The following is a 55,778-nucleotide window of genomic DNA, read 5'->3' on the forward strand; positions in this document are numbered from 1 at the left end:
GCTTCCCTCCGTTAAGTCGATGCTTCGACCAGGGAACGATCTTGGTGTCGTCTTGTCTTCGTCGACGCTCGACGTTTTCTGTTGAGACGTTGTGGCGTTTCCGAACGGCCCTTGAGGGCACTCGTAGATGGAATTCCGATCGTTGCGGTTCCGCGGGCGAGGATGACCGGGCGCTTCGCTAGAATCAAGTCCCACCTCTCAAGTCTCATGGGCGCCTCGCAGGTGCGAACGCCGGCGTGACGCAAGTCGTGCCTGTCAACGATCTGCTATTCACTCACGCAAAAACCGGGAGGGTTGCGAATGACAGGCAAAAAGGTCGTAGTTGCCGGAGCGAGCGGTCTCGTCGGCAATGCCGCGTTGCGACACTTCGGCAAGTCGGGCGGGTGCGATGTCATTGCCCTGTCCCGGCGGAAGCCGCGCGATCTCTACGGCGCCCGTCATGTCCCGATCGACCTGACCAGCGCAGCGGATTGCGGGCGCGCCGCCTCGGAACTGAGCGGCGCCACGCATCTGATCTACGCGGCGCTCTATGAGGCGCCGCAGCTCGTCGACGGCTGGCGCGACCCGCAGCAGATCAAGACCAACGACCTGATGCTGCGCAATCTGATGGGTGCCCTCGAGCCTGTGGCACCCTGCCTCAAGCACGTCGCTCTGCTGCAGGGCACCAAGGCCTACGGCGTCCACGTTCGCCCCTTGACCGTGCCGGCCCGCGAAGGCCGCTCCGAAATGTACGAGCAGCCCAACTTCTACTGGGCGCAGGAAAACTTCTTGCGCGACCTCCAAACCGGCAAGGCTTGGCATTGGAGCATCCTGCGGCCGGTGCTGATCGTGGGCCTCGCCATGGGCGGCGCCATGGATTTGATTCCGCCGCTCGGCGTCTACGCCGCGATGCTGCGCGAGCAGGGTAGGCCGCTCGACTACCCCGGCGGCGCTCCGCGGGTGGGGCAGGCCGTCGACGTCGATCTCCTCGCCCGCGCCATTGCCTGGTCGGGCGAGGCCGAGGCCGCGCGCAACGAAGCCTTCAACGTGACCAATGGCGACGTCTTCACCTGGGAGAACATCTGGCCTGCGGTCGCCGATGCGCTAGGGATGAAGCCGGGCAAGCCGGTCCCGCTGTCGCTCGCTAGGGAGCTTCCATCCTGGGTCGGCCCCTGGGATGCGCTGCGGCACAAGCACGACCTTGTATCGCCTGCGCTGGCCGAATTCGTCGGCCTCTCGTTCCAATATGCCGATTACAGCCTGCGCTACGGCCAGACCGAATCCGGACCGCCCTCGATCGTCTCGACCGTGAAGATCAACCGCGCCGGCTTCACCGAGATGATGGACACCGAGGACATGTTCCGGAAGTGGTTCAGGCAGGCGAAGCAAGAGCGGCTGCTGCCCTGAAAGCGGTCTATCAGGACGTCCAAGTCCACTGCAAGCGGTTGCGGAGGCGGACCGAACCGTAGAGAAAATGTGTTATAAGAAATGATGGCAAACACTGCACCGGGCAACTGGGCGCTCCGCGAAGCTTCTTTGTCGCGGGTATGCAATTGGCCCTTCGGCAAAGTGGCAGCATCGCTCCACAGGTCCGCTTATTCAGGCATGGCGGACAAGATCTGCTCGGCCTGAGTTCTTCGCATTTTGAACGGACATCGCGGATATCCAAATTCTTAATATCGATGGCGCTGCTGTAGGCCAGCAACTGAATGGGATGATGTCCTCGCAGTGATTACCAGCTTCTCCTGGCCTCTCAGAGCGTCCAGAAGTTCGTCGGCCGAGAAGGGCTTGATCAGGGCAGTGAGACCTTGCGCGGAAATCAAGTTCATTGTTTGCGACCTGATGTCGCCCGTCATCACGATGGCCGGTACGTTCAAGCCAAGGGCGACACGCAGGCTCTCAATGGTCTCGATGCCATCCGATGAGCCACGAAGGTTGTAGTCGCACAGCAGTACATCCGGGCGCAGACCCTGCTCTTTGACCAGGGTCAAGGCTTCTCTCGCCGTTGCAATAACGGTGGCGTCAATCCCTCTTGCCTTCAACGATCTCTGCAGCGCCGATCGCAGGGACCCCTCGTCCTCTATCGCGAGAACGCTGCCCAGGAAGGCACCATTACAAGGGTGCGCCAGCGACGCCGCTTCCGGCACATTGACGCCGGATCGACCGAGCGGAACCTCGATAAAAAACCCTGTGCCCTTCCCTGCGATAGAACGCACCTCGACCCTGTGATCCAGTATTTCTCCAAGCCGCCTAACGATCGCAAGGCCCAGCCCAAAACCGCCCCGTTCCGCGCCTTCAGTCCCCTGGTAGTACTCATTGAATATGTGCGGAAGTTGATCTTCGGTGATACCGATGCCGCTGTCCCAGACCTCGATGCGAACCCTGTCGCCGGCTCGTCGGCATCCAAGCAAGATTCGCCCCCGGTCAGTGTATCGGACTGCATTCGATAGGAGGTTGCGGATCATCTCCGCAAGCATTCGACTGTCGCTGCGGACGATGAGCCCGGAACGTGCAACGCGCAGTCGGAGTCCTCTTTCCTGCACAGACGCGGCGAAGTCTCTAGCGAGCGGCTCGAAGATTTCTACTAGAGAAAACTCACTCAGGGATGGACGCAGTTTTCCGGATTCCAGCTTGTTCACATCAAGCAGGCTGGAGAGGATGCTGGTCATGGTATCCAGGGATTTTCCAATGTCAGCGACAAGATTGCGCGCTTCGCCTTTTGAATGGAGCGATTCAAGCGCTGCCTGCAGAAGTTTCAGAGTCTGCAATGGCTGGCGCATGTCATGGCTTGCCGCAGCAAGAAAGCTCGATTTGGCGCGATCGGCCAATTCTGCCGATTCTAAAGCGTCCTGCAATCGGGACTCCCTCTCCAGAATGGCGTGATGGTGAAGCCTCCGCTCGCTAAACAGGGCAGCAAGAACAAGAGCACCTAATGTGATCGCCAGAATGGTGGCTTGAGCCGTCAGCACACGACCTTCGACCGACAGACGTGGGTCCCCGAAAATGCCGATGGTGAAGATTGTCGTCCAGACGACCGTAGTCGAGCAGAAGAACGTAGCGATCGCGGTGAACCCTGAACTAAGGCGAGCCGCGATCCAGAGCAGAAGCGGGCACAGTGCGCTGACCGCCAGCACCGCGGTCCAGGGCTCATTGGGCAAGAATACCAGCAACGCGCATACGAGAGACACCACGCCGAGCGCAAGAACGCCCTCCGCAACTTCCCCCCGCGACGGGGAAGCGCGCGCTAACGACGCCAGCCCGATTGCGAGCGGCGTCACGGCAATCATCCCAGTTGCGGCAGATGAAAACCAGTGAAGCCAGATCACCGCCGGAGACCCAGCCGATCCGTGAAACAGCGCAAATACTGTCGTACCACCAAGGCCAGAAAGGCTCGCTGCAATACCGGTCGCGGCAAATAGCGCAAGTACGCTGCGCAGCTCATTCAACTCGAATGGAGATCCACAAAAGCGGTGAATCAGGCCGGCGATGATGACGACTTCACCGGAGTTCGTGACAGCAAACAACAACGAACTCCAGATGTTGCGATCGCCTAGGAGATTAGCCGCGATCGTTGCAGCGACCACTCCGAGCACGACAGGCAGCTGTGCCGCAGGACCAAGCGCGACTAAAATCCCCGAAGCCACTCCACCCGCTGGCCAGAATAGGGCAACACCATCGGCCTGGTCCAGTAATGCAAGGCTCAGCCGCGCGGTGAGAAAATAGGCCAGTGCCACTGCGACTGTCAAAAGAACGTCTGCGCCGCTTGCGAGCGAGGGGCGAGCCACCATCTGTTTTGCGGTAATCCCCACTGTCTTCCACCACTCGTCTGGGCCAATATCCCTGACGTGCAAAGCCTTCCGGGGCCGCCGCGACGTCACCAACTCGGCGGCTCTAGCGACTATAGGCCAGATTTCCTCTCAAGCCATCATGTTGTCGTGCATTAGTCTTCCAGTGGCCCGTTACTGACCTCCGCTCAGGAGGCCGCGACGGCCGCTTCGGCGAGGTGAGCCGACCTGCGCCTGCAAGCTATGCGACGGCTGCCTTTGACCCAAACCGGACGCCCGACCAACATCCACTCTCACTCAAGCCACCACGGCTTCTACGATGCTCGCTGCTGATTTGGTCGGCACTACCCGCGTTAGCCGGAAGCCGGCCTTGCTCAGAAGTGACGCGTATTCGGCCTCTGTTCGCTCCCGGCCTCCTAATGCAACCAGCATCACCATATCGAGCATTTTTCCCGGATGAGCGATGTCGCCGGGCGGCAGCACCATCTCGACGATCAGCAGGCGACCGGCTGGGTCCATCGCCCTACGAACATGGCCAAGGATTGTCAGACACCGATCCTCGTCCCAGTCATGGATGATGTGCGAGAGGATATAAGCATCCGCCCCGCCAGGGACGTTTGTGAAAAAGTCCCCGGGTTCAATCGTTATCCGGTCGCTGACACTCTTGGCCTCAAGCAAGCGGGAGGCATCCTTCACAACGTGCGGCCTATCGAACAGTATGCCGCGCGGTTTGGAATGCTGGGATAGCACGGTCGAAAGCATGCTGCCGGTCGCTCCGCCGACGTCCGCAATGGTATTAAAGATTGAGAAGTCGTAAGCAGCGGCGACGGCTGGAGGCTCCTCGCTGTGAAAACCAACCATCGTCTCGCTGAATAATGACGCATCCTCCGGATGCTGCGCCAGGTATTCAAAGAATGACACCCCTTGGGCCTTTTCAAAACCAGGTTTGCCGGTCTGGACGGAGTAGACCAGATGATCCCAGCCACTCTGCTGCACGGGGCCGCCGATCCATAGCAGCGTGGATTTTGCCGAGCCCGGAGCGCCGGCCTTCAATGCCTGGCCGAGTTGGGTCAAGGCGAAGCGCTGCTCCGGTTGTTCAGTCAGGACGCCCAAGCTCGCAAGGGTGCGCATTAACCGGTGCAAGGAAGGCGCATGCACCTGCATCCCACCCGCAAGCTCCGCAGCGCTTTTAGGCCCCGCCGCGAGTTGGTCGGCCAGGCTCAGCTTGGCCGCCGTGTAGACGATTCTGGAGACAATGGCGGCCTGACCCATCTGGATCAATTGGATGTGGGGCGGAACAACGTTGGCTGTCGGCGGCTCATGGTCTGGCACAAACAATCCTCCAAACTACGAAAAAACAATTGCGTAGCATACAAGGCGGCTACTTCAGGTTCTGGCCCATAGCTGACCTGAGGCAATGTTCAGCTTGAGTCCGCAAAGCCGTCGGCCAGCGGAGATCGCTCAGGCCGCACCAATGAATCTCTATTTATGAATGCGCGGCCTACTCTGCGCTTATGAACGCCGCTTCCATGGCCTTCCGCGTCCTGACCGTCTCGTTGCCTGCGTCGAAATCGACGTCGCTCCAGCGCACGATCTCGCCATGGGCGACGTCGTGCTTCAGCTTCAGCCGATGCGCCAGGCCGATCGGCAGCGCGCCGGCCTTGAGGCTCGCGGCGGCCGGCACCAGCTTGCCCCACACCGTGTAGCCGCCTTCGCCGTCCAGCATCTCGCCGGCGCGCAGATTGCGTTTGGCCACGGAGGCGACGTCGCCGCGGAAGCCATGGGGCTGCCCGGTCGGCTCGCCGCGTAGCGCGGCCGACAGCACCGAGATGTTCAGCTCGAGGCCGATCAGATGATAGGGCTTGTACATTGCCGCGTACCGTCCGCTGCCGTCGGTCTTCAGGCCGTATTGCCTGAAGCAGTCGGCGGCGTAGTCGTTCGGCGCCTCCAGCACGACGTAAACACCCCAGCGCAGATCGCGAAACACTGGCCTTCCGTCGCGCTCGAGCGAGGAGACCACTTCCACGACGCCCGACCGCTCCAGCACACCGCCTCTGCTGCGCGGCCGCATGATATGCGGGAGGTCGTCGACGCCGCAGGGTGGAAACAGCAGGCCCTCCGCAGGCACCTCCAGTCCGCAGGCGTTCGCAATCGCCGCCATCTCGATCGCCGATTTGGTGCCGTCGAGGAAGGAGTTGAACATCTGCGGATTCATCCCGGCCGATTGCGCCTCGCCCGTGGTCAACCCGTAATGCTGCCAGACGCCATCCGGCGTCACGTCGTGATAGGCCGGCAGATATTTTGTCCCCTTGCCTGCGGCAACGACGTGAAAGCCGGTGGCGCGGGCCCAATCCACCATCTCCGCCGTCAGCGCCGGCTGGTCACCATAGGCAAGCGAATAGACCACGCCGGCCTTGCGGGCTTCCTCGGCGAGCAGCGGACCCGCCAGCACGTCGGCCTCGACATTGACCATCACGATATGCTTGCCGGCCGCGATCGCCGCGCGGGCGTGCCTGATGCCGACGGCCGGATTGCCGGTCGCCTCCACCACCACGTCCATCGCGCCGCCGGCAATGGCGCGCGCGCCGTCATCCGTGAAAACAGTGGCGGCGATCCGCGCCGCGTCCCATCCGACCGTTCGGCAGGCCTCGCGCGCGCGGTCGCGATCGATGTCGACAATGATGGGCACCTCCAGCCCCGGCGTGTGCGGCACCTGCGCCAGGAACATCGAACCGAATTTGCCCGCGCCGATCAGCGCGACGCGGACGGGCTTGCTGGCGGCAGCGCGGGCCTGGAGGAGGCGGAAGAGGTTCATGTTGTTACCCGATCAAGTATCGTGTCCCGGACGCGGTGCAGCCTAGGCGATGCGTAGCATCGTCCGGTAGCGCTGCTCCGCAGAGCCGGGACCCAGAAATAGTATCCGCTTAGCCTCGGCCCCGGCTCAGCATCGCACCGCTAAGAAGCACTGCGCTGCGTCCGGGGCACGAGAGACCTGTCTTACTCCGCCGCCTGCCGCGGCGCACGGGCGAGCCGCACCAGGGCGTCGTCCTCCACCATCTTGATCGGGGCGAAGTCGCGATGCGCGATGTACTCCGGCCGCGTCGGGGTGCGGATGTAGTTCGAGACCGCGTTCAGCGTCAGGTACACGATCTTGCGCGGATAGGGCGTGATGTTGCCGCTAGAGCCATGCACGAGATTACCGTGGAACATCAGCATGCCGCCCGGCTTGCCCGTCGGGGCCACGATGCCGCCCTGCTTGACCAGCCGCGTCACGGTCTCCTCGTCCAGCGTCCACAGCGGATAGGAAGTCGTCGCAAGGTCGTGCGAGGCCTCGAGGTCGCCGGCGTTCTGGCTCTGCGGCACCAGCATCAGCGGGCCGTTGATCGGCATCACCTCGTCGAGGAAGATCGCGATGTTCATCGCGCGCGGCTCCGGCATGCCGTCGTCGCGCTTCCAGGTGCCGTAATCCTGGTGCCATTGCCAGACGTCGCCGGTGAAGGCGGATTTTGCGTTGATCTTGAACTGGTGCATGTAGACCTGCTCGCCGAACAATTGCTCGACCGGGTCGATCATGCGCGGATGCGCACCCAGAATGCCGAACGCCTCGTTGTAGAGATGCGCGGCAAAGGCGGTGCGTGGCGCGCCGCTCTTCTCGCGCCAGACTTCCGGCCGGTTCGCGTCATAGATGGCAACCGCCTCGCGCGCGAGGAGATCGACCTCCTCCTGGCTGAACAATTCGGGCAGGAACAGCCAGCCCTCGCGGTGGAAGAACTCCAATTGTTCCTGGGACAGTTTCATGGGTCATCCTCCTGTTTTGATTTTTGTTGTCGCTCGTCATGGCCGGGCTTGACCCGGCCATCCACGTCTTGGCAGTGGCGGTCGCTACGCCGCCGCCTCTTCCGTCGCCCTCAATCTCTCTTCGGTCAGCCGTCCTGCCGTCTGCGCATGTGCAAGCGCCGCGCGTTCGGCCGCCTTCGCGTCGCCTGCGAAAATGTGTCCGGCAATGTCGGCATGCTCGGCCCAGGCGCTGCCGCGATAATCGAGCTCGGACAGCACAGTCGCCATCGAGCGACGCATATGCGGCCATTGCGGTGTAATCGTCTCCTCGATCACGGGATTGCCGGCGAGCCGATAGATCGCGCGATGAAACTCGACGTCGAGCGCGATCAGCTCGGCGAGCGTGGTCTTGCCATCGATCCCGCGCCCGGCGGCGAGCGCCGCCTCCAGCCGCGCGCGTCCCGCCGCATCGCTTGCAGCGCGCTCTGCCGCGAGCCGTGCCGCCAAGGCGTCGATGGCGCTGCGTACTTCGTAGAGCTGGCGGATGCGTGCGGGATCGAGCTGGGTGACTTCAAAGCCGCGCCGGCCGCTCTCGGCGACCAGCCCCTGCCGGTGCAACAGGTGCAGCGCATGCGACACCGGCTGGCGCGACACGCCGAGCCTGTCGGCGAGCTCGTTCTGGCGGATGCGCTGGCCGGGCTGCAGCGTGCGGTCGGAGATCGCCTCCAGGATCCGCGCATAGACCTGGTCGATCAAGTTCGGAAGCGGGTCGAGAGGGATCACGCCGGTAGCTCCGAGCGCCATGACAGGGAATACGGAATTCCGTATTCGATGGTACGGCAGGAGGAGGAGGGCGTCAAGCGCGGCCAACGCGGCGTCTGACCATGTTTTTGCGCCCAGCCAAGCCATTGATATTGCTATGGTCGGCTACTGTGCATGGGGTTGTTTTCGAGGGAAAAAGAAAGAGGTGTGAGGCGCGCCTACTCCGCCAGGAACGCAACCACCGCCTCGCCGAACTCCAGCGGCGCCTGCTCGAACATCCAGTGCCCGGCCTTGGGGATCACGGCCGTCTTGGCGCCCGCGATGTGCGCGGCCAGCACGCGCCACATCACCGACAGGCTCCCCGTCGTCGCGCCGCCGCCGATCAGCAGCGTCGGGGTCGTGATCGCGTGCGCATCCGCGAGCGTGTAGGGCCTGCGCTGCTCGTTGATCTGGCCGAGGAAGGTGATCGCGTTGTCGCGCAATTGCTGCTTCGCCGCCGCCGGCACGCGCCGCCACGAACCGTCGCCTTCGATGCCTTCGTAGAAGTTCTGCAGCGCGCCTTCGATGTCGCCGGCGCGGATCATCTCGACCGAGCGCGCCGTGCGCGCGGCCAGCGGCGGATGCGCGGGCGTGCCTGCGGGCACCGGCAGGCTCGCATCGAGATCGCCGCCGGGCTCGGCCAGCACCAGATTGCGCAACAGATCGGGCCGCGACTGCGCCACGCGAAACGCGATGTGGCCGCCGCGCGAATGGCCCATCAGATCGACCGGCGCGGGTTCGACCTGCTCGATGAAGGCGATCACGTCGGCGACGTGCTGGGCCATCTTGTAGTCGTCGCCGACGGCGTCCCAATGCTCGGGAAAGAAATGCCGCAGGCTGACCGAGATCACGCGATGCGATTTCGACAGGGGGCCGAGCACTGAATACTAAGTGCGGAAATCGCCGAGCGTGCCGTGCACGCAGACCAGCGGCGGGCCTCGTCCCACTTCGAGATAGGCCATGTCGTAACCGTTGACGCGAAATGTCTGCATGATCAGCCCGCCAGAAAATCCAGCACCACTTCAGAGTATTTCTGCGGCGCCTGCTCGAACATCGGGTGCGTTGCGTTCGGGATGACGGCCGTCCTGGAATACGGCACATGCGCCGCGAGCGCATGCAGTACTTTCGGCAGCAGGCCCTTGGTGCGTGCACCGAGGATGAACAGCGTCGGCATCTTGATGGACTCCGCGTCCGCCTTCGAGAACGGCGGGCGGTTGTCGCGGACCTGGCCGATCAGCGTGAAGGCGTTGTCACGCAGATTCTGCTTCACCAGCGCCGGCAGCCGAGGCCAGGTGCCGGCGCCTTCAAGCGTGTCGACGAAGACCGCAAGGCCGCCGTCGATATCGCCGGCCGCGATCTTCTCGGCCGAGGCCGTGAACCGCGCCAGCAGCGGCGAGGGGCCGCCGGCATAATCGGGGTCGAGGCTCGCATCGAGCTCGCCGCCGGGCTCGGCCAGCACCAGCCGCCGAAGCAGCTCCGGCCGCCGCTGCGCCACGCGGAAGCAGATGTGGCCGCCGCGGGAATGGCCCATCAAATCGACCGGGCCGAGGTCGAGATTGTCGATGAAGGCGATGACGTCGTCGACATGCTGGGCGATCGAATAGGTGTCGCCGACGCCATCCCATCGCTCCGGGAAGAAATGCCGCAGGCTGACGCAGATCAGCCGGTGCCGCTGGGACAGCGGCCCGAGCACGCAGCCCCAGACACGGAAGTCGTTGAGCGAACCATGCACGCAGACCAGCGGCGGCCGGCCTCGATCTTCGCCCACGTCGAGATAGGGCATATCGTATCCGTTGACGTGGAGGCTTTGCATTCTGGGCTCGCGAAAAGGGGAGGCGGAACTCCTGTGCAAGATTCCCGGAAACCGGGTGGATCGCAACTATTTCCAAGCCTAGATTTGAGCTCAGTTCACATTGGGGCCTGCGAGGGAACGCAAGCCAGGGACCAAACTATGACCGACCAGCATTTTGCCCTGTTCGATAGCAAGATCGGCCTGTGCGCCATTGCCTGGGGTCCGCGCGGCATCAACGGCACGCAACTGCCGATGGGCGGTGAGCAGAAGATCCGCACCCGCATCAGCCAGCGCCATGCCGCCGCCAGCGAAGCGGCCCCGACCGCCGAAGTGCAGCAGGCGATCGACCGCATCACAAAGCTGCTCGCGGGCGAGCCGGATGACCTCACCGACATCCCGCTCGATCTCGACGGCGTGCCCGATTTCAACCGCGGCGTCTACGAGATCGCCCGCACTATTCCGCCGGGCAAGACCGTCACCTATGGCGACATCGCCAAGCAACTCGGCGGTGTCGACCTGTCGCGCGACGTCGGCCAGGCGCTCGGCCGCAATCCGTGCCCGATCGTCGTGCCCTGCCATCGCGTGCTGGCGGCCGGCAACAAGCCCGGCGGCTTCTCCGCGAATGGCGGCGTGGTGACGAAGCTGAAGATGCTGGAGATCGAAGGCGCGCTGGTGAACCACACGCCGAGCTTATTCGATTGAGGCGATGCGGCGGCTAGATTTTCGCTGCCGCCTTCGGCCAATATTTGTCGCGCAGATGCCGCTTCACCAGCTTGCCGGTCGGCGTGCGCGGCAGCTCGGCCTCGAAATCGATCGAGCGCGGGCATTTGATGGTCGAGAGGCGGCTCTTGCAGTAGGCGATCAGGTCGGCCTCCAGCTCCCTGCCGGCGCGCTTGGGATCGTGCGGCTGCACCACCGCCTTGACCTCTTCGCCCATCTCCTCGTTGGGCACGCCGAACACGGCGACGTCGGCGACTTCAGGATGGGTGATGAGCACGTCCTCGGTCTCCTGCGGGTAGATGTTCACGCCGCCCGAGATGATCATGTAGGACTTGCGGTCGGTGAGAAAGAGAAAGCCGTCACTGTCGAGATATCCGACGTCGCCGAGCGTCGACCAGCCTTTTGCGTTGTAGGCCTTCTTCGTCTTCTCGGGATCGTTGTGATAGGTGAAAACCGGCGCATCGGCGAAATAGACGATGCCGATCTCGCCCGTCGGCTGCTCCTCGTCGTTCTCGTCCAGAATCTTGATCTTGCCGACCACGGCGCGTCCGACGCTGCCGCGGTGCTCCAGCCATTCTTTCGAGTTGCAGACGGTGACGCCGTTGCCTTCGGAGCCCGCGTAATACTCGATCAGGATCGGCCCCCACCATTCGATCATCTTTGCCTTGACCTCGACGGGGCAGGGCGCCGCGGCGTGGATCGCGCCCTTGAGCGTCGAGACGTCGTAGCGGCTGCTGACCTCATCCGGCAGCTTCAGCATGCGCACGAACATGGTCGGCACGAGCTGTGACTGCGTCACCTTGTACTTTTCGACCAGCCTCAGAAAATCTTCAGCGTCAAAGTGCTCCATGATGATGGAGGTGCCGCCGAGCACGACCGCCATCATGTTGAAGCGCAAGGGAGCCGCGTGATAGAGCGGCGCCGGTGAAAGATAGATAGTCTCGGCGTTCATGCCGCACATGCTGGCGCAGAGCACGCGCAGAAACGCGTTCGGCTCGTCGATCGGCTTGCCCTCGAACGCCTTCTTGATGCCCTTCGGCCGGCCGGTTGTGCCCGACGAATACAGCATGTCATAGCCGGCGACCTCGTCGGCGATCGGCGTTGTCGGCTGCGCGGCGGCTTCTTTGTCGTAGGAGCGGAAGCCGGCTTGCGGCTCGTCCATCATGTAGAAGACCGGCTCGCCGGGTGCGCCCTTGATCAGGGCCTTGATCTGGTCGGCGCATTTCGGTGTCGTGATCACGACCTTGGCGCCGCAGTCGGCGATGATGTAGTCGATCTCGTCCTGCTTCAAATAGCGGCTGATCGCGGTGTAATAGAGCCCGCTGCGTTGCGCAGCCCAGCAGATCTCCATGAAGGCGAGGCGGTTTTCCATCAGCAGCGCGATGTGATCGCCGGCCTTCAGTCCGAGCGAGCGGAACAGGTGCGCGCCCTGGTTCGAGAGCTCGTCGAGCTCGCGATAGGTGATCGCCTTGCCGGTCCCGGCCATCTGATAGGCGATCTTGTCGGGTGTGGCGCGGGCGTGGATGGAGGGGTGAGTCATCGCCGAGATCTCGCAACGTAAACGGTGTCATCCCGGCCTAGTGCGCAATTGCGCACGGGGGGCCGGGATCGATAGCCACCGATCCAAATTGTTGAACGCGATGTCGCCCCTGCGCAGCTTAACCACAGGCTCGTGTGGTTATGGGTCCCGGCCTTCGCCGGGACGACACCATTAGCGACACAGCAGCTTACAGCCGCTCCACGATCGTCACGTTGGCCATGCCACCACCTTCGCACATGGTCTGGAGGCCGTAGCGCTTGCCGCGCTGATGCAGGGCATGCACCAGCGTCGTCATCAGCTTGGTGCCGGAGCCGCCGAGCGGATGGCCGAGCGCGATGGCGCCGCCATTGACGTTGAGACGCTCCGGATCGGCGCCGGTGGTCTTCAGCCACCCCGTCGGCACCGAGGCAAAGGCCTCGTTGACTTCGAACAGGTCGATGTCGTCGATCGTCATGCCTGCCTTCTCCAGTGCGCGCTTGGTGGCGTGCAGCGGTGCATCGAGCATGATCACGGGGTCGCCCCCCATCATGGTCATGTGGTGGACGCGCGCCAGCGGCTTCACGCCAAGCTGCTTGAGGCCACGCTCGTTCACCACCATCACGCCGGAGGCGCCGTCGCAGATCTGGCTGGCGCTGGCCGCGGAGAGCTTGCCGTTCTCGGCGATCAGCTTGACGCCCTTGATGCCGTCGAGCGTGGCGTCGAAGCGGATACCCTCGTCGATGTGGTGGGTGTCCTTGGAGCCGTCGGCGCGGGTGATCTCGAGCGGCACGATCTCCTTTTTGAAGTGGCCGGCCTGCGTCGCCGCGATCGCGCGCTGATGGCTGTTGTAGGAGTACTCGTCGAGCTCGTCCTTGGAGAGGCCGTACTTCTCGGCCATCATCTCGGCGCCGGTGAACTGGCTGAACACGATGTTCGGATAACGCTGCTCGATACCCGGGCTCTTGTAATTGCCAAAGCCGTTCTTGGCGGGAAGCTGCGACGACAGGCCCATCGGCACGCGCGTCATCGATTCCACGCCGGCGGCGATCACCACGTCCATCGCGCCGGACATCACGGCCTGGGCTGCGAAGTGCAGCGCCTGCTGCGAGGAGCCGCATTGGCGGTCAATCGAGGTGCCCGGCACGCTCTCAGGCAGCTTCGAGGCCATGATGGCGTTGCGCGCGACGTTGTTGGACTGCTCGCCGACCTGCATGACGCAACCCATGATCACATCCTCGACCAGCGCGGGATCGACTTTGGTGCGATCGACCAGCTCGTTCAGGACCTTCGCGGCGAGATCTGCCGGATGCCATCCGGCGAGGCGACCCCCCTTGCGCCCACCGGCGGTACGCGCAGCGGCGACGATGTAAGCCTCGGCCATGTCGGTTTCTCCCTGGATTATTTTGAACGGTTGGTTGTCGGGGCGGATTTAAGGGGTGAGTGGTTGGTTAGTCAATTGATCAATTAACTCTTGTGGGGAGGCGCTGCTTGGGCTTATCTGCGGCCGCTCTCGCGCCAAAATCAGGGATCTCCGTGACTACCAGCGTACCGAACAGGCTCCCCAGCGGAAAGAATTCCACGGCAGAGAAATTGCTCGTGGCCGCGAGCGAGCTGATGATCGAACGCTCCTCGATCGAGATTTCGCTGAGCGACATCGCCCAGAAGTCTGGCGCCAACGCCGCGCTGGTCAAATATCACTTCGGCAACAAGGACGGCCTGCTGTTGGCGCTGCTCGAGCGCGACGCGGGAACGGAACTGTCCAATCTCGAATATCTGCTGGCGCAGCCGATCACGCCGACCGCCAAGTTGAAGCTGCATATCGGCGGGATCATCCGCGCTTATCACCGGTTTCCGTATATGAACCGGCTGATCCACTATCTGCTGCACGAGAGCGTCGCGGGCTCCGCAGACGAAGTCTCGAAATTCTTCGTCGCACCGCTGCTGGACTTTCACCGCCGCCTGCTCGCCGAAGGCGTCAGTCAGGGCGAATTCCGCGCCACCGATCCGGTGCTGTTCTACACCAGCCTGATCGGCGCCTGCGATCATCTGTTCTTCGGCCGGCACGCGATGTCACGCGCGACCGGCGTCGGCCCGGTCACCGACGACGTCTGCCGGCAATACATCAAGCACATGGAAACGCTGATCTGCGGCGGCATTCTCACGAATATCGAGGAAGCTGCCGCGGCCGGATGATCCGGCCAGAACGCAGAAGTCTAGAGAAGAAACGCCCAAGGAAAGGTACAAGCGATGCAGTTGAAAGACGTAGCCGTTCTCATCACCGGCGGCGGGTCGGGCCTTGGCGCCGCGACCGCCCGCGCCATGGCCGCCAAGGGCGCCAGGATCGGCGTGATCGACCAGAGCAAGGAAAACGCCGAGAAGGTTGCCGCCGAAGTGAAGGGCATCGCGCTTCACGCCGACGTCACCAACGAGGAGCAGATCAAGGCGGCGATCGCCAAGGCGGAGGCCGCGCACGGCGTCGCGCGCGTGCTAATGAACTGCGCCGGCATCGGCGGCTCGCAGCGCATCGTCGGCCGCGACGGCGTCTACCCGCTGGAAAAGTTCGCGCGCATCATCAACGTCAATTTGATCGGCACCTTCAACTGCCTGCGTCTGTTCGCCGAGCGCCTCGTCACGATCGAGCCGGTCGGTGAAGAGCGCGGCGTCATTGTCAACACCGCTTCGGTGGCGGCTTACGAAGGCCAGATCGGGCAGATCGCTTATGCGGCGTCGAAGGGTGGCGTCGTCGGTCTCACGCTGCCTGCCGCGCGCGACCTCGCGAGCCAGAAGATCCGCGTCAACACCATCGCCCCCGGCCTGTTCCTGACGCCGCTGCTGATGGGCTTGAACGAAGAGGCCCGCAAGAGCTTAGGGGCCCAGGTGCCGCATCCCGCGCGTCTCGGCGACGCCAACGAATACGGCTCGCTGGCCGTGCACATCGTCGAGAACCCGATGCTCAATGGCGAGACCATTCGCCTCGACGGCGCGATCCGCATGGCGCCGCGGTAGGACGCTTTTTCCTTCTCCCCTTGTGGGAGAAGGTGGCGCGCGTAGCGCGCGGGATGAGGGGTCTCTATCCGCGGAGACAGACCCCTCACCCAAGCGAATTCCGGGTTCGCAGCGTACATGCCCTCTCCCACAAGGGGAGAGGGCGCAGCAATCGGCACCGCGAACGGCGGCAAGCACGAGGCGCCTCATGTCCCAACCGCTGCTGATCGAGCACAACGACGGCGTCGATACCGTGACGCTCAATCGTCCCGAACACCTCAACGCGCTCGATCCAGCGCTGATCGACGCGCTCAACGTCTATTTCCAGGGCCTCCAGCGCAACCGCGACACGCGCGTCGTGGTGCTGAAGGGCGCCGGCAAGAATTTCTGTGCGGGCCTCGATCTCAAGGCTGCGATGGCGCGCCGTGCCGGGCAGCAGGAGCCGCCTGACGTCACCGAGTCGCTGGATTCGCAGCGGCGCATCGCCGACATCGTGATGCTGATGCGGCGCTGTCCGCAGCCGATCCTCGCGCTGGTACAGGGCGCGGCGGCCGGCGGCGGCTTTGCACTTGCGCTCGCCTCCGACATCCGCATCGCGACGAGATCGGCGCGGATGAACTGCGCCTTCATAAAGCTCGGCCTTGGGGGCTGCGACATCGGCACCAGCTATTTCCTGCCACGCCTGGTCGGTGTCTCCGTGGCCTCGGAGCTGATCCTCACAGGACGCTTTATCGGCGCCGAACGCGCACTCGCGGTCGGGCTGGTCTCCGAGGTCGTCGACGAGGACAAGCTCGATGAGGTCGCCGAACCCTATGTCGACGCGATGATCACGGCCTCGCCGGTGGGTCTGCGCCTGTCCAAGGAATGTCTCAACATGAGCGTCGATGCCGGATCGCTGGAAGCCGTGATCGCGATGGAGGATCGCAACCAGGTCCTGTGCAGCCGCTCCGAGGAATTTTCGGAAGGCATCAGGGCCTTCCTTGAGAAGCGAAAGCCTGTCTATATCAGGCGCTGACAATGAAGATCCGCAAAGGACGAGAAATTCCGGGAGACGCAAAATGAGTGGAAGCGCGGCCGCGGTGATGACGAAGCCCGCCTTTCGCAAGGTCGAGTGGCTTGCGCGCGACATCGACGTCGAGCGCCGCGACGACGGCACGGTGGTGCTGAAGTCGCGGATCCCGCTGCAGACCTACGAGAAGCATATCCCGGCTTCGCTGGCAAAATGGGCGAAGGAAGCGCCGGAGCGGATCTGGCTTGCCCAGCGCGGCGGCCCCAGCCGCGAATGGCGCAAATTGTCCTATGGCGAAGCCAAACGCTCCGTGGATGCGCTGACGCAAGGCCTGCTCAATCTCGCGCTTGACGGCCGACCGGTCACGATCCTCTCCGGCAATTCGATCGAGCACGCGCTGATGACGCAGGCCGCGATGCAGGCTCGCGTCCCGGCCGCGCCGGTCTCGCCGGCCTACTCCTTGATGAGCCATGATCACATCAAGCTGAAATACCTGTTCGACCTGATCAAGCCCGGCGTGGTGATGGTGCAGGACGGCCCGACCTTCGAGAAGGCGCTGAAAGCGCTCGATCTCACCGGCGTCACCGTCGTTCACGTCTTGCGGCCCTGCGAGGGTATCGAGAGCGTCGGCTTTGCCGAGCTCGCGGCGACGGCCGTGACTGCCGATGTCGAAGCGTCGATCGCGAAGATCAAGCCTGAGACGGTCGGCAAACTGCTGTTCACGTCAGGCTCGACCGGCATGCCCAAGGCCGTCATCAACACGCAAGCGATGATGTGCGCCAATGCGGCGATGATGATGCAGGTGCGGCCGCGCGATCCCAGCGGTCCGATCTCGACCATGCTGGATTGGATGCCCTGGAACCACACCATGGGCGGCAACGCGGCGTTCCACCCGATCCTGGTCGATGGCGGCACACTCTATATCGATGACGGCCGGCCGATGCCGGGCCAATTCGATGAGACGTTGCGCAATCTGCGCGAGATCTCGCCGACCTACTACGCCAACGTGCCCGCCGGCTATGCCGCGCTCGCCGCCGCCATGGAGAAGGACGACGCGCTGTGCCGTTCCTTCTTCAAGAACCTCTCGATCATGGCCTATGGCGGCGCGCGGCTGCCGGATGATCTCTACGACCGCATGCAGGCTCTCGCCGTGAAGACCACCGGCGAGCGCATCGTGTTCTACACCGGCTGGGGCTCGACCGAGACCGCGCCGACCTCGACCGGCACCTATTGGGACACCGAGCGCGTCGGCCTCATCGGCCTGCCGTTCCCCGGCGTCGAGTTGAAGATGGTGCCGTGCGGCGCGAAATACGAGCTGCGTCTGCGCGGCGTCAACGTCACGCCGGGCTATTTCGGCCAGCCTGATCTGACGAAGAAGATGTTCGACGAGGAAGGTTTTTATTGCATCGGTGACGCCGGAATCTTCGTCGACGACACCGATCCGGTGAAAGGCATCATCTTTGCCGGGCGCGTGGTGGAAGATTTCAAGCTGACCACCGGCACCTTCGTCCATGTCGGCTCGCTGCGCACCGATGCGATCGCGGCCGCGACGCCCGTCGTGCATGATGCGCTGGTCGCGGGGCAGGATCGCGCCTTCATCGGCCTGCTGGCCTGGCCGAACCTGCATGCCTGCCGCCAACTTGTCGGCAAGGCAGATCTCAGCTTCGAGGATGCAGTGAAGCATCCCGAGGTAATCGCCTGCTTCAGGCGCGGGCTGGAGGCTCACAACAAGGAGTGCGAAGGCGCCAGCAGCCGCATCATCGCGCGTGCCATGCTGATGGCCGAGCCGCCCTCGATCGACGGCAACGAGCTCACCGACAAGGGCTACATCAACCAGCGCGCCGGCCTGGAGCGCCGTGCCGCGCTGGTCGAGCGGCTCTATGCGGACAAGCCTGACCAGGACGTTATCATTCTCAAGTAATCGACATCATCAACACGGATACGCGCCATGAACTTCGATTTCTCCGACGACCAGAAGCAGCTCCGCGATCAGGCGCGCAAATTCCTCACCGAGAAGTGCCCACCCAAGGCGGTGCGCGCAGTCCTCGACGGCAAGGCGCCCTACGACAAGGAGCTCTGGAAGGGCCTTGCCGAGATGGGTTTTCTTGGTGTCGCTATTCCCGAGGATTTTGGTGGCGCCGGCGCCGGTCATCTCGAGCTTTGCGTGATCGCTGAAGAGATGGGCCGGGCGAACGCGCCGGTGCCGTTTTCCTCCACGGTCTATCTCGCTGCCGAAGCGCTGCTGATTGCAGGCAGTGACGCGCAGAAGAAGAAATGGTTGCCGGCGATTGCCTCGGGCGAGGCGATCGGCACGCTGGCGCTGTTCGAGGGCAAGGGCAACCCTTCGCCGAAGAACGTCAAGCTCACGGCTGCGAATGGCGTGCTCAACGGTGTCAAGAAGCCGGTCGCCGATGGCGCGATCGCCGACTTTGCGGTGGTCGCGGCACGTACGGGATCGAGTGGACGTGACGGCGACATCTCCTTGTTCATTGTCGATCTCAAGGCCGGCGGCGTCGAGGTGAAAAGCCTGACCAATCTCGATCCGACCCGCGGGCAGGCCGAGATCACTTTCAGGGATTGCAAGGCCGAGCCGCTGGGCGCGGCCGGCGAAGGCTGGAGCATCTTGACTCAAGTGCTCGACCGCGCCGCGGTGCTCTGCGCGTTCGAGCAGGTCGGCGGCTCCGACCGTGCGCTGGAGATGGGCCGCGACTACGCGCTCGACCGCATCGCCTTCGGCCGACAGATCGGTTCGTTCCAGGCCGTCAAGCACATGCTGGCGGACATGTATGTGTCGGCGACGCTGGCGCGCTCCAATAGCTATTACGGCGCCTGGGCGCTCTCGACCAACGCCGCGGAGCTGCCGGAAGCCGCTGCCGCGGCCCGCATCAGCGCGACGCAGGCGTTCCAGCACTGCGCCAAGAACAACATCCATGTCCACGGCGGCATGGGATTCACCTGGGAGTTCGACTGTCACATGTACTACCGCCGCGCCAACGCCATGGCGCTCGGGCTCGGCAGCCTGTCCTATTGGGAAGACCAGTTGATCGACCGCATACGCAAGAAGAACGCGGCGTAGGCAAAGGCAACGTCATGAACTTCGACGATACCCCGCACGAAGCTGAATTTCGCGCCACTGCTCGCGCCTGGATCGCGGCCAATGCACCGAAGCAGTATGAGGAAGAGCTTCGCAAGTCCTCCCTCGGCCGGACGCAATTGAAGAACGCCAATATTCTGGAAGTGGCAAAGGCCTGGCAGAAGAAGAAGGCAGATGCGGGGTGGGCCTGTCTGCACTGGCCGAAGGAGTATGGTGGCCGCGGTTCGTCGCCGATCGAGCGTGTGATCTGGCAGCAGGAAGAGGGGCCGTTTGGCCAGCTATCCCGCATGTTCATCATCGGCCACGGCATGTGCGGGCCGACCATGATGGCGTTCGCGCGCGAGGAGCATAAGCGCGCCTATCTGCCGCCACTCGCCTCCGGCGAAAAGGTCTGGTGCCAGCTGTTCTCCGAGCCCGCCGGCGGCTCCGACGTCGCGGGCCTGCGCACGCGCGCCGAGAAGGATGGCGATGACTGGGTGATCAACGGCCAGAAGATCTGGACGTCGGGCGCGCACTACTCGGATTACGGCATCCTCTTGACCCGCTCCGATCCGACCGTGCCCAAGCACAAGGGCCTCACCATGTTCTTCCTGGATATGAAGAGCCCGGGCGTCGAGGTGCGGCCGATCAAGCAGGCGAGCGGCGCTTCCGACTTCAACGAGGTCTATTTCACCAATGTCCGCATTCCCGATCATCAGCGCCTCGGCGAGGTCGGTGACGGCTGGAACGTCTCGCTGACCACGCTGATGAACGAGCGCAGCGCGATCGGGGCGGCCGTCTCGACCGGCTTCCCCGAGCTGTTCGACTATTGCTCGAGCCTGATGCTGGACGATGGCCCGGCAATCGAGGACCGCGCGGTGCGTGCGAAGCTGGCGAACTGGGCGGTGAAGGCGAGTGGGCTGAAATACACCAGCATGCGCGCGATTTCCGCGCTGTCGAAGGGCGAGCGACCGGGGCCGGAAAACTCCATCGGCAAGCTGGTGGCGGGCTCGATGATCCAGGACGTTGCCACCTACGCGCTTGACTTGCAGGGCGCCGCCGGCGTGGTCAGCGGCGAAGATGCCGAACTCGCCGGCCGTTTCCAGGCGATGCTGCTGCGCGCGCCGGGCACGCGTGTCGAAGGCGGCACCGACGAGATCATGCGGAACATCATCGCCGAGCGGGTGCTGGGCCTGCCCGGCGATATGAGGGTCGACAAGGACGTGCCGTTCAACAAGATCCCGACGAAGGGAAGAGGCTGATCGTGTCCCGGACGCGGTGCGGTACGAAGTACCGCGCCGCAGAGCCGGGACCCAGAAAGCTGCAATGGCCCCGGCTCTGCAGCGCACCGCTTCGCGCTGAGCAGCGTCCGGGGCACGAGAGAGGAGAGTTCGAAGATGAATTTCGACGACACCCCGCAGGAAGCCGCATTCCGCGAGACCGCGCGCAAATGGGTCGAGGCCAACGCGCCGAAGGAGTTCTTGGCTGAGCTGTCAAAATCCTCGCTTGGCCGCATCCGGCTCGCCAACCACGACATCGTCGATGTCGGCAAGGCCTGGCAGAAGAAGAAGGCCGAAGGCAATTGGGCCTGCCTGCATTGGCCCAAGGAATATGGCGGCCGCGGTGCGACGCCGATCGAGCGTGTGATCTGGCAGCAGGAGGAAGGCGTCTACGGCAAGCTGACGCAGCCGTTTCAGATCGGCGAGGGCATGTGCGGCCCAACCGTTATGGCTTTTGGCAGCGAGGACGCCAAGCGGCGCCATTTGCCAAAGCTGGCCGCGGGCGAGGAGATTTGGTGCCAGCTGTTCTCCGAACCGTCGGCCGGGTCTGACGTCGCCGGCTTGCGCACACGCGCGGAGAAGAAGGGCGACGATTGGGTCGTCAACGGCCAGAAGATCTGGACCTCCGGTGCGCACTATTCCGACTACGGACTTTTGATCGCGCGCACCGATCCCAATGTGCCCAAGCACAAGGGTCTCACCATGTTCTTCCTGGACATGAAGAGCCCCGGCGTCGAGGTGCGCCCGATCAAGCAGGCCAACGGCATGCAGGAGTTCAACGAGGTCTATTTCACCGACGTCGTCATACCCGACAGCCAGCGTCTGGGCGCCATCGGCGAGGGCTGGAGCGTGTCGCTGACCACGCTGATGAACGAGCGCATGTCGATCGGTTCGCGGCTTGCGACCGGCGTCCCCGAGATGTTCGAGTTCTGCTCGAATCTGATGCTGGAGGATGGTCTCGCCATCGACGATCCCGCCGTGCGCTCAAAACTTGCGAGCTGGGCGGTGAAGTCGAGCGGGTTGAAATACACGAGCTACCGCGCGATCTCGGCGCTGTCCAAGGGCGAGCGGCCGGGGCCGGAGAATTCGATCGGCAAGCTCGTCTCGGGCATGATGCTGCAGGACATCGCGACCTATGCCATGGACCTCCAGGGCGCGGCCGGCGTTCTCACCGGCGCGGACGAGGAGACCGTGCAGGGCCAGTTCCAGCAGATGCTGCTGTCCTCGCCTTCGATGCGCATCGCAGGCGGCACCGACGAGATCTTGCGCAACATCATCGCCGAGCGCGTGCTGGGATTGCCGGGCGACATCCGCGTCGACAAGGACGTGCCGTATAACAAGATCCCGACCAAGGGACGGTGATCTAGCCTCTCGCTGCATCTCGTCGGGTGGGCAAAGCGAAGCGTGCCTACCATATGCAGATGCGCCGAGGTAAGTCTGTCGGTGGGCACGGCGCTATGCGCCTTCGCCCACCCTACGAGAAAAGTGCGAGCTGATCCATGGACGCTGCAGTCAATCAGAACAACCGGATCGGCGTACTCGAAGAGCTGCTCAACGAGCGCTATTCGGTGCGTGCCTTCCTGGCCAAGGAAGTCGATCGCGCGACGATCGAACATTTGCTGACCACCGCACAGCGCACGGCGTCCTGGTGCAACAGCCAGCCCTGGCAGGTCGTCATCGCCAGCGGCGAGGCCAAGGAGCGTTTCCGCAAGCTGATCTACAAGGAGGCTTCGGGCGGTCTCGGGGACGACTATGATTTCACGCCGCCGCGCGAATATCTCGGCGCCTATCTCGAACGCCGCCGCGAGAGCGGTTTTCAGCTCTACAACACGCTCGGGATCGCGCGTGGAGACAAGATGGCCTATGCCAAGCAGGCGCTGGAGAACTACAATTTCTTCGGTGCGCCGCATGTGGCCATCATCCACACCGACGAGCCGCTCGGCATCTACGGTGCGATCGATTGCGGCGCCTATGTCTCGAATTTCATGCTGGCCGCGCAGGCGCTCGGGCTGGGCACGATTCCGCAGGCGGCGTTGGCGCGCCACTCCGGCCTGATCCGCCGCCATTTCAATCTGCCTGCTGACCGCCGCATCGTTTGCGGCATCTCGTTCGGCTATGCCGACAACGCCCACAAGGTCAACAGCTACCGCACGTCGCGTGCGAGCGTGGCCGAGACCGTGACCTTCGTGGACGAATAATCGATGCGGCGCAGGCGCCGCCGCATCACGTTTCAGACGTGATCACGTCAGACGTGCGAAGGTGGCCGCTGGAAGCGGCCGCCTTCATCGCGGTCTCAGTCCGATTGAGGCCGGCCGTCAGCCGCCGCTGCCGCCGATCACGGCGCGAATGGTCTCGTCGGGTCCGAAATCCTCGGCGCCGTCGACATAGAGCAGCGCCGCGAGCTTGGAGCGCGCACGGTTGACGCGGCTCTTGATCGTGCCCACTGCGCAGCCGCAGATCGAAGCCGCATCCTCATAGGAGAAGCCGGAGGCGCCGACGAGGATCAGCGCTTCACGCTGGTCCTGCGGAAGCTTGTCGAGCGCCGTGCGGAATTCCTCGAACTCGAGATGGGCGTTCTGCGAGGGCTGCGTCTTCAGCGTCTTGGCATAATTACCTTCGGCGTCCTCGACTTCTCGCCGCCGCTTGCGATAGTCGGAGCGGAACAGGTTGCGCAGGATCGTGAACAGCCACGCCGGCAGATTGGAGCCTGGCTGGAACGAGTCGATGTTGGCGAGCGCGCGCAACAGCGTCTCCTGGACCAGATCGTCGGCGCGATCGGCATTGCCGCTGAGCGAGATGGCGAACGCGCGCAGACTGGGCACGGCCGCCAGGATGTCGTTACGCAGGGAGTCCGTGAGAGGCATCAATCCCTCCCATTGTTGTTGTCGTTAGAACCGCCACCATTTTCCACTTGGGGTGTCGCTCCCGGCGCATCAAGTTTCTTGATCAGTTCCGCGAACCGGTCCGGAACCCCCTGCCGCACCACGTCGTCGTACATGGCGCGCAGCTGGTGCCCGATCCGGGACTGGATCTCCGGAGTGAGCCCTCCCTTACCGGGGGTCGTGCTTTTGCTGGCTTGAGACTTGAGATCTTTCATGACCTGTTCCACGTTTCCCCGAGTTAAGTAACTGTAAAATCGAGAAGTTCTCTCAACCGGGAGCCGTTCCCTGGATAGGCTCAATGCGAGCTGCGAGAAAAAGTTCCGCCCCTATGCGGAACTTTTCTCAGTCTGACGCGTAATCAGCCCAGCAGGGGAACCCGGGCCCCCCGCCTAACGCCTGCACGTCAAGGTCGGCCCGAAGATGATATGGAGTGGGGATGTCCCGTTCACAGCTCGTTGCTGAACACTTGCCGTTGTTGCGCCGGTACGCACGCGCCCTGACGGGCAGCCAGTCCTCCGGTGACGCCTATGTCGCAGCCATGTTGGAAGCCATGCTGGGAGATCCGTCGGTGCTCGACGAGAGCCACGGGCCGCGCGCCGGCCTGTTCCGGCTGTTCACCCAGATCTGGAATTCCGTTTCCGTCAACGACGATTCCGAGGTGACGAACCTGCCGATGCCGCCGGAGCGACGGCTGTCGAACATCACGCCGTTGCCGCGGCAAGCCTTCCTGCTGCTCTCGCTGGAGGGTTTTTCGGAAGAAGAGGTCGGCTACATTCTCGGCACCGACGTCGGCGAGACGCGCCGGCTCGCGGATGCCGCAGGCCGTGAAATGGCCGCCGAGATCGCCACCGACGTGCTGATCATCGAGGATGAGACCTTCATCGCCATGGATCTCGAAAGCCTGGTGAAGAATCTCGGCCACAATGTCGTCGGCGTCGCCCGCACCCACGCCGATGCGGTCGCGCTGGCAAAGAACAAGCGGCCCGGCCTGATCCTCGCCGACATCCAGCTCGCCGACGGCTCGTCGGGCCTCGACGCCGTCAACGAGCTGCTCCGCACCTTTGAGGTGCCGGTGGTGTTCATCACTGCCTATCCCGAACGCTTCCTCACCGGCGAGCGTCCCGAGCCGGCGTTCCTGATCTCGAAACCATTCCAGCCGGCGATGGTGTCGGCGGTGGCGAGTCAGGCGCTGTTCTTCCAGCGCAACTCCCGCAACCGCGCGCCGAAAGTGCCGGCGGCGTAAGGAAGCGCCTACGCCCGGCATGTGACGAAATCCCGATCCGGCGTGCTGCAAGGTGCGCCGGATTTTCGTTGATCAGGTTGCCACGCTTGACGGCCATCGAATTCACCGCTCATACCTCGCGCAGCGGCCGCGTTGCAGCCGCAGTGCCATCGGAGACGTGTTCATGGACCAGCAACTCCTCGACCGCCTCGCCATCCGCGACCTCGTCGAGAACTGGGCGGTGTGGCGCGACGCCGGCGATTGGGAGCGCTTTGCCACGGTCTGGCATGAAGAGGGCTGGATGTCCGCCACCTGGTTTCAGGGGCCGGCGCGGGATTTCATGAAGGTGAGCCAGGAGGGGTTCGCCAAGGGCGTGCGCATCCTGCATTTCCTCGGCGGCTGCAATATCGATCTCGAGGGGGCGCGCGCCATCGCGCAGACCAAGATGACCATCTCGCAGCGCGCGCCGGTGCACGACGTGCCCTGCGACGTCGTCTGCACCGGGCGCTTCTACGATTTCCTGGAGAAGCGGCAGGGAAAATGGGGCATCGTCCGCCGCCAGCCGATTTACGAGAAGGACCGGATCGACCCGGTCGACCCGGCCGCGACACTTCAGCTCGACCAGAAAGCCCTTGCCGCGCTGCCGGAAGGCTACCGCCACCTCGCCTACATGCAGGAGCTGATCGGCTACAAGGTCAAGCGCGACATGCCGGGCCTGACCGGGCCTGAGGTCGAGAAGCTCTATGGGGAGGGGCGGGAGTGGCTCGCGGGGAAGGCGAACTGAACTCCAGACAAAAGTAAGGCGCGACTGGCATCACCACAGTCGCGCCCTACGTCGCCGGCTTATGGGGCAGGGGGGAATAGCCGGCTGTTGAGACGACTCCCGTCCGCGAAAGTCGTTCCAGGCGGTTGCGAAATTTTCGCGCGGACCGTGCCCTTTTCGCACACGGTTAAGTGATCTCAACGACTGAGAACTCTGGGTCCTCTCCTCGCGTTGTTCCCGCGATCGCCATGGGGCGAGGGACCGACAGCCATGTCACAGATTCAAAAGGTATTTTTAGGCGCCGTCGCGATCGCCGCGACGCTTGGCGCCGTCCAAGTCGGCGCCGTGCAGCTCGCCTCGGGCCATGATCTGGCCGACCGCTGGCAGGCGGTCGCTGACAAGCCGGGCCATAACGTCAATCGCTCCAGCAAAGCCGACCGGCTCGCCGACATCAAGCAGGCGGAGGTTCCGACCCGCACCGTGTCGATGCGGCTGAACGATCTGGCCGACACGTCGGTGCTGCTGCGGGTCCCCGCGGTGATCGAGACCGGCAACGCCAAGCCGCCGCCGGTGCTGCTCCCGGACCAGAAGCAGAGCCGCAAAAAGCCGACGATCGCCTGCGAGCCGATGGTCAGCTCCCTGACCGAGGTCGCAAAACTGCTCCAGCCCGGCCGCTGTGTGACCTGATCGGCGTTTGCCACGGACAAGTCGCCCTCCGCCGGGAGGGCGATGGCTGACATCTACTTGATCCCCTGCCACGTCGCGTTATATCCCGGGTTTCTTCCCCTTTCGATTGACCGGGTAAACGCATGACGACGTCAGACACGGCTGTGCATACGCAGCCCTTCCAGGCCGAGGTTTCCGAGCTTCTGCACCTGATGGTGCACTCCGTCTATTCCGAGACCGATATCTTCCTGCGCGAACTCGTCTCCAACGCTTCGGACGCCTGCGACAAGCTGCGCTATGAGGCGATCGCGAATCCGGCGCTGCTGGGCGAGGGCGACGCGCTCAAGATCCGGATCATTCCGAACAAGACGGCCGGAACGCTTGCGATCGCCGACAACGGAATCGGCATGGAGCGGCAGGAACTGATCGACCACCTCGGCACCATCGCCCGCTCCGGCACCAAGGCTTTCGTGTCGAAGCTCAAGGAGGCCAAGGATGGTCTCGGCCTGATCGGCCAGTTCGGCGTCGGCTTCTATTCCGCCTTCATGGTCGCCGACAAGATCGTCGTGGTCAGCCGCCGCGCCGGCGAGAGCGACGTCTGGACCTGGACGTCCTCGGGCGGCTCGGGCTTCGAGATCGCGCGTGCCAGCGAGGAGGATGCGGCCCGCGTGCAGCGCGGCACCGAGATCGTTCTGCATCTCAAGGACGATGCGAAGAAATACCTCGAAGCTTACGAGATCGAGCGCATCGTCGGCGCTTATTCTGACAACATCCTCTTCCCCATCGAACTCGTGCCCGAAGAGGGCGAACCGCGTCAGATCAATTCTGCAAGCGCGCTGTGGCAGCGTTCGAAATCCGAGCTCACGCCGGAAGACTACAAGAAGGCCTATCAGCAGATCGCTTCCGCCTTCGACGATCCCGCGATGACGCTGCATTATCGCGCGGAGGGGCGTTACTCCTACGCCGTGCTGCTGTTCGCGCCCTCGACCAAACCGTTCGACCTGTTCGAGCCAAACCGCAAGGGCCGCGTCAAGCTGTATGTCCGCCGCGTCTTCATCACCGACGATGCCGATCTGCTGCCGGGCTACCTCCGCTTCATCCGCGGCGTCGTCGACAGCGAGGATCTCCCGCTCAACATCTCCCGCGAGATGCTTCAGAACAATCCGCAGCTCGCGCAGATCCGCAAGGCCGTGGCGACCCGCGTATTGTCCGAGCTCGAAAGCCTTGCCGAGAAGGATCCGGAGAACTTCGCGAAGATCTGGGAGGCCTTCGGTGCGGTGCTGAAGGAAGGCATCTACGAGGATTTCGAACGCCGCGAAAAGCTGCTCGCGCTGTCGCGTTTCACCACGACTGCGGGCGAGAAGCGCTCGCTCAAGGACGTCATCGCCGATTTCAAGCCGAACCAGACCGAGATCTATTATCTCGTCGGCGACAGCATCGAGCGGCTGAAGTCGAACCCCAGGCTCGAGGCGGCGACTGCGCGCGGCATCGAAGTGCTGCTGCTGTCCGATCCCGTCGATGCCTTCTGGACCTCGATGCCATCGGAGTTCGACGGCAAGCCGCTGAAGTCGCTGAGCCAGGGCGACCTCAACCTCGACCTGATCCCGCGCGTCGACGAGGCGGACGAGGCGAAGAAGGACGAGCCGGCCGCCGACGAGGCCGCCACCATCGCAGTGATCAAGGCCGCGCTCGGCGAGCGCGTCAGCGACGTCAAGGCATCGACGCGTCTCACCAGCTCCGCCTCCTGCCTTGTTGCCGACAGCCAGGGACCGAGCCGCGAGCTCGAGCGCATCCTGGCCCAGCAGAACCGGGGCATGCGCACCAAGCCGATCCTCGAGATCAACCTGCGCCATCCGCTGGTCACAGCGATCACCAAGGCTCAGGCCGGCTCGAAGGCGGTCGACGACCTCAGCCTGCTCCTGCTCGAACAGGCGCAGATCCTGGACGGCGAGCTGCCGGAAGACCCTGCCGCGTTTGCGGCCAGGCTGAATCGGCTGGTGTTGCAGGGGCTCGGCGGGTAGCGGTCGGACCACACTCACCTTGGCGTCATGTGCGCTGAGGAACGGTCGCCTCTGCCGTGGTGTTATGCCATACGAGATCGTCGGCATCCGGGCCGCCGACATGAACGATTCGAGGATTTCTCCATGCGTTTGCCGATCCTGACCCTCACTGCGATTGCCACGCTGTTCGTGGCGGCAGATGCCAGCGCCCAGACCTACGATCCACGTTACCCGGTGTGCATGCACGTCTACATGCCCGGCGGCTTCGGCGGTGGCGGCGGCGACTATTTCGACTGCTCCTTCACCTCGCTGCCGCAGTGCCGCGCCACGGCCTCGGGCCGCTCGGCAAGCTGCGACGTCAATCCCTACTATGCGTTCGACCAACCCCCGCCGCCGCCGCGCCGGCGCCACAAGAACGTGCACTAGCGATCCGCAATGCGGCCTTCGGGGGAAATTTTCATGCGTCGCTCATTCGGCCTGATCATGACCGTCGGTGTGCTGCTCACGGCCGCGCCGTCGCATGCGCAAACCTTTGATCCGCGCTATCCCATCTGCATGCACGTTTATTCCGGTGCGAACAGCGGGGGCGGGGAGTGGTACGATTGCTCCTTCACGTCGCTGCCGCAGTGCCGCGCCACCGCTTCGGGCCGCTCCGCCACCTGCGATCTCAATCCGTATTATCCGTTCAACGCACCGCCGCAGCGCTTGCGCCATCAGCGCGGCGGCTAGCGCTGCGCGGATCCAGCGCTCCCGCGTCGCGTGCAGGTGCGGTCGCTACTCCTTCCGGATGTCCGACAGCTCCACCACCTTGCGCCAGCGGTCGGTCTCCGCCGTCAGCATGCCGCCGAACTCGCCTGCATTGCCGTGCAGCGGGATTGCGCCGAGGCCGGCGTGTCGTGCGGAGCGCCGACACCGTAGAACGAACTCGTCTCGTAGCCGGTGAGCGTGCCCGCGCACGCCGATCCCACGGATTAGTAAAGGATCGCTAGAGTTAATCGCGCGCTAACCCGGTTTTACCTTGTCTCTTAACACCTGGGCAGGGCGTGCGAGCTAAGCTGCCGAGAACCAGCAGACACGTTCCGAAAGAATGAACGGCATGACAATCGGCGTCATCGAGCAACCGAAAGCCGCGCGCGCACCTTCGGCTTCGAAAATCTGGCTGAACGCGATCGAGCTCACCGCAACGATCGAGACGTTGCCGGGCCGGCTGTTCGCCGACGTCGTCGATGATTGGGCGCAGCGCCAGCCCGATCGCATTGCGCTGGCCACCGATGACGCGAGCCTCGACTATAAGGGGCTTTCGAAGCGCATCAATCGTTATGCGCGGTGGGCGCGCTCGGCCGGCGTGGCCAAGGGCGACACTGTCGCGCTGATCATGCCGAACGGCATCGATTATGTCGCGGCCTGGCTCGGCATCAGCCGGGTCGGCGGCGTGGTCGCGCTGATCAACACCAAGCTCGTAGGCCAATCGCTCGCGCATTGCATCGGAGTGGCAAAGCCCGCTCACATCATTGTCGCGCACGAGCTTGCGGAGGCGCTGGATGGCGCGTCGCCGCACCTGAAGACGGAAGCGAAGGTCTGGACCCATGGCGATGCCCGCGGCGAGCGTCCGATCGATGTCGCGCTTGCCGCCCTCGATGACGGGCCGCTTTCGCCGGACGAGCGTGGCGGCGTCACCATCGACGACCGGGCGCTGCTGATTTACACGTCCGGGACGACCGGCCTGCCGAAAGCCGCCAGCATCAGCCACCGCCGCATCCTCAACTGGGGCTTTTGGTTTGCCGGCCTCACCGGCGCGACGCCGCAGGATCGGCTCTACGATTGCCTGCCGCTGTTCCATTCGGTCGGCGGCATCGTCGCGCCATGCAGCATGCTCGCCGCCGGCGGTTCGGTGGTGATCGCGGATAAATTCTCGGCGTCGAATTTCTGGCCCGACATCGTGCGCCACGACTGCACGTTGTTTCAGTATATCGGCGAGCTCTGCCGCTATCTGCTCAAGGCCCCTCCGTCGGAATACGAGAACCGGCATCGCTTGCGGCTCGTATGCGGCAACGGACTTCGCGGTGACATCTGGGACGATTTTCAGGCGCGTTTCGCCGTTCCGCGCATCCTCGAATTCTACGCGGCGACGGAAGGTAATTTCTCGCTCTTCAACGTCGAAGGCCAGCCCGGCGCGATCGGCCGCGTTCCGCCGCTGCTCGCGCATCGTTTCCCCGCCGGTCTCGTCAAGCTCGATTCCGATAGCGGCGCGCCGCTGCGCAATGCCGATGGGTTTTGTATCGCCTGCGCGCGCGGCGAGGCTGGCGAAGCCATAGGCCGTATCGGCACGGCGGATGAGGGCGGCGGTCGCTTCGAGGGTTACACCGAGGCGAGCGAGACCGAGAAGAAGATCCTGCGCGATGTCTTTGCCAAGGGCGATTCCTGGTTCAGAACCGGCGATCTGATGCGGCTCGACGAGAAGGGCTTCTTCCACTTCGTCGACCGCATCGGCGATACCTTTCGCTGGAAAGGCGAGAACGTCGCGACCTCGGAGGTCAACGACGCCGTGCGCGATTTCACCGGCGTGATCGACGCCACCACCTATGGCGTCAGCATCCCCGGCACCGACGGCCGCGCCGGCATGAGCGCGATCGTGATCAACGAGGGCTTCGTCCTCGAGGGGCTGCCCGCCCATCTCGCACAGTGCCTGCCGGCCTATGCTCACCCTGTCTTTATACGCATCTCGCGCGAGCTCGATGCGACCGAGACGTTCAAGCAGAAGAAGGCCGAGCTCGCGCGCGAGGGATTTGATCCCCGCGCGGTCTCCGATCCTCTGTTCATGCTGGACCCGAAGGCCGGCACCTATGTCGCGCTGGACGCGGAGGCCTGTACGCAAATCAACGAGGGCACGATCCGGCTCTAGCCGCGCGAAAATTTGGAGATAGGTCCAATTTTATCCGAATTGTCCAAGAAGCCATTTACTTCTGTCGGGTAAACAAGCGGCCAAGGGAGGCGGTCATCAAGAACCGCCGCAACACGAACGACAACAGAAGCGAGCCAGCCATGTCGGTACGGTCTAAGGTCATTGAAGCGATCCAGCAGATCGCCAAGGAGCAGCACGTCGCGCTTCCCGCACTCTCGGACGACCTGTCCCTGCACGAGACGGGCTTCGACTCGCTCGCCTTCGCCATCCTGGTGGCGCGCCTCGAGGACGAGACCGGCGTCGACCCCTTCACTATTTCCGAGGACGCAGCGTTCCCCGCCACCGTGGGCGATTTCGTGCGGGCCTACGAAAATGTCCCCGCGTGAGATCTTTGCGCTGCGCGACCATCTCGGCGCGGAGCTGACGGGCCGCACGCTGTCGGACGCGCACGATGTCGTGTCGCTGACGGATATTCTGTCGCAGACGGTCCTGGGTGGCCGCCTGCGCGAGCTGTCCGGCCGCGCGGTGCTGCTGAAATTGTCTGACCAGCTCCGATCGGGCCTTGCCATGATCGAGCTCGACGGTATTGCCCGTCGCATGCTGCTGTGTCCGCCCGATCTCAACCCCGCGCATCTCGATGCGCTGATCGCGGATGCCGAGATCGATGCCGTCGTCACCGACGAGCCCGATCGCTGGGCCGAGACCGGCGTGCCGCTGGTCGTCACCGCACAGCTGCCGCTTCAAGCCACTGCGCCGGCCAGGACCGAACGCGCCACGGAATGGCTGATGCTCACTTCGGGCACGTCGGGCGTGCCGAAAATCGCTGGCCATACGCTGGAAGCACTCACCGGCGCCATCGTCGCCGAGGGTCCGGCGCGCGGACCCGCGCCGGTATGGGCGACGTTCTACGACATCCGCCGCTATGGCGGCCTGCAGATATTCCTCCGCGCCGTCCTCTCGGGCGGCTCGATGGTGCTGTCCGACCCGCATGAGGCGCTCGCCGATCACGTCACGCGACTGAACGCGCGCGGCGTCTCCCACATCTCCGGTACGCCCTCGCACTGGCGCAAGCTGTTGATGAGCGGCTCGGCCGCGCAATTCGCGCCGCGCTATGTCCGCCTCTCCGGCGAGATCGCCGACCAGGCAGTGCTTGACGGCCTGAAGACGGCGCTCCCGAATTCCTCTGTCGGCCATGCCTATGCATCGACCGAGGCCGGCGTCGGCTTTGCCGTCAATGACGGGTTGGAGGGCTTTCCGGCCGACTATCTCGGCAACCGCAACGGCGTCGAGATGAAGGTCGTCGACGGCTCGCTCCGCATCCGTTCGACACGCACGGCGCATGCCTATATCGGCCGCGACACGGCTGCGCTCACCGATGCAGACGGGTATGTCGACAGCGGCGATATCGTTGAACTTCGCGGCGACCGCTACTATTTCGTCGGCCGCCGCGGCGGCATCATCAATATCGGTGGGCTGAAGGTTCACCCCGAAGAGATCGAGGCGGTGATCAATCGTCATCCCGACGTGCGGATGTCGCGGGCGAAGTCACGCAAGAGTCCGATCACCGGCGGCATCGTCGTCGCTGACGTGATCCTTGCCGACGGTACCGATCCGGCGCGCACGAAAGAGATCCGCGACCAGATCCTGGATCAGTGCCGCGCGCAGCTCGCGTCCCACAAGGTGCCGGCGGTGATCCGCTTCGTCGAGGCGATCGACGTCACCCCGGCCGGCAAACTGGCGCGCACCGATGCATAATGTTCTCGTCACCGGCGGCAGCCGCGGTATCGGCCTTGCGATCGGGCAGCGGCTCGTCGATGCTGGCTACAACGTGATCGCGGCGGCGCGGCGCGAGAGCGACGAGCTCAAGGCGGCGATTGCCGGGTCGGGGGGGCGCCTGCATTTCCGCGCCTGCGACCTCGCCGTCATCGACGCGATCCCGGCTTATGCAAAGCTCGTGCGCGACGAATTCGGCCCGATCTACGGCCTCGTCAACAATGCCGGCCTCGGCACCGAAGGCCTGCTCGCGACCATGCACAATTCCGAGATCGAGGCGCTGGTGCAGCTCAACGTTCTGTCGCCGATCATTCTCACCAAATATGTCGTACGTCAGATGATGGCCGATGGGGCCGGCCGCATCATCAACATCTCCTCGATCATCGCGACGACAGGCTATAACGGCCTCTCCGTTTATGGTGCGACCAAGGCCGCTGCCACCGGCTTCACCCGCTCGCTCGCTCGCGAGGTCGGCAAGCTCGGCATCACCGTGAACGCGATCGCGCCCGGTTTCATCGACACCGAGCTGACGCACAATCTCTCCGACGATAGCCGCAAGCGCATCGCCGGCCGCAGCGCGCTGCGCCGCCTGCCGGAGACCGACGACGTCGCGCGCATGGTGGAATATCTGCTGGGAGAGGGCGGCCGCAATGTGACGGGTACCGTGTTCACGGTCGACGCGGGCAACACGGCGTAGGCGGAACTCCACCGCCACAATTGCATTGATCCGGCGCAATGACATCATCCGGATTTGGTCGTAAGATGCCGCGCAATCGATTGGCTTACGTCAATCGATCTGCCCTAATCGATAGGGAGCAGTCCATGACCGCTTCGAACCCGGGCAAGGCGTCGGCAAAGCGCGCACAGCAAAGCGACGTTCACGGCCAGCCCGTTCACTGCGAGCCGATGTCTCATCAGAATTCCGGTGATCACGGTTACGAAATGTATCCGCAGAAATTCGTGCGTCTGGTCGGCTGCCACGACGTACCCTCATCTGCGCTGCGCAAGCGTCAGGACGAGAAGCTGCACTAGACATTCAGGTCCGGTGCTTCGGCAGATCAATCCGTTCGTGTGAGAACTCCGGCGGGCCGTCGGTCAGGCGGCGGATCCGGCGCTCGCGTTCGTCTTCAGACAGGGCAGGATCGAGCAGTCCCTCGAGTTCATGCACCGCAAGCTCTTCGATCCTGGTGGCATCCGAAGCGAGCGGGTGCCCTGGCGGGAGTGCCGGGGGCGCGACCTTCAGGCCCAGCTCGACCAGCGTGCGGATGGCATCTGAGCGCGACAGGTGATGGGTTTCGGCCCAATTATCGACGGCCGCGGTCAGGCTTTCCGGCATCTTCACCGCGCTGATCGGATCACGCCCGGTGCGTCGGCTTACCGGAGCGATGGGGTCCTTCCTGTCGGAGTCGGACACGTCGATGTTCCCGCGCTACCATGTCAGATCATCGAGACTAGACGCCATTTGCGCGCAGCTGCTTGATGCCGATCAATGACCTTGTGTGGCATTGCAGCGCGCCCTCATCTTGTTGTCCGGGTCTATTTCGGCCAAGGGTTGCAAGGGCGCGCCCCGGCGAACCCGAATCGATTCTTCTACGTATGTCTCTTTGGACGTGCGTCCCAACGATCCGGTATCATCCGATGACATCAGCGTTCTATAGCGGCATTCCGGTCTTTCGCGGCTTCACCAGCCTGATGGACCCCGCTTTGTATTCGCCGCTGCCCGACGACTGGAGCGTCGGCGTTGCCGACATCGTAGATTCCACCAAGGCTATCGCGGCGCAGCGCTACAAGGCGGTGAACATGGCCGGTGCCGCCGTGATCGCGGCGGTGACGAACGCATTGGAGGGACGCGAATTTCCCTTCGTGTTCGGCGGCGACGGCGCGAGTTTCGCGGTCGCGCCGGGTGATCTCAACCGCGCGCACGAAGCGCTGGCCGCGACCGCGACCTGGGTGCGGGAGGATCTCGATCTGACGATGCGTGTCGCGCTGGTGCCGGTCAGGGCTATCCGCGCTCAGGGCCTCGACGTGCGCGTCGCGCGCTTCGGTCCATCGGCCAATTTGTCCTATGCGATGTTCTCCGGTGGCGGGCTCGCTTGGGCTGACGCGGCGATGAAGCGCGGTGAGTTCGCGGTCGCGGAAGCGCCCGCGGGCACGCAGCCCGATCTCTCCGGCCTGTCCTGCCGTTTCGAAGTGATGCCGGCCGCGCGCGGCCTCATCTTGTCGGTGCTGGTGATGCCGGCTCTGGGCGCCGACCCGCGGGTCTTCCGCAAGGTGATCGAGGACGTCATCCATCTCGTCGAGCGCAGCCCGGACGCCGGTCGGCCCGTGCCGCCGCAAGGGCCGCCGCTGACATGGCCGCCGCAGGGACTGGAATATGAGGCGCGCACCATGCGCGGGGGTCCGCTGCTCGCACGCCGCGCCCGGGTGCTGGCCTACACGCTTTTCGTCTATCTGATCATGCGCTTCGATCTCAAGGTCGGCGGCTTCGTGCCGAAGCTCTATACGCGGCAGGTCGTGGAGAACTCCGACTTCCGAAAATATGACGACGGCCTGCGCATGATCCTCGACTGTACGCCGGAGCTCGAGCGCGCCCTCAGCGATCGTCTCGCGACTGCCGCGCGCGACGGCATCGTGCGCTACGGTCTCCACCAGCAGGACGCCGCGATGATGACCTGCTTTACCCCATCGCCGCTGCGCAGCGACCACGTCCATTTCATCGACGGCGCGCGGGGTGGCTACGCCTCGGCTGCGACGGCGCTGAAGGCGATGATGGCGTGAAGCGCTAGCGCCCCGCGCGCGTCCAGGTCTCGCCGCCGCAGAGCGCGCCAACGCAGCCTTCGACCCGCAGCGAATCCGCTGATGTCACCGTCACGCTGCTCGCATAGGTGCTGCCGTCGTCGGCATTGTAGATCTGGCCCGACCATTTGTTCGGCCCTGAAGGCTGCATGCCGCTGAACAATGGCAAGCCGATCATCGGGCGCCTGGCGAGGGCGGGATTGGGATTCTTGCTGTCGGTGGCAGGCAGGCCGGTCGCGGTGTCGTGGGGTTCACGCAGCCAGACGACGTTGCCGCAGATGTCGCCGCCGCATTTGCTGATCTTGACGCGGGCATCGCCGGCCTGGGTCAGCCAGGTCCCGTCGACGCTCTGCGCATGGGCGGCAGTCGCGCCAAGGAGCGCAGCCAGAAGGACGATGAGAGCAGCGAATCTTGAAGTCATGGAGAGAGCCCCGAAATGGAGCGCCTCCATAGCAGCCCAGCAGGATAGTGCAACGCTGGATGGAATCACATTCCTGCGTTTATTTGCCTGCGTGTAACCTGCGCTCATTTGCCCCAGCGCACCAAGGCGACCGAGCCTGCGGTCGAAAGCCCGAACACCGCCATGGCGCCGCCGACCAGCGCGAACAGGGTCCAGGCTGGAGCCTGTGCCATCATGAGGGTGCCTCCGCCGATGGCGACGATCAGTAGCCGCGCGGTGGAGGCGAGCACGGGACCGCCGACGCGCGCCGCGCCTTGCGAGGAGAAATACAGCGACACGCCCATGCCGAAGAACACGAAGGTCGGGCCTGCCCAGTGGAAATAGCTGTGCGCGGCGGCAGCAACGCCGGGATCCCTGGTGAAGAGCGAGACCCACAGTGACGGATCGAGCGCGATGACGAGCCCGATCAGGCCGACTGTGATTCCCGAGGCCGCGGCCGCGGTCCAGGCCACGCGACGCGCGCGTTTCACCTGTCCGGCGCCCATCGCCATGCCGACCATCGGCACCGATGCGATACCGAAGGCGAAGGTGATCGGGATCAGCAAGAATTCCAGCCGCGAGCCGATGCCGTAGCCGGCCAGCATCTCGGTGCCGAAGGTCGCCAGGATCTTGGTGAAGATCAAAATGGTAAGCACGGTCTGGAGCGGCGACAGGCAGGCGACCGCGCCGACCTTGAGGATGTCGAAGAACAACGCGCGATCGAAATGGAAGGCGCGGAAATCCAGCGGCAGCCGGCTGCGGCCGGACCAGAGATACCAGAGGAAAAAGATCGCAGCACAGGTGAACGCGATCAACTGCCCGGCAGCGACACCTGGCATGCCGAATTGCGGCACACCGAACAGGCCGAGCCCCAGCGTGCCGCCGAGCGCGATCTGGAGCACGCTCGTCCCGATCAGCGCCATCGAGGGCAGACGCATGTCGCCCGTGCCGCGGATCACCGAGGCCAGCGTGTTGACGAGCCAGATCGCGACCGCGCCGGAGAACAGCATTTGCGAATAGCCGCTGGCTTCCTCGAGCACGCGCTCGCGCCCGCCCAGCAGCGTGAAGAACGAGCGGCCGAAGACGAGCATCGTCACCGTGAAGAAAAGCCCGCCGCAGAGGCCGATGATGGCGGCATGCAGCGCCAGCGTCGCCGCACGGTTCCGGTCGCCTGCGCCGAGCGCACGGCTGATCGCAGACGAGACGCCACCGCCCATCGCGCCAGCGCTCATCATCTGGGTCAGCATGGCGAACGGAAACACCAGCGCGATCGCTGCCAGCGGGATGGTGCCGAGCCGGCCGATATAGGAGGTCTCGGCGATCGCAACCAGCGTGCTGCCGACCATCGCGATCATGTTGGGGATCGCGAGCCGCAGCAGCGTCGGCAGGATCGGTGCCGTCAGCAAGCTGGCGATGGGGGAGGTGACCGGGGCAGGCGGCGGCACGGCGTCTATGGAGGCGTCGATCGTCATGTGTCACCGCGCGGAATATTGGATGATGCTCGACATACTATATAGCGTGGAGCGCCGGCACCAGCCTCGCTTCACGCAGGGCTCACCAGGGCAGGCCGCAGAGGTCGATGGTGCCCAGCGTCGGCGCGCTGACGATATTGCAGACATAGGGCGCCATGTAGGTGAAGCGGATCCGCCCCTCCGGCTGCTCGCAATAGACCTCGCCCTTGAAGGGGAGCCAGCTGCGGGCCTGGTAGAACGCCACATTGTGCGGCTCGCAGAACAGCAGCGCGAAGCGGACCGCCTCGTTGGCGCGCATGGTATGCACCGCGGCATCGATCGCCATCGTCGCATAGCCGCGGCCGCGCCGGTCCTCCCGCGTGCAGACGCCGCCGATGCCGCCGATGTGAACCTTCTGCCCGTTCCAGGTGACGGTGCGGAAGTAGATGCCGACATGGCAGACGAGACCATCCTCGGGCGTCTCGATCAGCACGCGCAAATCGGCATTGGCCCATTTGACGTGAGCCCAGGGCTGCTTCCCGACGATATCAGGTCCGAAGACCGCCTGATGCAGCGGCTCCGCCATCCGCCACGAGGCGTCGCCGTTCAAAATGTCGATCTCGATGCTCATCGCTTGCTCTTTCGCATCTCCGCGCCGTCGGTGCGTTTCGTTCTGCCATAAGCACCTCAAAGGCAATGATATTTTGCGGCCCGGTTGAAACGCCCCACATCCTTGCGACGATTTTATGCAATCGGGCCAAGCCGCCGTACCGCGCCTTTTGGGAAATTCGCGGTATTTAACAGCCACGGAACCTTCTATAAGGGGTGACCGTTAAGTCTCGTTCCCCCATCAGTCGCGGACAACACCCATGACCTTTACGCTGCCCCCACTCCCCTACGCCTATGACGCCCTCGGGCAATTCATGTCGAAGGAAACGCTCGAATTCCACCACGACAAGCATCATCAGGCCTATGTCACCAACGGCAATAACGCGCTCAAGGGCACCGAATGGGAAGGCAAGTCCCTTGAGGAGATCGTCAAGGGCTCGTTCGGCAAGAACCCCGCGGTGTTCAACAATGCCGGCCAGCACTACAATCACATCCATTTCTGGAGCTGGATGAAGCCCAATGGCGGCGGCACCAAGCTGCCGGGCAAGCTCGAGAAGAAGATCAACGAGGACCTCGGCGGCTTCGAGAAGTTCAAGACGGACTTCCAGGCGGCCGGCGTCGGCCAGTTCGGCTCCGGCTGGTGCTGGCTCCAGGTCAAGAACGGCAAGCTCGAGATTTCCAAGACCCCGAACGGCGAGAATCCGCTGGTGCACGGCGCCACCCCGATCCTCGGCTGCGACGTCTGGGAGCACTCCTACTACATCGACTATCGCAACCGCCGTCCCGACTATCTGAAGGCGTTTGTCGAGAACCTGGTGAACTGGGAATACGTCGAGTCCCTGTTCGACAAGGCCTGAGGCTTCACTCCGTCATTCCGGGACGATGCGCAGCATCGAACTATGGTGCGGGCTCCCGCACCAGAGAATCTCGAGATTCCGGCTTCGGCTTTGCCGCCCCGGAATGACATAAACGAAAAGGCGGTCGCAGGCGCGGCCGCCTTTTTTGCTGTGCGGAATTCGCACTTCGCACGCATGGCCCTGCGCGAGGCGCGCATCGCTCCCGTCACCGTACTGTTTGCATCGCATCTGCGGCGCCCTTAATCAGGACGGGCATTACCCTCGAGCCGAACGCGCCCGTTGTCAGAACCTTCCCCGAGAGACCCGGCGCCCGCCGAGGACGCGGAATCCGAACCGCGGCCGGGTCGCGTGCGCAAGCCGATCGGCTGGTCCACCATCATCATCGCAGCGCTGGTGGCGGTGAGCGCGGGTTTGGTCTGGCGGCGTGACGGCACCGACGGTGTTCTCGAAATACTGACCCACGATCTCTCGCTGTTCGGCGGCATCCTGCCGCGCGTGCTGGCCGGTTGCCTGCTCGGCGCGTTCATCTCCGAGATACTGCCGCACGAAAAAGTCTCGCGCGCGCTCGGGCCGAAATCGGGCCTGAAAGGCCTTCTGATCGGCACCGCCTTCGGCGCGATCCTGCCCGGCGGTCCCTTCACCGCCTATCCCGTGGCGAGTGCGCTGCTCGCGGTCGGCGCCGATTTCGGTGCCACCATCGCCATGGTCGTGAGCTGGACCTTGATCGGCTATGGCCGGGCGGTGGCTTGGGAAATCCCGATCATGGGCACCGATTTCACGCTGTGGCGCATCGTCATCTCGCTGCCGTTGCCGGTGCTCGCAGGCGCGCTCGGCCGCTTCGTCTATGTCCGGCTTTATCCGAAGCCGGCCATCAAGGACGATGAGACTTGAGCGCCGCGCTTCTGATCGACATCCTGTTGTGGGGCTCTGTGTTCGGCGTCGGCCTGATCGCCTTTCGCCGCGGCCCATCGGTGTTCAAGGCCTCGCTGCGCGAAGGCTCGATGGATTTCATCAACATCGTGCCGCGGATCGCGCTGGGGGTGATCGGCTCCGGCTACATCGCCGCCATCATCCCGCAGGAGGTGATCAGCGGCTGGCTGGGGCCGGACAGCGGCTGGCTCGGGGTCGCGACCGCCGTGGTCGCGGGTGCCGCGACGCCCGGCGGCCCGGTGATCGGGTTCTCCATCGGTACGGTGGCGCTGAAATCGGGCGGCGGGGTGCCTCAAGTGGTCGCCTATGTCGTCGCCTGGGCGCTGTTTGCCTTCCAACGGGTGATTTTATGGGAAATTCCGTTCATGCCGGCCCGTTTCGTCTGGTTCCGCTGTGCGGTTTCGGTGCCGTTCCCGTTCGTCGCCGCCGCTATCGCCATGGTGATCGGCAAGCCCTGAGCCCGGCGTGGACAGAGGTAATGTTATAATATAACGTTCCGGCATGGTTCCCGCCGCGTCCCAAGCCCATCATCACGACCACGCTCATGGCCATTTCAATGACCACGGGCATTCGCACGGACACGATCACACCCACGCACATGTCCACGGTGCGGCCTCTCCGCATCCGGCTCAGGCGGCGCACTGGTCGATCCTGCGCATGACGATGGCCGCCCGCCTCGCGGCCGCGCTCGCGGTCTGCGCCGTGCTCTGGGGCGTGGTTTTCCTGGCGATGAGGTGACCATGGCGGCGCTGCATTTCCACAACGTCACGCTTGGCTATGACCGTCATCCGGCCGTGCACCACCTCAATGGGGAGGTCGCCCCGGGCGCGCTGCTGGCCGTGATCGGCCCGAACGGCGCCGGCAAGTCGACGCTGCTGCGTGGCATCGTCGGCATCCTCAAGCCGCTCGACGGCAGCATCCATCTCGGCGGGCTCGACAGCCGCGATATCGCCTATCTGCCGCAGAGTGCCGAGATCGACCGCAGCTTCCCGATCTCGGTGCTGGACTTCGTCGCCACCGGGCTGTGGCGCGGGACCGGCCTGTTCGGCGGCATCGGCAAGGCGGCGCGCGAAAAGATCCTCCGCGCGATCGCTTCCGTTGGCCTCAACGGTTTCGAAAACCGCCCGATCGGCACGCTCTCGGGCGGCCAAATGCAGCGCGTGCTGTTCGCGCGCGTGCTGCTCCAGGACGCCGGACTGATCGTGCTGGACGAGCCCTTCAACGCCATCGACAGCAAGACCACTGCCGATCTGCTGGCGCTGGTGAAGCACTGGCATGGCGAAGGCCGCACCGTGCTGGCCGCACTACACGACATGGAGATGGTGCGCGCCCATTTCAGCGAGACGCTGGTGCTGGCGCGCGGCCCTGTGGCGTGGGGCCCGACGGCGGAAGTGCTGACGCCGGAAAACCTGATGGTCGCGATGCGGATGTGCGAAGCCTTCGACGACAGCGCCGCCGCCTGCTCGGCCGATGATGCCCGCTCACGGGCGGCTTGATATCCGATGCTCTATGACGCGCTGATCGGCCCGTTCACCGAATTCGAGTTCATGAGACGTGCGCTGGCGGCCGTGATCGCGCTCTCGCTCGCGGGCGCGCCGATCGGCGTGTTCTTGATGTTGCGGCGGATGAGCCTGGTCGGCGACGCCATGGCGCATGCAATCCTCCCTGGCGCCGCTGTCGGTTTCCTGCTTTCCGGTCTCAACCTGTTCGCGATGACGGCCGGCGGCCTGATCGCAGGTTTTGCCGTCGCAATCCTCGCAGGCCTCGTCGCGCGCTCGACCGGGCTGAAGGAGGACGCCTCGCTCGCGACCTTCTATCTGGCATCGCTGGCGCTGGGCGTGACCATCGTCTCGATCAAGGGCACCAATATCGACCTGCTGCACGTGCTGTTCGGCAATATTCTGGCGATGGACGACCAGACGCTGCTGGTCGTCGCCTTCAACGCCACGGTGACGCTGCTGGTGCTCGCAGTGATCTACCGTCCGCTGGTGATCGAGAGCGTCGATCCCTTGTTCTTGCGTACCGTGAGCCGGGCTGGCGGGCCTGCGCATCTCGCTTTCCTCGCGCTGGTCGTGATCAACCTCGTCAACGGCTTTCAGGCGCTCGGCACGCTGCTCGCGGTCGGCCTGATGATCCTGCCGGCCGGCATCGCGCGGTTCTGGTCGCGCGATCTCACCGTCATGATCTGCATCGCGGTCGTCGCTGCCGCCGTCTCCGGCTATGCAGGTCTCGTGCTGTCGTTCCAGACCCGTGTGCCGTCGGGCCCTGCGATCATTCTGGTGGCGAGCGCGCTTTACACCGTCTCTGTCCTGTTCGGCACGGTGGGCGGCGTCGTCAGGCAACTCTTTCCCGGCCGGCATCTGGAAGCGTGACGGCGATGCGGCGCATCCTGCTTTGTGTGCTTTTGCTGATTGCCTCGCCGCTGCACGCCGCGGAGCAGCTGAAGGTCGTCGCGAGCTTCTCGATCCTCGCCGATTTCGTCCGCAATGTCGGCGGCGACCGGATCAATCTGACGACGCTGGTCGGGGCCGACAGCGACGTCCATGTCTACGCGCCCGCGCCAAGCGATGCGAAGCGGATCGCAGACGCAAAGCTCGTCGTTGTGAACGGACTTGGTCTCGAGGGTTGGCTGCCGCGCCTCGTGCAGTCCTCGGGCAGCAAGGCGCATGTGGTCACCGCGAGCGCCGGCATCGCGCCGCTCAAGCTCGGCTCTGCCGCCGACCCGCATGGCTGGCAGTCCGTCCCCAACGCGAAGGTCTACGTCACCGACATCGCCAATGCGCTGGCCGCGGCCGACCCTGACGATGCGGAGTTCTTCCGCGCCCAGGCCAAGGCCTATCTGGAAAAGCTCGAAACGCTCGACCGCGAGGTCCGCGAAGCCGTGGCCAAGATCCCGCCGGAGCGGCGCAAGGTGATCTCGACCCATGACGCCTTCGGCTATTTCGCCGCTGAATACGGCGTCCAGTTCATCGCGCCCTTGGGCGTCTCCACGGAAACCGAGCCCAGCGCGCGGGACATCGCCACCATCATCGGCCAGATCAAGGCCCAAAAAATCCCGGCCGTGTTCCTGGAAAATATCAGCGACGACCGGCTGATCCGGCGGATCGCGGCGGAGACCGGCTCAAAAGTCGGCGGGACCCTGATTTCGGACGGTTTGACCGGCGAAAAGGGGCCTGCACCCACTTACATTGATATGGTCAGGCACAATATAAAGGCCCTGACCAGCGCGCTTGACCACTAGGGCAGGGGCCACCCCGCCTCGCGTCGCGCGACAAGCCCGAAGTCCGGAGTTGTTATGTCTGAAGTGACCGCCCCAAAAATTCCCGTGACCGTCCTGACCGGCTATCTCGGCGCCGGCAAGACCACGCTGTTGAACCGCATCCTGTCGGAAAACCATGGCAAGAAGTACGCCGTCATCGTCAACGAATTCGGCGAGATCGGCATCGACAACGACCTCATCATCGGCGCCGATGAGGAAGTGTTCGAGATGAACAACGGCTGCATCTGCTGCACCGTGCGCGGCGATCTCGTGCGCATCATGGAAGGTCTGATGAAGCGCAAGGGCAAGTTCGACGCCATCATCGTCGAGACCACCGGTCTTGCCGATCCGGCACCGGTCGCCCAGACCTTCTTCGTCGACGAGGACGTGCAGAAGAACGCGCGCCTCGATGCGGTCGTGACGGTTGCGGACGCCAAATGGCTGTCCGATCGTCTCAAGGACGCGCCCGAGGCCAAGAACCAGATCGCCTTTGCCGACGTTATCGTGCTGAACAAGACCGATCTCGTCACCAAGGGTGAGCTTGCCGAGGTCGAGGCCCGCATCCGCGCCATCAACCCCTATGCGAAGCTGCACCGCACCGAGCGCTGCTCGGTGGCTTTGGCCGACGTGCTCGACCGCGGCGCCTTCGACCTCGACCGCATCCTCGACATCGAGCCGGACTTCCTGAATGCCGACGATCATGACCACGACCACGATCATCACCATCATGGCCACGACCATCACCACGATCATGATCACGGCCACGGCCACGGCCTGAAGCACTATCACGACGAGGACATGCAGTCGCTGTCGCTCAAGACCGACAAGCCGCTCGATCCCAACGTGTTCATGCCCTGGCTCCAGAATCTGGTGCAGGTGGAGGGCGGCAAGATCCTGCGCTCCAAGGGCATCCTCGCCTTCCACGACGACGACGACCGTTACGTCTTCCAGGGCGTGCATATGATGCTGGAGGGCAACCACCAGCGGAAGTGGAAGGATGGCGAGCCGCGCGAGAGCCGCCTCGTCTTCATCGGCCGCGAATTGCCGCAAGATCTCATTCGCCAGGGTTTTGAGAGCTGCATCGTCTCGTGATGAAAGAGTTTACGCCGCCCGCCGATTCCGCCTCGATCGTCTCCGTCACCGAGCGCGTCAAACCGCTCGCGCTCGGCATGGTCGTGACCTCCGTGCATTTCCTTGGCAGCCGCGCCGCCTTCGTCGGCGGCGAGGAGAATGTCGCGTTCGTGGATGGCCAGGGCGAGATCAGCAAGGTCGCCGTGCACAGCGGCGGCATTCTGTCGGCGGCCTCGGACGGCAAGCGCGTCGTGATGGGCGGGGACGATGGAAAAGTCGTGTCGCTCGACGCCAAGGGCGATGTGACGCTGCTTGCGACCGATCCGAAACGGCGCTGGATCGATGCGGTGGCGTTGCATCCGGACGGTGCCTACGCCTGGTCGGCCGGCAAGACTGCTTTCTTCAAGAACGGCAAGAGCGAGGAGAAGTCGCTCGAGGTGCCCTCGACCGTCGGCGGCCTCGCGTTTGCGCCGAAGGGCCAGCGTCTCGCGATCGCCCATTACAACGGCGCGACGCTGTGGTTTCCCAACATGGCGGGATCGGCCGAATTCCTGCCTTGGGCCGGCTCGCATCTCGGCGTCACCTTCAGCCCGGACAACAAATTCCTGGTCACCACGATGCACGAATCGGCGCTGCACGGCTGGCGGCTTGCCGACAACAGACACATGCGCATGACCGGTTATCCCGGCCGCGTCCGCTCGATGTCGTGGAGCGCGGGCGGCAAGGCGCTGGCGACCTCGGGCGCCGACACGGTGATCCTGTGGCCGTTCGCCAGCAAGGACGGCCCGATGGGCAAGGAGCCCGCGATGCTCGCGCCGCTGCAGGCGCGCGTGTCGGTCGTTGCCTGCCATCCCAAGAACGACATCTTCGCCGCCGGCTATAGCGACGGCACCGTGCTGATGGTGCGTCTGGAGGACGGCGCCGAGATCCTTGTCCGCCGCAATGGCACCCCGCCGGTGGCCGCACTCGCCTGGAACGCCAAGGGGACGCTGCTGGCGTTCGCCGACGAAAATGGGGACGGCGGCCTGCTCGAGCTTTAATCTGTCATCGTTCCGACCGTAGATGGGGCCATGCGGTTTCTGACGACCTTCCAGATCGCTGATTTTGCGGACACGCTGGTCAGCCTGTTCACGGCCTTCGTGCTGGGCACGCTGATCGGCGCTGAGCGGCAATATCGTCAGCGCACCGCGGGCCTGCGTACCAACGTGCTGGTCGCGGTCGGCGCCGCCGCTTTCGTCGATCTCGCCATGCACCTGGCCGGCGCCGACGGCGCGGTGCGGGTGATCTCCTACGTCGTCTCGGGCATCGGCTTTCTCGGCGCCGGCGTCATCATGAAGCAGGGCATGGACGTGCGCGGGCTCAATACCGCGGCGACGCTGTGGGCTTCGGCCGCGGTCGGCTCCTGCGCCGGCGCGGACATGGTCGCGCAGGCCGCGGCGCTGACGGTGTTCGTGATTGCCGGCAACACCATGCTGCGGCCGTTGGTCAACGCCATCAACCGCATTCCGCTGAACGAGAAGACCTCCGAGGCGACCTATTACTTCAAGCTCGCGGTCGCACCGGACGCCTTGCCCGACATGCGTGACCGGCTCGTCGAGAAGCTTGAGAGCGCAAAATATCTGGTGGCCGATATCGAAATGGTCGAAACCGGGGACGATCTGATCGAGATCGTGGCAAAGCTGGTCGCGACCGCCGTCGATCCGAACGAGTTGAATGCAGTGGCGACCGATCTCCAGCATCTGCCCGGCGTCCGCCACGCCACCTGGGAAGTCAGCACCACGGATTGAGCGTGGCGATTGGGCGCGCAGCCGTCGAGTTCCGGCCGGCACGGGCAGGGAACCGCAGACCGGCGATTTCGTTGATCCCGTGGACAAAGGCGGTGATCGACATGCCCGGCCAATATGACAAGCGTAGACTGAAGCTCGATCTGATGGTTGCCTGCACGCTGTTCGCAGCCGGCGTCGTGGTGTCAGGGCTGTCGCTGGCGCAAATCCGCGCCGAGACCCGGATGCAGACGGCCCAGGCGACGCAACCGCTTCAGGGCACGCCGTCCGACGATCAGAACAAGCCCGCGGAAGCCAAGCCCGGCGGCGACCGGCCGACCACGCCGGCCCCAGAGCCTGCGCGGCCCGACCCGCAGACGCAGGGCGCTGCCGGCGCGGCGAAACCAGCATTGCCGCCGGCGCCAGCCGAGAAGATCGCGCCGCCGATCGAGAGGAAGTAGGTTCCCTGTCATTTCGGGGCGCGCGTAGCGCGAGCCCGGAATCCATTTGTCAGCGGATTCTGTCGCCTGATGGATTCCGGACTCGCGCCAAGTGGCGCGCCCCGGAATGACGAGCGGAGAGTTGGGTGACGGCTCTCACCGCACCAGAACGTTCCGGAACTGCCAGGGATCGCTCGTATCGATATCTTCCGGGAACAGCCCGGGACGGTCGGTGAGCGGCGTCCAGTCGGTGTAAAAACCCTTCACCGGGCCGAGATACGGCAGCTGGATTTCCAGCAGACGATCGAAATCCATCTCGTCGGCTTCGACGATGCCTTCGTTCGGGTTTTCCAGCGCCCACACCATGCCGCCGAGCACGGCGGAGGTCACCTGCAGGCCGGTGGCGTTCTGATAGGGCGCGAGCTTGCGGGTCTCTTCGATGGAGAGCTGCGAGCCGTACCAGTAGGCATTGTTGTCATGGCCGAACAGCAGCACGCCGAGTTCGTCGATGCCGTCGACGATCTCGTTCTCGTCGAGGATGTGATGCTTCTCCTGCATCTTCGCGGCGCGGCCGAACATTTCATGCAGCGACAGCACGGCGTCATCAGCCGGATGATAGGCGTAGTGGCAAGTCGGCCGATAGACTGCCGTGCCTGATGCGTCGCGCACGGTGAAATAATCGGCGATCGAGATCGACTCGTTGTGGGTGACGAGGAAGCCATACTGCGCGCCGCGGGTCGGGCACCAGGTGCGCACGCGCGTGTTGGCGCCGGGCTGCATCAGATAGATGGCAGCGCCGCAGCCGACTTCGTGAGTCCGCGCATTCTCGGGCATCCATTTTTCGTGGGTGCCCCAGCCGAGTTCTGATGGCTGCACGCCTTCCGACAGGAAACCTTCCACCGACCAGGTGTTGACGAAGACATCCGGCTCTTTCGGCTTCTTGGAGCGCTGGGTGTCGCGTTCAGCGATGTGGATGCCCTTGATGCCAGCCTGCCGCATCAAGTCCGCCCATTCGGCTTTGGTCTTCGGCTTGGGGGCATTGAGCTTCAGGTCGGCGGCGACGTTGAGCAGCGCCTGCTTGACGAAAAACGAGACCATGCCGGGATTGGCGCCACAGCAGGAAACGGCCGTCGTCGAGCCCGCGGGGCGCGCCTTCTTGGCGGCCAGCGTCGCTTCGCGCAGGGCGTAGTTGGAGCGCGCTTCCGGGCCTTTCGTGGAATCGAAATAGAAGCCGAGCCAGGGCTCGTTGACGGTGTCGATATAGAGAGCGCCGAGCTCGTTGCAGAGCTCCATGATGTCGGTGGAGCCGGTGTCGACCGAGAGATTGACGCAAAAGCCCTGGCCGCCGCCTTCGGTGAGCAGCGGGGTCAGCAACTCCCGATAATTGTCCCTGGTCACGGCCTTCTGGATGAAGCGCACATTGTGCTTCTCGCAATGCGCCTTGCGGCCTTCGTCCTTGGGATCGATCACGGTGATGCGCGACTTGTCGTAATCGAGATGCCATTCGATCAGCGGCAGCGTGCCTTTGCCGATGGAGCCGAAGCCGACCATGACGATGGGACCGGTAATCTTCGCGTAGATCTGCGAGGCGGGGCTCATGGGATGGTTTCTCCGGAACGTGCTGGCGGCAAAGGGTGGGTGGATCAGGCGCTGCGGCGCTTGGCGGTGACTTCGATCTCGACCTTCATCTCGGGCTTGGCGAGGGCGCTGACGACCAGCAAGGTCGCGGCCGGCCTGATGTCGCCGAGAACCTCGCCGCAGACGGCGAAATGGGCATCGATGGTGCTGGTGTCGGTGACGTAGTAGGTCGCACGGACGATGTCGGCCATCTCGAAACCGCCCTCCTTCAGGGCAGCTTCGATGGTCTTGAAGCAGTTGCGTGACTGGCTCGTGACATCGGCCGGCATCGTCATCGTGGTGTAGTCGTAGCCGGTGGTGCCCGCGACAAAGGCGAACTCGCCGTCGATCACGGCGCGGCTGTAGCCGGCGGTCTTCTCGAACGGGGAGCCGGTGGAAATCAGGCGGCGGGACATGGTCGTGGCCTCGACTGAAGAGGAATTTCGTGGGGTTTACGGGCAATTTGCCGGCCTGCGCAACCCCAAAGGAATGGAGCTTAACGCAGGCCCAGCCGGGCGTTGCCGCTTAACGCGGCTCGGTCGTCGCCATTATGGCGATCTCTTACGCCGCGTGCGCCTGGAGGGCGCGAACTACCCTCCGTTTGGGCAAGGCTGCGCCGGTCGGGACAATCATCCCGGCGGCGTCATCCAGTGCGCCGGCATGGAATTCGATCGCCAGCAGGCGGTCGCGCTCGAACGGGCCGGGCAGCGACAGCTCGCCGGTCTTCTCAGGCGAGAAGCCGAAGCGGGCGTAATAAGGGGCATCGCCGAGCAGGATCACGGCGGCATGCCCGCGCGCCCGGGCGGCAGCCAGCGCTTGTTGCATCAGCGCGGCGCCGATCCCGAGCTCGCGGCAGGCAGGGTCCACCGCCAGCGGTCCGAGGACCAGAGCGGGCCTGCCTCCGGCGCTGACGTGCCACAGCCGCACGGTTCCCACGAGCTTCCCCTCGCGCATCGCGACCAGCGCAAGGCCGGCGGCGGGTGCGCGTCCGTCGCGCAGGCGCTGACAGGTGCGGCCATGGCGGTTCTCGCCAAAGGACGCATCGAGCAGCGCTTCACGCATCGCAACGTCGCCAGCACGCTCCGCACGGATCGCGAACGGAGCGGCTTTCGAGGTGGGGTCAACCTGTGTCTTCCGAAGAGCAGCCATGGCGCGTCAGTCCCCGCTTGAAACCGACGTGCGCAAAGCACGCCGGTCCAAGGCGTCGTCAGAAATCGAAATGTCAGGGAGGGAGCCGGCAAGCCGGCTCCCGGGTTCGTCGGGCCTCGGAAAGAGAGGCGATCAGATGTGGTAGGTCTTCAGCGGCGGGATGCCGTTGAACGCCACCGCCGAGTAGGTCGACGTATAGGCTCCGGTGCCTTCGATCAACAGCTTGTCGCCGATCTCGAGCGTCACCGGAAGCGGATACGGGTTCTTCTCGTACAGCACGTCGGCGCTGTCGCAGGTTGGCCCAGCGAGCACGCACGGCGTCATGTCCGCGCCGTCATGCGGGGTGCGGATGGCGTAACGGATCGACTCGTCCATGGTCTCGGCGAGACCGCCGAACTTGCCGATGTCGAGATAGACCCAGCGCACCTCGTCCTCATCGCTTTTCTTCGAGATGAGCACGACCTCGGACTCGATGATGCCGGCGTTGCCCACCATGCCGCGACCCGGCTCGATGATGGTCTCCGGAATCTGGTTGCCGAAGTGCTTGCGCAGCGCGCGGAAGATCGAGCGCCCGTAGGTCACCACCGGCGGCACGTCCTTCAGGTACTTGGTCGGGAAACCGCCGCCCATGTTGACCATGGTCAGGTTGATGCCGCGCTCGGCGCAGTCGCGGAACACCTGCGAGGCCATCGCCAGCGCACGGTCCCACGCCTTCACCTTGCGCTGCTGCGAGCCGACATGGAAGGAGATGCCGCACGGCTCCAGGCCCAGACGCTTGGCAACGTCGAGCACGTCGACGGCCATCTCCGGATCGCAGCCGAACTTGCGCGACAGCGGCCATTCGGCGCCGGCGCAGTCATAGAGGATGCGGCAGAACACCTTTGCGCCGGGAGCGGCACGGGCGACCTTCTCGACTTCGGCGGCGCAATCGACCGCGAACAGCCGAATGCCGAGCGCGAAGGCGCGCGCGATGTCGCGCTCCTTCTTGATCGTGTTGCCAAAGGAGATGCGGTCGGGCGTCGCACCGGCGGCCAGCGCCATCTCGATCTCGGCGACTGTCGCGGTGTCGAAGCAGGAGCCCATGGAGGCGAGCAAGGCCAGCACTTCCGGCGCCGGGTTCGCCTTGACGGCATAGAACACGCGGCTGTCGGGCAGAGCCTTGGCAAAGGTCTGGTAATTGTCGCGCACGACTTCGAGGTCGACGACGAGGCACGGTTCGGTGTCGAGGCCCTCGCTGCGGCGGTTGCGCAGGAATTCCTGGATACGGTCGGTCATAGCACTCTCCCAAACGGCCCAGCGACGGGGATCCGTTCAAAAAATGACGTCGGATAAGAGCGCTCCGGCCAGATCGCGCGATGGAGGCGCGACGAGCCAAAGACTCAGATCAGACAGTGCTGCCGTGGATTGGTTGGGAATGTTCCCGCCCGCACACCTGGCAATGAAGGACAAGCCTTTTCAGTAGCCCGCGCCGGCGTTGGACTGCCGGTAGAGACCAAAAAAGCCCGATCCGTCGTTGCTTTAAGTCGCGTCCCCCGTTGAGAGCGGGGTGCGCCGGTTCGCCTCCGGCTGCCAGTCACGGTTGCAAAGAGCAAAGTCACCTTCGACAAGGCATCCCTTTGAGAGAGATGCTGGACGCTCCGGGTTTGCTTTCGTCTTCCGGCTATGAGCCTTCCGGACTTCCGCACTTCCGAAGAGCCCCTCGGCTTCTTCACCCCTTGGCGGCTGTCCGGCCTCTTGTCCGGATACCTACCGACTGACACACGACCACAGGCACGTGCGAAATTGGGCAATCCGCACATAAGTGTTTTGACTCTGCTTCGCAAGAGATTTTTTAGGCTGCGAACAGAATTGCCTAACATCTGCTTGCGCAGTGTTGCGCGAGCGACGCGGAAGATGAACGCGCGTTAAGTTTTCAGCGCGCGTGTCTCTCGCGCGCGTACGCGCTTCAGCCGCGCTTCGTGAACGGCTCGACGCGCTGAGCGGCGCGGATGAAGGCAGTCATCACGAGCACGCCGAGCGCGAACAGCGCGGCCTGAAGGATGTGCGTGCCCTGCTCGCCCAGCCCGAACAGGATCGCGAGCGCCCAGCCGCCGGCAAACGCTGCGCCGAACACCTCGGCGCCGATCAGGATGGCGGCGCTGATGACGGTGATGACGCTCGGCCAGACGATCCGACGGGAAGACGAGGAGGTCGCGTTCATGAGCTCAGGGGTCCTAGGCTTGAAGGGCCGCAATCTCCCCGAAAAGGCAGCCGGGAGCAAGGGCAAATGGCCCAAAAAAGCCCCATCGCGTGCTATAGCTGGCCGCAACAATCGAGCCACAAACCGGGACTTGTAATGTCAGAACCCCGCCAAACTACGGACTCCGAGACCAACCCGCTGCTGAAGGCGTGGGTGACGCCATTTGCGACCCCGCCCTTCGACGAGATCAAGCCGGAGCACTTCCTGCCGGCCTTCGAGCAGGCCTTCGCGGACCACTCTGCCGAGATCGCCGCGATCACCAACGACCCGACCGCGGCCGACTTCGCCAACACCATCACGGCGCTGGAGCGCTCGGGCAAGCTGCTCAGCAAGGTCGCGTCAGTCTTTTACGACCTCGTCTCGGCGCACTCCAACCCGGCCATCCTGGAGATCGACAAGGAGGTTTCCTTGCGGATGGCGCGGCACTGGAATCCGATCATGATGAACGCCGTGCTGTTTGGCCGCATCGCCCAGCTGCACGAGAACCGCGCCAATCTCGGTCTGACACCGGAACAGCTCCGCCTGCTCGAGCGTACCTACACCCGCTTCCACCGCTCGGGCGCGGGCCTCTCCGAAGAGGCCAAGACGCGGATGGCCGAGATCAACGAGAGGCTCGCCCAGCTCGGCACCGGCTTCAGTCATCATCTGCTCGGCGACGAGCAGGAATGGTTCATGGAGCTCGGCGAAGCCGACCGCCAGGGTCTGCCGGAGAGTTTTGTCGCCAGCGCCAAGGCTGCGGCAGAAGAACGCGGCATGGCCGGCAAGGCCATCGTCACCCTGTCGCGCTCCTCGGTCGAACAGTTCCTGAAGAGCTCGGCCCGGCGTGATCTGCGTGAGAAGGTCTACAAGGCTTTCACGGCGCGCGGCGACAACGGCAATGCCAACGACAACAACGCGACCGTCGTCGAGGTCCTGAAGCTGCGCGAAGAGAGCGCCAATCTCCTGGGCTACCCGACCTTCGCGGCCTACCGGCTCGAGGATTCCATGGCCAAGACGCCGGAAGCGGTGCGCGGCCTTCTGGAGCGGGTCTGGAAGCCCGCCCGGGCGCGGGCGCTCGCCGACCGCGACGACATGCAGACGCTGATCACGGAGGAGGGCGGCAATTTCAAGCTCGCCCCCTGGGACTGGCGCTTCTATGCCGAAAAGCTGCGCCTTCAGCGCGCCAATTTCGACGACGCCGCGATCAAACCGTATCTCGCGCTCGACCACATGATCGCCGCCGCCTTCGACTGCGCCACGCGCCTGTTCGGCGTCACCTTCGAGGAGCGCAAGGATGTGCCGGTCTGGCATCCGGACGTCCGGGTCTGGGAAATGAAGGGGCGGGACGGCAAGCACAAGGCGCTATTCTATGGCGACTACTTCGCCCGGCCGTCGAAGCGCTCCGGCGCCTGGATGACCTCGCTGCGCGACCAGCAGAAGCTCGACGGCGAGGTCGCGCCGCTGATCCTCAACATCTGCAACTTCTCCAAGGGCGCGGATGGGGAACCCTCGCTGCTGTCGCCCGACGACGCCCGCACCCTGTTCCACGAGTTCGGCCACGGCCTGCACGGCATGCTTTCCAACGTGACCTATCCCTCGCTGTCGGGCACCTCCGTGTTCACCGACTTCGTCGAGCTGCCCTCGCAGCTCTACGAGCATTGGCAGGAGCGGCCGGAGGTGCTGCAGCAGTTCGCCCGCCATTACCAGACCGGCGAGCCGCTGCCGGACGATCTGCTGCAACGGTTCCTGGCCGCGCGAAAATTCAACCAGGGTTTTGCCACCGTCGAGTTCGTCTCCTCGGCGCTGATCGATCTCGAATTCCACACCCAGCCGGCCTCCGCCGCGCAGGATGTCCGCGCCTTTGAGAGACGCGAGCTGGAGAAGATCGGCATGCCCGAGGAGATCTCGCTGCGTCACCGTCCCACGCAATTCGGTCACATCTTCACCGGCGATCACTATGCCGCCGGCTACTATAGCTACATGTGGTCGGAGGTGATGGACGCCGACGCCTTCGGCGCGTTCGAGGAAGCCGGCGACATCTTCGATCCCGCCGTCGCAAAGCGCTTGCACGACGACATCTACTCGAGCGGCGGATCGGTCGATCCGGAAGCTGCCTATGAGGCGTTCCGCGGCCGGCCGCCGGAGCCCGACGCGCTACTGCGCCGCCGCGGCCTGCTTGACGCCCCGAAGGCGGCCTGATGGGCATGCGCGCCCTGTTCGGACTGCTGCTCGCCGTTGCCCTGTCGCTCGCGGCAGGCGCTGCGCGGGCGCATCCGCATGTCTGGATCACCGCGACCAGCGAGCTGCTTTACGCTCCCGACGGCACCATCACCGGCGTGCGCCATGCATGGACCTTCGACGACATGTTCTCCGCCTATGCGGTGCAGGGGCTCGAGAGCAAGACCAAGGGCGCCTATTCGCGCGAGGAGCTCGGGCCGTTGGCACAGACCAATGTCGAGTCGCTGAAGGAATATGCCTACTTCACCTTCGCGCGAGCCGACGGCAAGAAGGAGCGATTCCAGGAGCCGGTCGACTATTTCCTCGACTACAAGGATACGGTCCTGACCCTGCACTTCACGCTGCCGCTGAAGAACCCGGTCAAGCCCAGGCAATTGATGCTCGAAGTGTTCGACCGCTCCTTCTTCATCGACTTCCAGATGGCCAAGGACAACCCGGTCAAGCTGGTTGGCGCGCCCGCCGGCTGCCAGATGAAACTTGACCGGCCGAGCGACGGCACCGCGAGTGCCCAGAAGCTCAACGAGCAGACCTTCATGAACGGCGAGAATTCGAATTTCGGCATGATGTTCGCCAACAAGATCACGGTGGATTGTCCTTGAAGCCGAAACTCACGCCTTTCGGGCGCGGGCTCGCCGTCTGCGCGGGCGTTCTTCTCGTCGTGGCCGTGGCCGACGCGGCGCTCCACGATCTCCTCGCGCAAAATCCGTTCGGCGCGCCGCGTTCGCCACAAGCCGCCCAGCCCGAGGCCAGCGGCATCATCGGCTGGTTGCTGGCCAAGCAATCGGAATTCTATCGCCAGATGTCGGCGACGATCCGCGCCGCGAAGTCCGACGGCTCGGCGGTGTGGACGCTGCTCTTCATCTCGTTCGCCTATGGCATCTTCCACGCGGCCGGCCCCGGTCATGGCAAGGCGGTGATCGCCTCCTATCTCGTCGCCAATCGTGAGACCGCCCGGCGCGGCATCGTGCTGTCGTTTGCCTCCGCGCTGATGCAGTCGCTGGTGGCGATCCTGATCGTCGGTATCTCGGCCTGGGTGCTGAATGCGACCGCCAAGACCATGTGCAAGGCGGAAGGCGCGATTGAAATCGCAAGCTATGCGTTGATCGCGCTGTTTGGCCTGCGCCTGGTCTGGGTCAAGGGCCGCACCTTCATCCGTGCGCTGCAGGCGGTTCAGCCGGTGCCCGCGATCGCGGGCGTGCCGCATGACCATCATGATCACGGTCACCACCATCACGATACGCACGATCATCATGGTCACGATCATGCGCACGCCCATCATCACCACCAGCATGACCACGTCCATGACGAGCATTGCGGCCATTCCCACGGCCCCACGCCGAGCGAACTCGCCGGCCCCGGTGGCTGGGGACGCGGCTTTGCCGCGATCCTCACCGTCGGCATCCGTCCCTGTTCGGGCGCGATCCTGGTGCTGGTGTTTGCGCTGGCCCAAGGCCTGTTCTGGGCCGGCATCGCCGCGACCTTGCTGATGGGGCTTGGCACCGCGATCACGGTCGCGGCCATCGCGGTGGTCGCCGTCTCGGCCAAGGACATCGCCGCCCGCCTGAGCGCCGGACGCGACGGCAGCGGCGCACTGTTCATGCGCGGCATCGAATTCGCCGCCGCCGGCCTCGTGCTGCTGTTCGGTGCGGGTCTGCTGTTGGGTTACATCGCGGCCGAACGGACGACGTGTTTTTGAGCGGCAGGCGTTGTAGCCCGGATGGAGCGAAGCGCAATCCGGGACAGTGCCGCCGCGGAGGGGACCCCGGATTACGCTTCGCTCCATCCGGGCTACGGTTTCACGAACTCACACCGGCAAGAACTGCTTCAACGCGGGCATGAAGAAGATCCCGAGATTGATCGCAAAGCCGATGCTCCAGAGGATCGAGCGCAACGTCGGCCGGTTGCCGAGATAGGTCAGCACATAGGCGATCCGTACGATCAGGAACAGCACCGCGAGCTCGTCGATCAGGCGCTGCGGCGACTCCCTGTATTCGGCGAGTAGCACCGCGAAGG

57 protein-coding genes and 1 pseudogene (1 of these 58 cut by a window edge) are annotated in these 55,778 nt (G+C 64.2%); 36 read left to right on the top strand and 22 right to left on the bottom strand.

All coding sequences use genetic code 11. From position 1 onward, the window contains the following. The first annotated feature begins 300 nt into the window (after positions 1-300). Complete coding sequence (locus tag ABIC03_RS22660; protein WP_354061190.1) at positions 301-1,386, top strand: NAD-dependent epimerase/dehydratase family protein; 1,086 nt, start codon at positions 301-303, stop codon at positions 1,384-1,386. Between the two features lie 266 nt (positions 1,387-1,652). Here the strand turns inward: ABIC03_RS22660 and ABIC03_RS22665 are convergent, their stop codons facing one another. The 7 genes and pseudogenes from ABIC03_RS22665 to ABIC03_RS22695 all read right to left on the bottom strand — a co-directional run bounded on the left by ABIC03_RS22665 (position 1,653) and on the right by ABIC03_RS22695 (position 10,155). Beyond that, the gene (locus ABIC03_RS22665) at positions 1,653-3,788 is read right to left on the bottom strand and encodes a sensor histidine kinase (protein WP_354061192.1); all 2,136 of its coding nucleotides are present in this window, start codon (positions 3,786-3,788) and stop codon (positions 1,653-1,655) included. A 273-nt stretch (positions 3,789-4,061) separates the two neighbouring features. Continuing rightward, positions 4,062-5,096: a methyltransferase gene (locus ABIC03_RS22670; RefSeq protein WP_354061194.1), complete on the bottom strand. Its 1,035-nt coding sequence runs from the start codon at positions 5,094-5,096 to the stop codon at positions 4,062-4,064. Between the two features lie 169 nt (positions 5,097-5,265). Next, positions 5,266-6,579 (bottom strand): NAD(P)H-dependent oxidoreductase, encoded by a 1,314-nt coding sequence (locus tag ABIC03_RS22675; protein WP_354061196.1) that lies wholly within the window; start codon positions 6,577-6,579, stop codon positions 5,266-5,268. 182 nt (positions 6,580-6,761) lie between these two features. Then, positions 6,762-7,562, bottom strand: a complete 801-nt coding sequence (locus ABIC03_RS22680; protein WP_354061198.1) for a phytanoyl-CoA dioxygenase family protein — start codon at positions 7,560-7,562, stop codon at positions 6,762-6,764. Between the two features lie 84 nt (positions 7,563-7,646). Beyond that, the gene (locus tag ABIC03_RS22685) at positions 7,647-8,324 is read right to left on the bottom strand and encodes a GntR family transcriptional regulator (RefSeq protein ID WP_354061200.1); all 678 of its coding nucleotides are present in this window, start codon (positions 8,322-8,324) and stop codon (positions 7,647-7,649) included. Between the two features lie 197 nt (positions 8,325-8,521). Next, positions 8,522-9,334: pseudogene (locus ABIC03_RS22690) on the bottom strand (alpha/beta fold hydrolase). Between the two features lie 2 nt (positions 9,335-9,336). Beyond that, positions 9,337-10,155, bottom strand: a complete 819-nt coding sequence (locus ABIC03_RS22695; RefSeq protein WP_354061202.1) for an alpha/beta fold hydrolase — start codon at positions 10,153-10,155, stop codon at positions 9,337-9,339. 138 nt (positions 10,156-10,293) lie between these two features. Here ABIC03_RS22695 and ABIC03_RS22700 point away from each other — a divergent pair, with 138 nt between their 5' ends. Beyond that, the gene (locus ABIC03_RS22700; protein ID WP_354061204.1) at positions 10,294-10,836 is read left to right on the top strand and encodes a methylated-DNA--[protein]-cysteine S-methyltransferase; all 543 of its coding nucleotides are present in this window, start codon (positions 10,294-10,296) and stop codon (positions 10,834-10,836) included. A 13-nt stretch (positions 10,837-10,849) separates the two neighbouring features. Here ABIC03_RS22700 and ABIC03_RS22705 read toward each other — a convergent pair whose 3' ends face one another. Together ABIC03_RS22705 and ABIC03_RS22710 are read right to left on the bottom strand one after the other, a co-directional pair. Continuing rightward, on the bottom strand, positions 10,850-12,394 hold the full coding sequence (locus tag ABIC03_RS22705; RefSeq protein WP_354061206.1) for an acyl-CoA synthetase: 1,545 nt from the start codon (positions 12,392-12,394) through the stop codon (positions 10,850-10,852). A gap of 187 nt (positions 12,395-12,581) precedes the next feature. Further along, positions 12,582-13,754: an acetyl-CoA C-acetyltransferase gene (locus tag ABIC03_RS22710; protein ID WP_354061208.1), complete on the bottom strand. Its 1,173-nt coding sequence runs from the start codon at positions 13,752-13,754 to the stop codon at positions 12,582-12,584. 209 nt (positions 13,755-13,963) lie between these two features. Here ABIC03_RS22710 and ABIC03_RS22715 point away from each other — a divergent pair, with 209 nt between their 5' ends. The 8 genes from ABIC03_RS22715 to ABIC03_RS22750 all read left to right on the top strand — a co-directional run bounded on the left by ABIC03_RS22715 (position 13,964) and on the right by ABIC03_RS22750 (position 22,918). Continuing rightward, positions 13,964-14,566: a TetR family transcriptional regulator gene (locus tag ABIC03_RS22715; RefSeq protein ID WP_018453285.1), complete on the top strand. Its 603-nt coding sequence runs from the start codon at positions 13,964-13,966 to the stop codon at positions 14,564-14,566. Between the two features lie 54 nt (positions 14,567-14,620). Beyond that, a complete protein-coding gene (locus tag ABIC03_RS22720; RefSeq protein ID WP_354061210.1) occupies positions 14,621-15,379 on the top strand; it encodes an SDR family NAD(P)-dependent oxidoreductase in 759 nt (252 codons plus the stop codon). A gap of 187 nt (positions 15,380-15,566) precedes the next feature. After that, complete coding sequence (locus ABIC03_RS22725; RefSeq protein WP_354061212.1) at positions 15,567-16,373, top strand: enoyl-CoA hydratase/isomerase family protein; 807 nt, start codon at positions 15,567-15,569, stop codon at positions 16,371-16,373. Positions 16,374-16,416: 43 nt separating this feature from the next. Then, entirely contained in the window at positions 16,417-18,288 is a 1,872-nt protein-coding gene (locus tag ABIC03_RS22730; protein ID WP_354061214.1) for an AMP-binding protein, read from the top strand. A gap of 27 nt (positions 18,289-18,315) precedes the next feature. Continuing rightward, positions 18,316-19,443 carry an acyl-CoA dehydrogenase family protein gene (locus ABIC03_RS22735; RefSeq protein ID WP_354061216.1) on the top strand — a complete coding sequence of 376 codons (1,128 nt, stop codon included), beginning with the start codon at positions 18,316-18,318 and terminating at the stop codon, positions 19,441-19,443. Between the two features lie 14 nt (positions 19,444-19,457). Then, positions 19,458-20,702, top strand: coding sequence for an acyl-CoA dehydrogenase (locus tag ABIC03_RS22740; protein WP_354061218.1), 1,245 nt, complete (start codon positions 19,458-19,460; stop codon positions 20,700-20,702). 135 nt (positions 20,703-20,837) lie between these two features. Continuing rightward, positions 20,838-22,082, top strand: coding sequence for an acyl-CoA dehydrogenase (locus ABIC03_RS22745; RefSeq protein WP_354061220.1), 1,245 nt, complete (start codon positions 20,838-20,840; stop codon positions 22,080-22,082). 137 nt (positions 22,083-22,219) lie between these two features. Next, the gene (locus tag ABIC03_RS22750) at positions 22,220-22,918 is read left to right on the top strand and encodes a nitroreductase (RefSeq protein WP_354061222.1); all 699 of its coding nucleotides are present in this window, start codon (positions 22,220-22,222) and stop codon (positions 22,916-22,918) included. 117 nt (positions 22,919-23,035) lie between these two features. Here the strand turns inward: ABIC03_RS22750 and ABIC03_RS22755 are convergent, their stop codons facing one another. Both ABIC03_RS22755 and ABIC03_RS22760 read right to left on the bottom strand, forming a co-directional pair. Then, on the bottom strand, positions 23,036-23,584 hold the full coding sequence (locus tag ABIC03_RS22755; protein WP_007597240.1) for a sigma-70 family RNA polymerase sigma factor: 549 nt from the start codon (positions 23,582-23,584) through the stop codon (positions 23,036-23,038). Then, complete coding sequence (locus ABIC03_RS22760) at positions 23,584-23,817, bottom strand: NepR family anti-sigma factor (protein ID WP_007597239.1); 234 nt, start codon at positions 23,815-23,817, stop codon at positions 23,584-23,586. Before ABIC03_RS22760 ends, ABIC03_RS22755 begins: the two co-directional genes overlap by 1 nt. A gap of 221 nt (positions 23,818-24,038) precedes the next feature. Between ABIC03_RS22760 and ABIC03_RS22765 the strand changes: the two genes are divergently transcribed. The 6 genes from ABIC03_RS22765 to ABIC03_RS22790 all read left to right on the top strand — a co-directional run bounded on the left by ABIC03_RS22765 (position 24,039) and on the right by ABIC03_RS22790 (position 28,982). Continuing rightward, positions 24,039-24,845, top strand: coding sequence for a response regulator (locus ABIC03_RS22765; protein WP_007597237.1), 807 nt, complete (start codon positions 24,039-24,041; stop codon positions 24,843-24,845). Positions 24,846-25,008: 163 nt separating this feature from the next. Continuing rightward, positions 25,009-25,608: a nuclear transport factor 2 family protein gene (locus ABIC03_RS22770; RefSeq protein WP_354061225.1), complete on the top strand. Its 600-nt coding sequence runs from the start codon at positions 25,009-25,011 to the stop codon at positions 25,606-25,608. 249 nt (positions 25,609-25,857) lie between these two features. Beyond that, positions 25,858-26,274, top strand: coding sequence for a hypothetical protein (locus ABIC03_RS22775; RefSeq protein ID WP_354061227.1), 417 nt, complete (start codon positions 25,858-25,860; stop codon positions 26,272-26,274). A gap of 122 nt (positions 26,275-26,396) precedes the next feature. Further along, on the top strand, positions 26,397-28,274 hold the full coding sequence (gene htpG / locus ABIC03_RS22780) for a molecular chaperone HtpG (RefSeq protein WP_354061229.1): 1,878 nt from the start codon (positions 26,397-26,399) through the stop codon (positions 28,272-28,274). Between the two features lie 123 nt (positions 28,275-28,397). Next, positions 28,398-28,679, top strand: coding sequence for a DUF3551 domain-containing protein (locus ABIC03_RS22785; RefSeq protein WP_275170973.1), 282 nt, complete (start codon positions 28,398-28,400; stop codon positions 28,677-28,679). A 33-nt stretch (positions 28,680-28,712) separates the two neighbouring features. Continuing rightward, the gene (locus tag ABIC03_RS22790) at positions 28,713-28,982 is read left to right on the top strand and encodes a DUF3551 domain-containing protein (RefSeq protein ID WP_354061231.1); all 270 of its coding nucleotides are present in this window, start codon (positions 28,713-28,715) and stop codon (positions 28,980-28,982) included. Between the two features lie 45 nt (positions 28,983-29,027). Here the strand turns inward: ABIC03_RS22790 and ABIC03_RS22795 are convergent, their stop codons facing one another. Continuing rightward, on the bottom strand, positions 29,028-29,210 hold the full coding sequence (locus tag ABIC03_RS22795; protein ID WP_354061233.1) for a hypothetical protein: 183 nt from the start codon (positions 29,208-29,210) through the stop codon (positions 29,028-29,030). A 130-nt stretch (positions 29,211-29,340) separates the two neighbouring features. On the opposite strand from ABIC03_RS22795, the gene ABIC03_RS22800 reads away from it, so the two are divergent. The 5 genes from ABIC03_RS22800 to ABIC03_RS22820 all read left to right on the top strand — a co-directional run bounded on the left by ABIC03_RS22800 (position 29,341) and on the right by ABIC03_RS22820 (position 33,960). Further along, positions 29,341-31,155, top strand: coding sequence for a long-chain-acyl-CoA synthetase (locus tag ABIC03_RS22800; protein ID WP_354061235.1), 1,815 nt, complete (start codon positions 29,341-29,343; stop codon positions 31,153-31,155). A gap of 140 nt (positions 31,156-31,295) precedes the next feature. Next, a complete protein-coding gene (locus tag ABIC03_RS22805; RefSeq protein ID WP_007597226.1) occupies positions 31,296-31,541 on the top strand; it encodes an acyl carrier protein in 246 nt (81 codons plus the stop codon). Then, the gene (locus ABIC03_RS22810; protein ID WP_354061239.1) at positions 31,528-32,910 is read left to right on the top strand and encodes a class I adenylate-forming enzyme family protein; all 1,383 of its coding nucleotides are present in this window, start codon (positions 31,528-31,530) and stop codon (positions 32,908-32,910) included. Before ABIC03_RS22805 ends, ABIC03_RS22810 begins: the two co-directional genes overlap by 14 nt. Beyond that, on the top strand, positions 32,903-33,625 hold the full coding sequence (locus ABIC03_RS22815; protein ID WP_354061241.1) for an SDR family NAD(P)-dependent oxidoreductase: 723 nt from the start codon (positions 32,903-32,905) through the stop codon (positions 33,623-33,625). Before ABIC03_RS22810 ends, ABIC03_RS22815 begins: the two co-directional genes overlap by 8 nt. 125 nt (positions 33,626-33,750) lie before the next feature. Then, the gene (locus tag ABIC03_RS22820) at positions 33,751-33,960 is read left to right on the top strand and encodes a hypothetical protein (RefSeq protein WP_354061243.1); all 210 of its coding nucleotides are present in this window, start codon (positions 33,751-33,753) and stop codon (positions 33,958-33,960) included. A gap of 4 nt (positions 33,961-33,964) precedes the next feature. On the opposite strand, the gene ABIC03_RS22825 is transcribed toward ABIC03_RS22820, so the two are convergent. Beyond that, positions 33,965-34,342 (bottom strand): ribbon-helix-helix domain-containing protein, encoded by a 378-nt coding sequence (locus ABIC03_RS22825; RefSeq protein WP_354061245.1) that lies wholly within the window; start codon positions 34,340-34,342, stop codon positions 33,965-33,967. A 224-nt stretch (positions 34,343-34,566) separates the two neighbouring features. Between ABIC03_RS22825 and ABIC03_RS22830 the strand changes: the two genes are divergently transcribed. Further along, the gene (locus tag ABIC03_RS22830) at positions 34,567-35,706 is read left to right on the top strand and encodes a DUF3095 domain-containing protein (protein ID WP_354061247.1); all 1,140 of its coding nucleotides are present in this window, start codon (positions 34,567-34,569) and stop codon (positions 35,704-35,706) included. Positions 35,707-35,710: 4 nt separating this feature from the next. On the opposite strand, the gene ABIC03_RS22835 is transcribed toward ABIC03_RS22830, so the two are convergent. The 3 genes from ABIC03_RS22835 to ABIC03_RS22845 all read right to left on the bottom strand — a co-directional run bounded on the left by ABIC03_RS22835 (position 35,711) and on the right by ABIC03_RS22845 (position 38,245). Further along, on the bottom strand, positions 35,711-36,145 hold the full coding sequence (locus ABIC03_RS22835; RefSeq protein ID WP_354061249.1) for a DUF2147 domain-containing protein: 435 nt from the start codon (positions 36,143-36,145) through the stop codon (positions 35,711-35,713). A 104-nt stretch (positions 36,146-36,249) separates the two neighbouring features. Then, entirely contained in the window at positions 36,250-37,635 is a 1,386-nt protein-coding gene (locus tag ABIC03_RS22840) for an MATE family efflux transporter (RefSeq protein WP_354061251.1), read from the bottom strand. Positions 37,636-37,717: 82 nt separating this feature from the next. Then, positions 37,718-38,245 carry a GNAT family N-acetyltransferase gene (locus ABIC03_RS22845; RefSeq protein ID WP_275170983.1) on the bottom strand — a complete coding sequence of 176 codons (528 nt, stop codon included), beginning with the start codon at positions 38,243-38,245 and terminating at the stop codon, positions 37,718-37,720. Between the two features lie 238 nt (positions 38,246-38,483). Between ABIC03_RS22845 and ABIC03_RS22850 the strand changes: the two genes are divergently transcribed. The 11 genes from ABIC03_RS22850 (at position 38,484) to ABIC03_RS22900 (ending at position 46,564) form a co-directional block, all read left to right on the top strand. Continuing rightward, positions 38,484-39,080 carry a superoxide dismutase gene (locus ABIC03_RS22850; protein WP_014491764.1) on the top strand — a complete coding sequence of 199 codons (597 nt, stop codon included), beginning with the start codon at positions 38,484-38,486 and terminating at the stop codon, positions 39,078-39,080. Positions 39,081-39,359: 279 nt separating this feature from the next. Next, positions 39,360-39,971 carry a permease gene (locus ABIC03_RS22855; RefSeq protein ID WP_275170984.1) on the top strand — a complete coding sequence of 204 codons (612 nt, stop codon included), beginning with the start codon at positions 39,360-39,362 and terminating at the stop codon, positions 39,969-39,971. Beyond that, entirely contained in the window at positions 39,968-40,468 is a 501-nt protein-coding gene (locus ABIC03_RS22860; protein ID WP_279685632.1) for a hypothetical protein, read from the top strand. The genes ABIC03_RS22855 and ABIC03_RS22860 overlap by 4 nt, the downstream gene beginning before the upstream one ends. A 43-nt stretch (positions 40,469-40,511) precedes the next feature. Continuing rightward, entirely contained in the window at positions 40,512-40,748 is a 237-nt protein-coding gene (locus ABIC03_RS22865; RefSeq protein ID WP_354061255.1) for a hypothetical protein, read from the top strand. A 2-nt stretch (positions 40,749-40,750) separates the two neighbouring features. Continuing rightward, positions 40,751-41,506 (top strand): metal ABC transporter ATP-binding protein, encoded by a 756-nt coding sequence (locus ABIC03_RS22870; protein WP_354061257.1) that lies wholly within the window; start codon positions 40,751-40,753, stop codon positions 41,504-41,506. Between the two features lie 6 nt (positions 41,507-41,512). Further along, positions 41,513-42,382, top strand: coding sequence for a metal ABC transporter permease (locus tag ABIC03_RS22875; RefSeq protein WP_275170987.1), 870 nt, complete (start codon positions 41,513-41,515; stop codon positions 42,380-42,382). Between the two features lie 5 nt (positions 42,383-42,387). Beyond that, positions 42,388-43,251: a metal ABC transporter solute-binding protein, Zn/Mn family gene (locus ABIC03_RS22880; protein WP_354061260.1), complete on the top strand. Its 864-nt coding sequence runs from the start codon at positions 42,388-42,390 to the stop codon at positions 43,249-43,251. Positions 43,252-43,305: 54 nt separating this feature from the next. Continuing rightward, positions 43,306-44,361 carry a CobW family GTP-binding protein gene (locus ABIC03_RS22885; protein ID WP_354061262.1) on the top strand — a complete coding sequence of 352 codons (1,056 nt, stop codon included), beginning with the start codon at positions 43,306-43,308 and terminating at the stop codon, positions 44,359-44,361. After that, a complete protein-coding gene (locus tag ABIC03_RS22890) occupies positions 44,361-45,380 on the top strand; it encodes a WD40 repeat domain-containing protein (RefSeq protein ID WP_354062003.1) in 1,020 nt (339 codons plus the stop codon). Before ABIC03_RS22885 ends, ABIC03_RS22890 begins: the two co-directional genes overlap by 1 nt. A 30-nt stretch (positions 45,381-45,410) precedes the next feature. Then, positions 45,411-46,127: an MgtC/SapB family protein gene (locus tag ABIC03_RS22895; protein WP_275170990.1), complete on the top strand. Its 717-nt coding sequence runs from the start codon at positions 45,411-45,413 to the stop codon at positions 46,125-46,127. 101 nt (positions 46,128-46,228) lie between these two features. Next, positions 46,229-46,564 (top strand): hypothetical protein, encoded by a 336-nt coding sequence (locus tag ABIC03_RS22900; protein ID WP_354062005.1) that lies wholly within the window; start codon positions 46,229-46,231, stop codon positions 46,562-46,564. A gap of 135 nt (positions 46,565-46,699) precedes the next feature. Here the strand turns inward: ABIC03_RS22900 and ABIC03_RS22905 are convergent, their stop codons facing one another. The 5 genes from ABIC03_RS22905 to ABIC03_RS22925 form a co-directional block, all read right to left on the bottom strand. Beyond that, entirely contained in the window at positions 46,700-48,142 is a 1,443-nt protein-coding gene (locus ABIC03_RS22905) for a homospermidine synthase (RefSeq protein WP_354061264.1), read from the bottom strand. Positions 48,143-48,186: 44 nt separating this feature from the next. Beyond that, positions 48,187-48,576, bottom strand: coding sequence for a RidA family protein (locus tag ABIC03_RS22910; RefSeq protein ID WP_354061266.1), 390 nt, complete (start codon positions 48,574-48,576; stop codon positions 48,187-48,189). Between the two features lie 145 nt (positions 48,577-48,721). Then, entirely contained in the window at positions 48,722-49,309 is a 588-nt protein-coding gene (locus tag ABIC03_RS22915; protein WP_354061268.1) for a GNAT family N-acetyltransferase, read from the bottom strand. 132 nt (positions 49,310-49,441) lie between these two features. Then, on the bottom strand, positions 49,442-50,584 hold the full coding sequence (locus tag ABIC03_RS22920; RefSeq protein WP_018453321.1) for a type III PLP-dependent enzyme: 1,143 nt from the start codon (positions 50,582-50,584) through the stop codon (positions 49,442-49,444). Between the two features lie 670 nt (positions 50,585-51,254). Continuing rightward, positions 51,255-51,509: a hypothetical protein gene (locus tag ABIC03_RS22925; protein WP_007597166.1), complete on the bottom strand. Its 255-nt coding sequence runs from the start codon at positions 51,507-51,509 to the stop codon at positions 51,255-51,257. Positions 51,510-51,644: 135 nt separating this feature from the next. Here ABIC03_RS22925 and ABIC03_RS22930 point away from each other — a divergent pair, with 135 nt between their 5' ends. The 3 genes from ABIC03_RS22930 to ABIC03_RS22940 are packed head-to-tail and all read left to right on the top strand — an operon-like array spanning position 51,645 to position 55,461. Continuing rightward, on the top strand, positions 51,645-53,726 hold the full coding sequence (locus ABIC03_RS22930) for a M3 family metallopeptidase (protein ID WP_354061271.1): 2,082 nt from the start codon (positions 51,645-51,647) through the stop codon (positions 53,724-53,726). Further along, complete coding sequence (locus ABIC03_RS22935; protein WP_354061273.1) at positions 53,726-54,364, top strand: DUF1007 family protein; 639 nt, start codon at positions 53,726-53,728, stop codon at positions 54,362-54,364. Before ABIC03_RS22930 ends, ABIC03_RS22935 begins: the two co-directional genes overlap by 1 nt. Then, positions 54,361-55,461 (top strand): nickel/cobalt transporter, encoded by a 1,101-nt coding sequence (locus ABIC03_RS22940; protein ID WP_354061275.1) that lies wholly within the window; start codon positions 54,361-54,363, stop codon positions 55,459-55,461. Before ABIC03_RS22935 ends, ABIC03_RS22940 begins: the two co-directional genes overlap by 4 nt. A 108-nt stretch (positions 55,462-55,569) precedes the next feature. On the opposite strand, the gene ABIC03_RS22945 is transcribed toward ABIC03_RS22940, so the two are convergent. Further along, positions 55,570-55,778: the 3' portion of an MAPEG family protein gene (locus tag ABIC03_RS22945; protein WP_354061277.1), read on the bottom strand. 190 nt of this gene lie beyond the right edge of the window; the window shows 209 of its 399 coding nt (coding positions 191-399); the start codon falls outside the window, past its right edge; its stop codon occupies positions 55,570-55,572.

It is taken from the genome of Bradyrhizobium sp. RT6a (assembly GCF_040547675.1).
GTDB lineage: Bacteria > Pseudomonadota > Alphaproteobacteria > Rhizobiales > Xanthobacteraceae > Bradyrhizobium.

Bases quoted from the DNA above. Each gene is read 5' to 3' on its own strand.
- ABIC03_RS22755 (WP_007597240.1), bottom strand. From the start codon at position 23,584: ATGCCTCTCACGGACTCCCTGCGTAACGACATCCTGGCGGCCGTGCCC.
- ABIC03_RS22880 (WP_354061260.1), top strand. From the start codon at position 42,388: ATGCGGCGCATCCTGCTTTGTGTGCTTTTGCTGATTGCCTCGCCGCTG.
- ABIC03_RS22765 (WP_007597237.1), top strand. From the start codon at position 24,039: ATGTCCCGTTCACAGCTCGTTGCTGAACACTTGCCGTTGTTGCGCCGG.
- ABIC03_RS22770 (WP_354061225.1), top strand. From the start codon at position 25,009: ATGGACCAGCAACTCCTCGACCGCCTCGCCATCCGCGACCTCGTCGAG.
- ABIC03_RS22850 (WP_014491764.1), top strand. From the start codon at position 38,484: ATGACCTTTACGCTGCCCCCACTCCCCTACGCCTATGACGCCCTCGGG.
- ABIC03_RS22810 (WP_354061239.1), top strand. From the start codon at position 31,528: ATGTCCCCGCGTGAGATCTTTGCGCTGCGCGACCATCTCGGCGCGGAG.
- ABIC03_RS22870 (WP_354061257.1), top strand. From the start codon at position 40,751: ATGGCGGCGCTGCATTTCCACAACGTCACGCTTGGCTATGACCGTCAT.
- ABIC03_RS22700 (WP_354061204.1), top strand. From the start codon at position 10,294: ATGACCGACCAGCATTTTGCCCTGTTCGATAGCAAGATCGGCCTGTGC.
- ABIC03_RS22895 (WP_275170990.1), top strand. From the start codon at position 45,411: ATGCGGTTTCTGACGACCTTCCAGATCGCTGATTTTGCGGACACGCTG.
- ABIC03_RS22840 (WP_354061251.1), bottom strand. From the start codon at position 37,635: ATGACGATCGACGCCTCCATAGACGCCGTGCCGCCGCCTGCCCCGGTC.
- ABIC03_RS22720 (WP_354061210.1), top strand. From the start codon at position 14,621: ATGCAGTTGAAAGACGTAGCCGTTCTCATCACCGGCGGCGGGTCGGGC.
- ABIC03_RS22910 (WP_354061266.1), bottom strand. From the start codon at position 48,576: ATGTCCCGCCGCCTGATTTCCACCGGCTCCCCGTTCGAGAAGACCGCC.
- htpG (WP_354061229.1), top strand. From the start codon at position 26,397: ATGACGACGTCAGACACGGCTGTGCATACGCAGCCCTTCCAGGCCGAG.
- ABIC03_RS22875 (WP_275170987.1), top strand. From the start codon at position 41,513: ATGCTCTATGACGCGCTGATCGGCCCGTTCACCGAATTCGAGTTCATG.
- ABIC03_RS22710 (WP_354061208.1), bottom strand. From the start codon at position 13,754: ATGGCCGAGGCTTACATCGTCGCCGCTGCGCGTACCGCCGGTGGGCGC.
- ABIC03_RS22920 (WP_018453321.1), bottom strand. From the start codon at position 50,584: ATGACCGACCGTATCCAGGAATTCCTGCGCAACCGCCGCAGCGAGGGC.
- ABIC03_RS22820 (WP_354061243.1), top strand. From the start codon at position 33,751: ATGACCGCTTCGAACCCGGGCAAGGCGTCGGCAAAGCGCGCACAGCAA.
- ABIC03_RS22915 (WP_354061268.1), bottom strand. From the start codon at position 49,309: ATGGCTGCTCTTCGGAAGACACAGGTTGACCCCACCTCGAAAGCCGCT.
- ABIC03_RS22900 (WP_354062005.1), top strand. From the start codon at position 46,229: ATGCCCGGCCAATATGACAAGCGTAGACTGAAGCTCGATCTGATGGTT.
- ABIC03_RS22815 (WP_354061241.1), top strand. From the start codon at position 32,903: ATGCATAATGTTCTCGTCACCGGCGGCAGCCGCGGTATCGGCCTTGCG.
- ABIC03_RS22790 (WP_354061231.1), top strand. From the start codon at position 28,713: ATGCGTCGCTCATTCGGCCTGATCATGACCGTCGGTGTGCTGCTCACG.
- ABIC03_RS22735 (WP_354061216.1), top strand. From the start codon at position 18,316: ATGAACTTCGATTTCTCCGACGACCAGAAGCAGCTCCGCGATCAGGCG.
- ABIC03_RS22660 (WP_354061190.1), top strand. From the start codon at position 301: ATGACAGGCAAAAAGGTCGTAGTTGCCGGAGCGAGCGGTCTCGTCGGC.
- ABIC03_RS22930 (WP_354061271.1), top strand. From the start codon at position 51,645: ATGTCAGAACCCCGCCAAACTACGGACTCCGAGACCAACCCGCTGCTG.
- ABIC03_RS22785 (WP_275170973.1), top strand. From the start codon at position 28,398: ATGCGTTTGCCGATCCTGACCCTCACTGCGATTGCCACGCTGTTCGTG.
- ABIC03_RS22885 (WP_354061262.1), top strand. From the start codon at position 43,306: ATGTCTGAAGTGACCGCCCCAAAAATTCCCGTGACCGTCCTGACCGGC.
- ABIC03_RS22865 (WP_354061255.1), top strand. From the start codon at position 40,512: ATGGTTCCCGCCGCGTCCCAAGCCCATCATCACGACCACGCTCATGGC.
- ABIC03_RS22745 (WP_354061220.1), top strand. From the start codon at position 20,838: ATGAATTTCGACGACACCCCGCAGGAAGCCGCATTCCGCGAGACCGCG.
- ABIC03_RS22750 (WP_354061222.1), top strand. From the start codon at position 22,220: ATGGACGCTGCAGTCAATCAGAACAACCGGATCGGCGTACTCGAAGAG.
- ABIC03_RS22835 (WP_354061249.1), bottom strand. From the start codon at position 36,145: ATGACTTCAAGATTCGCTGCTCTCATCGTCCTTCTGGCTGCGCTCCTT.
- ABIC03_RS22830 (WP_354061247.1), top strand. From the start codon at position 34,567: ATGACATCAGCGTTCTATAGCGGCATTCCGGTCTTTCGCGGCTTCACC.
- ABIC03_RS22730 (WP_354061214.1), top strand. From the start codon at position 16,417: ATGAGTGGAAGCGCGGCCGCGGTGATGACGAAGCCCGCCTTTCGCAAG.
- ABIC03_RS22725 (WP_354061212.1), top strand. From the start codon at position 15,567: ATGTCCCAACCGCTGCTGATCGAGCACAACGACGGCGTCGATACCGTG.
- ABIC03_RS22740 (WP_354061218.1), top strand. From the start codon at position 19,458: ATGAACTTCGACGATACCCCGCACGAAGCTGAATTTCGCGCCACTGCT.
- ABIC03_RS22805 (WP_007597226.1), top strand. From the start codon at position 31,296: ATGTCGGTACGGTCTAAGGTCATTGAAGCGATCCAGCAGATCGCCAAG.
- ABIC03_RS22680 (WP_354061198.1), bottom strand. From the start codon at position 7,562: ATGAAACTGTCCCAGGAACAATTGGAGTTCTTCCACCGCGAGGGCTGG.
- ABIC03_RS22925 (WP_007597166.1), bottom strand. From the start codon at position 51,509: ATGAACGCGACCTCCTCGTCTTCCCGTCGGATCGTCTGGCCGAGCGTC.
- ABIC03_RS22675 (WP_354061196.1), bottom strand. From the start codon at position 6,579: ATGAACCTCTTCCGCCTCCTCCAGGCCCGCGCTGCCGCCAGCAAGCCC.
- ABIC03_RS22800 (WP_354061235.1), top strand. From the start codon at position 29,341: ATGAACGGCATGACAATCGGCGTCATCGAGCAACCGAAAGCCGCGCGC.
- ABIC03_RS22890 (WP_354062003.1), top strand. From the start codon at position 44,361: ATGAAAGAGTTTACGCCGCCCGCCGATTCCGCCTCGATCGTCTCCGTC.
- ABIC03_RS22905 (WP_354061264.1), bottom strand. From the start codon at position 48,142: ATGAGCCCCGCCTCGCAGATCTACGCGAAGATTACCGGTCCCATCGTC.
- ABIC03_RS22775 (WP_354061227.1), top strand. From the start codon at position 25,858: ATGTCACAGATTCAAAAGGTATTTTTAGGCGCCGTCGCGATCGCCGCG.
- ABIC03_RS22845 (WP_275170983.1), bottom strand. From the start codon at position 38,245: ATGAGCATCGAGATCGACATTTTGAACGGCGACGCCTCGTGGCGGATG.
- ABIC03_RS22695 (WP_354061202.1), bottom strand. From the start codon at position 10,155: ATGCAAAGCCTCCACGTCAACGGATACGATATGCCCTATCTCGACGTG.
- ABIC03_RS22760 (WP_007597239.1), bottom strand. From the start codon at position 23,817: ATGAAAGATCTCAAGTCTCAAGCCAGCAAAAGCACGACCCCCGGTAAG.
- ABIC03_RS22705 (WP_354061206.1), bottom strand. From the start codon at position 12,394: ATGACTCACCCCTCCATCCACGCCCGCGCCACACCCGACAAGATCGCC.
- ABIC03_RS22935 (WP_354061273.1), top strand. From the start codon at position 53,726: ATGGGCATGCGCGCCCTGTTCGGACTGCTGCTCGCCGTTGCCCTGTCG.